Source organism: Subtercola boreus, from assembly GCF_003399635.1.
GTDB lineage: Bacteria > Actinomycetota > Actinomycetes > Actinomycetales > Microbacteriaceae > Subtercola > Subtercola boreus_B.
Window position 1 is genome coordinate 1 of sequence record NZ_NBXB01000015.1, and the last position, 55,540, is coordinate 55,540.

General features: G+C 68.4%; 55 protein-coding genes, 1 rRNA gene and 1 pseudogene (1 of these 57 cut by a window edge). 35 read left to right on the forward strand and 22 right to left on the reverse strand.

Annotated elements, in window-relative coordinates:
• Nucleotides 1–8 precede the first annotated feature (8 nt).
• Nucleotides 9–125, forward strand: a 5S ribosomal RNA gene (rrf, locus tag B7R22_RS04585).
• A gap of 81 nt (nt 126–206) precedes the next feature.
• Nucleotides 207–851: a hypothetical protein gene (locus B7R22_RS04590; protein WP_147305299.1), complete on the forward strand. Its 645-nt coding sequence runs from the start codon at nt 207–209 to the stop codon at nt 849–851.
• Between the two features lie 10 nt (nt 852–861).
• Here B7R22_RS04590 and pucL read toward each other — a convergent pair whose 3' ends face one another.
• Both pucL and allB read right to left on the reverse strand, forming a co-directional pair.
• The gene (pucL, locus tag B7R22_RS04595) at nt 862–1,770 is read right to left on the reverse strand and encodes a factor-independent urate hydroxylase (RefSeq protein ID WP_172582209.1); all 909 of its coding nucleotides are present in this window, start codon (nt 1,768–1,770) and stop codon (nt 862–864) included.
• Nucleotides 1,771–1,783: 13 nt separating this feature from the next.
• Nucleotides 1,784–3,196, reverse strand: coding sequence for an allantoinase AllB (gene allB / locus B7R22_RS04600; protein WP_116410631.1), 1,413 nt, complete (start codon nt 3,194–3,196; stop codon nt 1,784–1,786).
• Between the two features lie 42 nt (nt 3,197–3,238).
• Here allB and B7R22_RS19440 point away from each other — a divergent pair, with 42 nt between their 5' ends.
• On the forward strand, nt 3,239–4,432 hold the full coding sequence (locus B7R22_RS19440; RefSeq protein WP_216363393.1) for a methylenetetrahydrofolate reductase C-terminal domain-containing protein: 1,194 nt from the start codon (nt 3,239–3,241) through the stop codon (nt 4,430–4,432).
• Here B7R22_RS19440 and B7R22_RS04610 read toward each other — a convergent pair.
• The 8 genes from B7R22_RS04610 to B7R22_RS04645 form a co-directional block, all read right to left on the reverse strand.
• A complete protein-coding gene (locus B7R22_RS04610) occupies nt 4,429–4,998 on the reverse strand; it encodes a pyridoxamine 5'-phosphate oxidase family protein (RefSeq protein ID WP_116410632.1) in 570 nt (189 codons plus the stop codon). The two genes, B7R22_RS19440 and B7R22_RS04610, sit on opposite strands and share 4 nt — an antisense overlap.
• The gene (locus tag B7R22_RS04615) at nt 4,998–6,323 is read right to left on the reverse strand and encodes an FAD-binding oxidoreductase (protein WP_116410633.1); all 1,326 of its coding nucleotides are present in this window, start codon (nt 6,321–6,323) and stop codon (nt 4,998–5,000) included. The genes B7R22_RS04610 and B7R22_RS04615 overlap by 1 nt, the downstream gene beginning before the upstream one ends.
• 25 nt (nt 6,324–6,348) lie before the next feature.
• Nucleotides 6,349–7,152, reverse strand: coding sequence for a creatininase family protein (locus B7R22_RS04620; protein ID WP_116410634.1), 804 nt, complete (start codon nt 7,150–7,152; stop codon nt 6,349–6,351).
• A 67-nt stretch (nt 7,153–7,219) separates the two neighbouring features.
• On the reverse strand, nt 7,220–8,008 hold the full coding sequence (locus B7R22_RS04625) for an SDR family NAD(P)-dependent oxidoreductase (protein WP_116410635.1): 789 nt from the start codon (nt 8,006–8,008) through the stop codon (nt 7,220–7,222).
• 4 nt (nt 8,009–8,012) lie between these two features.
• Entirely contained in the window at nt 8,013–9,182 is a 1,170-nt protein-coding gene (locus B7R22_RS04630; RefSeq protein WP_116410636.1) for an ABC transporter substrate-binding protein, read from the reverse strand.
• A gap of 106 nt (nt 9,183–9,288) precedes the next feature.
• The gene (locus tag B7R22_RS04635) at nt 9,289–10,149 is read right to left on the reverse strand and encodes an ABC transporter permease (RefSeq protein WP_253258881.1); all 861 of its coding nucleotides are present in this window, start codon (nt 10,147–10,149) and stop codon (nt 9,289–9,291) included.
• Nucleotides 10,150–10,172: 23 nt separating this feature from the next.
• Nucleotides 10,173–10,958 carry an ABC transporter ATP-binding protein gene (locus B7R22_RS04640; protein WP_116410638.1) on the reverse strand — a complete coding sequence of 262 codons (786 nt, stop codon included), beginning with the start codon at nt 10,956–10,958 and terminating at the stop codon, nt 10,173–10,175.
• A gap of 5 nt (nt 10,959–10,963) precedes the next feature.
• Nucleotides 10,964–12,241, reverse strand: coding sequence for an amidohydrolase family protein (locus tag B7R22_RS04645; RefSeq protein ID WP_116410639.1), 1,278 nt, complete (start codon nt 12,239–12,241; stop codon nt 10,964–10,966).
• A gap of 181 nt (nt 12,242–12,422) precedes the next feature.
• Between B7R22_RS04645 and B7R22_RS04650 the strand changes: the two genes are divergently transcribed.
• Together B7R22_RS04650 and B7R22_RS04655 are read left to right on the forward strand one after the other, a co-directional pair.
• Nucleotides 12,423–13,079, forward strand: a complete 657-nt coding sequence (locus B7R22_RS04650; RefSeq protein ID WP_116410640.1) for a cupin domain-containing protein — start codon at nt 12,423–12,425, stop codon at nt 13,077–13,079.
• On the forward strand, nt 13,076–14,041 hold the full coding sequence (locus B7R22_RS04655; RefSeq protein ID WP_116410641.1) for a PDR/VanB family oxidoreductase: 966 nt from the start codon (nt 13,076–13,078) through the stop codon (nt 14,039–14,041). The genes B7R22_RS04650 and B7R22_RS04655 overlap by 4 nt, the downstream gene beginning before the upstream one ends.
• 167 nt (nt 14,042–14,208) lie before the next feature.
• On the opposite strand, the gene B7R22_RS04660 is transcribed toward B7R22_RS04655, so the two are convergent.
• On the reverse strand, nt 14,209–15,549 hold the full coding sequence (locus B7R22_RS04660) for an amidohydrolase family protein (protein WP_116410642.1): 1,341 nt from the start codon (nt 15,547–15,549) through the stop codon (nt 14,209–14,211).
• Nucleotides 15,550–15,617: 68 nt separating this feature from the next.
• Here B7R22_RS04660 and B7R22_RS04665 point away from each other — a divergent pair, with 68 nt between their 5' ends.
• Entirely contained in the window at nt 15,618–16,727 is a 1,110-nt protein-coding gene (locus B7R22_RS04665; protein WP_116410643.1) for an XdhC family protein, read from the forward strand.
• A gap of 240 nt (nt 16,728–16,967) precedes the next feature.
• Here B7R22_RS04665 and B7R22_RS04670 read toward each other — a convergent pair whose 3' ends face one another.
• From B7R22_RS04670 to B7R22_RS04695, 6 genes are all read right to left on the reverse strand, one after another.
• Nucleotides 16,968–19,844 carry a molybdopterin-dependent oxidoreductase gene (locus B7R22_RS04670; RefSeq protein ID WP_116410644.1) on the reverse strand — a complete coding sequence of 959 codons (2,877 nt, stop codon included), beginning with the start codon at nt 19,842–19,844 and terminating at the stop codon, nt 16,968–16,970.
• On the reverse strand, nt 19,841–20,644 hold the full coding sequence (locus B7R22_RS04675) for an FAD binding domain-containing protein (RefSeq protein ID WP_116410645.1): 804 nt from the start codon (nt 20,642–20,644) through the stop codon (nt 19,841–19,843). Before B7R22_RS04675 ends, B7R22_RS04670 begins: the two co-directional genes overlap by 4 nt.
• Before the next feature lie 157 nt (nt 20,645–20,801).
• Entirely contained in the window at nt 20,802–21,206 is a 405-nt protein-coding gene (locus B7R22_RS04680) for a molybdenum cofactor biosynthesis protein MoaE (RefSeq protein WP_116410685.1), read from the reverse strand.
• Nucleotides 21,207–21,318: 112 nt separating this feature from the next.
• Nucleotides 21,319–21,801 (reverse strand): MogA/MoaB family molybdenum cofactor biosynthesis protein, encoded by a 483-nt coding sequence (locus tag B7R22_RS04685; RefSeq protein WP_253258882.1) that lies wholly within the window; start codon nt 21,799–21,801, stop codon nt 21,319–21,321.
• The gene (gene moaC / locus B7R22_RS04690; RefSeq protein WP_116410646.1) at nt 21,798–22,346 is read right to left on the reverse strand and encodes a cyclic pyranopterin monophosphate synthase MoaC; all 549 of its coding nucleotides are present in this window, start codon (nt 22,344–22,346) and stop codon (nt 21,798–21,800) included. The genes B7R22_RS04685 and moaC overlap by 4 nt, the downstream gene beginning before the upstream one ends.
• The gene (locus B7R22_RS04695; protein WP_147305300.1) at nt 22,339–23,808 is read right to left on the reverse strand and encodes a molybdopterin molybdotransferase MoeA; all 1,470 of its coding nucleotides are present in this window, start codon (nt 23,806–23,808) and stop codon (nt 22,339–22,341) included. Before B7R22_RS04695 ends, moaC begins: the two co-directional genes overlap by 8 nt.
• Before the next feature lie 101 nt (nt 23,809–23,909).
• Here B7R22_RS04695 and moaA point away from each other — a divergent pair, with 101 nt between their 5' ends.
• Genes moaA through B7R22_RS04710 form a run of 3 tightly spaced genes read left to right on the forward strand, consistent with a single transcriptional unit; the run spans nt 23,910 to nt 25,992 of the window.
• The gene (gene moaA / locus B7R22_RS04700; protein ID WP_172582211.1) at nt 23,910–25,019 is read left to right on the forward strand and encodes a GTP 3',8-cyclase MoaA; all 1,110 of its coding nucleotides are present in this window, start codon (nt 23,910–23,912) and stop codon (nt 25,017–25,019) included.
• 5 nt (nt 25,020–25,024) lie between these two features.
• Complete coding sequence (locus B7R22_RS04705) at nt 25,025–25,270, forward strand: MoaD/ThiS family protein (RefSeq protein ID WP_216363394.1); 246 nt, start codon at nt 25,025–25,027, stop codon at nt 25,268–25,270.
• Nucleotides 25,271–25,278: 8 nt separating this feature from the next.
• Entirely contained in the window at nt 25,279–25,992 is a 714-nt protein-coding gene (locus tag B7R22_RS04710; RefSeq protein WP_172582212.1) for a 3-keto-5-aminohexanoate cleavage protein, read from the forward strand.
• A 13-nt stretch (nt 25,993–26,005) separates the two neighbouring features.
• Here B7R22_RS04710 and B7R22_RS04715 read toward each other — a convergent pair whose 3' ends face one another.
• Nucleotides 26,006–27,247 (reverse strand): ThiF family adenylyltransferase, encoded by a 1,242-nt coding sequence (locus B7R22_RS04715; protein WP_116410650.1) that lies wholly within the window; start codon nt 27,245–27,247, stop codon nt 26,006–26,008.
• Between the two features lie 280 nt (nt 27,248–27,527).
• Here B7R22_RS04715 and smc point away from each other — a divergent pair, with 280 nt between their 5' ends.
• Nucleotides 27,528–31,166, forward strand: coding sequence for a chromosome segregation protein SMC (gene smc / locus B7R22_RS04720; protein ID WP_116410651.1), 3,639 nt, complete (start codon nt 27,528–27,530; stop codon nt 31,164–31,166).
• Nucleotides 31,167–31,285: 119 nt separating this feature from the next.
• Here the strand turns inward: smc and B7R22_RS04725 are convergent, their stop codons facing one another.
• Nucleotides 31,286–31,591 carry a hypothetical protein gene (locus tag B7R22_RS04725; protein ID WP_116410652.1) on the reverse strand — a complete coding sequence of 102 codons (306 nt, stop codon included), beginning with the start codon at nt 31,589–31,591 and terminating at the stop codon, nt 31,286–31,288.
• A gap of 144 nt (nt 31,592–31,735) precedes the next feature.
• On the opposite strand from B7R22_RS04725, the gene B7R22_RS04730 reads away from it, so the two are divergent.
• The 4 genes from B7R22_RS04730 (at nt 31,736) to B7R22_RS04745 (ending at nt 35,991) form a co-directional block, all read left to right on the forward strand.
• Nucleotides 31,736–32,518 (forward strand): barstar family protein, encoded by a 783-nt coding sequence (locus tag B7R22_RS04730; RefSeq protein WP_216363395.1) that lies wholly within the window; start codon nt 31,736–31,738, stop codon nt 32,516–32,518.
• Between the two features lie 76 nt (nt 32,519–32,594).
• Nucleotides 32,595–33,470: a signal recognition particle-docking protein FtsY gene (ftsY, locus tag B7R22_RS04735; RefSeq protein ID WP_116410653.1), complete on the forward strand. Its 876-nt coding sequence runs from the start codon at nt 32,595–32,597 to the stop codon at nt 33,468–33,470.
• Nucleotides 33,471–33,482: 12 nt separating this feature from the next.
• On the forward strand, nt 33,483–35,075 hold the full coding sequence (ffh, locus tag B7R22_RS04740; RefSeq protein ID WP_116410654.1) for a signal recognition particle protein: 1,593 nt from the start codon (nt 33,483–33,485) through the stop codon (nt 35,073–35,075).
• 91 nt (nt 35,076–35,166) lie between these two features.
• The gene (locus tag B7R22_RS04745; protein WP_116410655.1) at nt 35,167–35,991 is read left to right on the forward strand and encodes an LLM class F420-dependent oxidoreductase; all 825 of its coding nucleotides are present in this window, start codon (nt 35,167–35,169) and stop codon (nt 35,989–35,991) included.
• 183 nt (nt 35,992–36,174) lie between these two features.
• Here the strand turns inward: B7R22_RS04745 and B7R22_RS04750 are convergent, their stop codons facing one another.
• On the reverse strand, nt 36,175–37,311 hold the full coding sequence (locus B7R22_RS04750) for a glutamate--cysteine ligase (protein ID WP_116410656.1): 1,137 nt from the start codon (nt 37,309–37,311) through the stop codon (nt 36,175–36,177).
• Between the two features lie 225 nt (nt 37,312–37,536).
• Between B7R22_RS04750 and rpsP the strand changes: the two genes are divergently transcribed.
• The 7 genes from rpsP (at nt 37,537) to B7R22_RS04785 (ending at nt 41,080) form a co-directional block, all read left to right on the forward strand.
• Nucleotides 37,537–37,965 (forward strand): 30S ribosomal protein S16, encoded by a 429-nt coding sequence (gene rpsP / locus B7R22_RS04755; protein ID WP_116410657.1) that lies wholly within the window; start codon nt 37,537–37,539, stop codon nt 37,963–37,965.
• Nucleotides 37,966–37,968: 3 nt separating this feature from the next.
• On the forward strand, nt 37,969–38,205 hold the full coding sequence (locus B7R22_RS04760) for an RNA-binding protein (RefSeq protein WP_116282283.1): 237 nt from the start codon (nt 37,969–37,971) through the stop codon (nt 38,203–38,205).
• Nucleotides 38,162–38,854 (forward strand): ribosome maturation factor RimM, encoded by a 693-nt coding sequence (rimM, locus tag B7R22_RS04765; protein WP_116410658.1) that lies wholly within the window; start codon nt 38,162–38,164, stop codon nt 38,852–38,854. The genes B7R22_RS04760 and rimM overlap by 44 nt, the downstream gene beginning before the upstream one ends.
• Before the next feature lie 132 nt (nt 38,855–38,986).
• Nucleotides 38,987–39,268: a type IV toxin-antitoxin system AbiEi family antitoxin domain-containing protein gene (locus B7R22_RS04770; protein ID WP_116410659.1), complete on the forward strand. Its 282-nt coding sequence runs from the start codon at nt 38,987–38,989 to the stop codon at nt 39,266–39,268.
• Between the two features lie 273 nt (nt 39,269–39,541).
• Nucleotides 39,542–39,934: an endonuclease domain-containing protein gene (locus B7R22_RS04775; protein WP_116410660.1), complete on the forward strand. Its 393-nt coding sequence runs from the start codon at nt 39,542–39,544 to the stop codon at nt 39,932–39,934.
• 112 nt (nt 39,935–40,046) lie between these two features.
• Nucleotides 40,047–40,757, forward strand: a complete 711-nt coding sequence (gene trmD, locus B7R22_RS04780) for a tRNA (guanosine(37)-N1)-methyltransferase TrmD (RefSeq protein ID WP_116410661.1) — start codon at nt 40,047–40,049, stop codon at nt 40,755–40,757.
• A gap of 50 nt (nt 40,758–40,807) precedes the next feature.
• A complete protein-coding gene (locus B7R22_RS04785) occupies nt 40,808–41,080 on the forward strand; it encodes an SEL1-like repeat protein (protein ID WP_116410662.1) in 273 nt (90 codons plus the stop codon).
• Here B7R22_RS04785 and map read toward each other — a convergent pair.
• Nucleotides 41,077–41,844, reverse strand: a complete 768-nt coding sequence (gene map, locus B7R22_RS04790) for a type I methionyl aminopeptidase (RefSeq protein WP_116410663.1) — start codon at nt 41,842–41,844, stop codon at nt 41,077–41,079. The genes B7R22_RS04785 and map overlap by 4 nt on opposite strands.
• A 76-nt stretch (nt 41,845–41,920) precedes the next feature.
• On the opposite strand from map, the gene B7R22_RS04795 reads away from it, so the two are divergent.
• From B7R22_RS04795 to B7R22_RS04840, 10 genes are all read left to right on the forward strand, one after another.
• Entirely contained in the window at nt 41,921–42,418 is a 498-nt protein-coding gene (locus B7R22_RS04795; protein WP_116410664.1) for a hypothetical protein, read from the forward strand.
• Between the two features lie 215 nt (nt 42,419–42,633).
• Nucleotides 42,634–42,981: a 50S ribosomal protein L19 gene (rplS, locus tag B7R22_RS04800; RefSeq protein WP_116282288.1), complete on the forward strand. Its 348-nt coding sequence runs from the start codon at nt 42,634–42,636 to the stop codon at nt 42,979–42,981.
• A 151-nt stretch (nt 42,982–43,132) separates the two neighbouring features.
• The gene (lepB, locus tag B7R22_RS04805; protein WP_116410665.1) at nt 43,133–43,912 is read left to right on the forward strand and encodes a signal peptidase I; all 780 of its coding nucleotides are present in this window, start codon (nt 43,133–43,135) and stop codon (nt 43,910–43,912) included.
• Nucleotides 43,909–44,583 carry a ribonuclease HII gene (locus B7R22_RS04810; protein WP_116410666.1) on the forward strand — a complete coding sequence of 225 codons (675 nt, stop codon included), beginning with the start codon at nt 43,909–43,911 and terminating at the stop codon, nt 44,581–44,583. The genes lepB and B7R22_RS04810 overlap by 4 nt, the downstream gene beginning before the upstream one ends.
• Before the next feature lie 12 nt (nt 44,584–44,595).
• The gene (locus B7R22_RS04815; RefSeq protein WP_104244363.1) at nt 44,596–44,919 is read left to right on the forward strand and encodes a DUF2469 domain-containing protein; all 324 of its coding nucleotides are present in this window, start codon (nt 44,596–44,598) and stop codon (nt 44,917–44,919) included.
• Between the two features lie 104 nt (nt 44,920–45,023).
• Nucleotides 45,024–45,380 (forward strand): YraN family protein, encoded by a 357-nt coding sequence (locus B7R22_RS04820; RefSeq protein WP_116410667.1) that lies wholly within the window; start codon nt 45,024–45,026, stop codon nt 45,378–45,380.
• Nucleotides 45,377–46,912, forward strand: a complete 1,536-nt coding sequence (locus B7R22_RS04825; protein WP_116410668.1) for a YifB family Mg chelatase-like AAA ATPase — start codon at nt 45,377–45,379, stop codon at nt 46,910–46,912. The genes B7R22_RS04820 and B7R22_RS04825 overlap by 4 nt, the downstream gene beginning before the upstream one ends.
• 11 nt (nt 46,913–46,923) lie before the next feature.
• Nucleotides 46,924–48,330 (forward strand): DNA-processing protein DprA, encoded by a 1,407-nt coding sequence (gene dprA / locus B7R22_RS04830; RefSeq protein ID WP_253258883.1) that lies wholly within the window; start codon nt 46,924–46,926, stop codon nt 48,328–48,330.
• 107 nt (nt 48,331–48,437) lie between these two features.
• Nucleotides 48,438–49,334: a phosphodiesterase gene (locus B7R22_RS04835; RefSeq protein ID WP_116410669.1), complete on the forward strand. Its 897-nt coding sequence runs from the start codon at nt 48,438–48,440 to the stop codon at nt 49,332–49,334.
• A gap of 29 nt (nt 49,335–49,363) precedes the next feature.
• Nucleotides 49,364–50,317: a tyrosine-type recombinase/integrase gene (locus tag B7R22_RS04840; RefSeq protein WP_116410670.1), complete on the forward strand. Its 954-nt coding sequence runs from the start codon at nt 49,364–49,366 to the stop codon at nt 50,315–50,317.
• Nucleotides 50,318–50,333: 16 nt separating this feature from the next.
• Here B7R22_RS04840 and B7R22_RS04845 read toward each other — a convergent pair whose 3' ends face one another.
• A complete protein-coding gene (locus B7R22_RS04845) occupies nt 50,334–50,876 on the reverse strand; it encodes a murein hydrolase activator EnvC family protein (protein ID WP_116410671.1) in 543 nt (180 codons plus the stop codon).
• A 123-nt stretch (nt 50,877–50,999) separates the two neighbouring features.
• On the opposite strand from B7R22_RS04845, the pseudogene B7R22_RS04850 reads away from it, so the two are divergent.
• From B7R22_RS04850 to pyrH, 4 genes and pseudogenes are all read left to right on the forward strand, one after another.
• A pseudogene (locus B7R22_RS04850) lies at nt 51,000–52,550 on the forward strand (sugar porter family MFS transporter); the annotation flags it as partial.
• Nucleotides 52,551–52,812: 262 nt separating this feature from the next.
• Nucleotides 52,813–53,826: a 30S ribosomal protein S2 gene (rpsB, locus tag B7R22_RS04855; RefSeq protein WP_116410673.1), complete on the forward strand. Its 1,014-nt coding sequence runs from the start codon at nt 52,813–52,815 to the stop codon at nt 53,824–53,826.
• Between the two features lie 96 nt (nt 53,827–53,922).
• The gene (gene tsf / locus B7R22_RS04860) at nt 53,923–54,750 is read left to right on the forward strand and encodes a translation elongation factor Ts (RefSeq protein WP_116282298.1); all 828 of its coding nucleotides are present in this window, start codon (nt 53,923–53,925) and stop codon (nt 54,748–54,750) included.
• Nucleotides 54,751–54,844: 94 nt separating this feature from the next.
• Nucleotides 54,845–55,540, forward strand: the 5' portion of a protein-coding gene (gene pyrH, locus B7R22_RS04865; RefSeq protein ID WP_116410674.1) for a UMP kinase. It continues 30 nt past the right edge of the window; only the first 696 of its 726 coding nucleotides appear in the window; the start codon lies at nt 54,845–54,847; its stop codon lies beyond the right edge, outside the window.

Below are 55,540 nucleotides of genomic sequence, written 5' to 3' on the forward strand. Positions count from 1 at the left end.
GACAGTGTTTCGGCGGCCATAGCGAGAGGGAAACGCCCGGCAACATTCCGAACCCGGAAGCTAAGACTCTCAGCGCCGATGGTACTGCAAGGGAGACCTTGTGGGAGAGTAGGACACCGCCGGACCCACATTAGACAGAATGCCCGACACCCCAACAGGTGCCGGGCATTCTGCATTTAATCAGCCAACCGACCTACGGTGGGGGGATGGTACAGAAGCAGTCGATTCGTGTTATCGCGCTTGCGGGGGTGAGCGCTGTGGTGCTGGGCGGAGCCGTGCTCCTGGCGGCGGCGCGGAGCGCTCCGGCGGACGTGCCGCCGCCGGCCGCCGTCGAGAGCCCGTTCCTGCCGGCTACGACTGCTGTCGGTGCTGTGAGTGCCGCGCCCTGGGCGCGTCCGGATGATCCCACGGGGCGGGCCGCCCTGGCGGGTCTCCGGATGCTGAAGATAGAGGGCACGGCGCTTCATCTGCATGCGCACCTGACGGTCACGGTCGACGGCCAGGCCGAGACGGTGCCCGCCGAGATCGGGATCGACAACCCGTCGGGCACAGTGTCCCCAGTCCACACGCATGACACGACGGGAATCATCCACGTGGAGTCGCCCGTGCAGGCGGACTTCACCCTCGGGCAGTTCTTCACCGAGTGGAACGTCGCGCTCGATGCGGCGATCATCGGGGCCTACCCGAGTACTCCCACAGACACGCTCACGGTGTTCGTGAACCAGCAGCCGTTCACCGGGAACCCGGCATCGATAGTGTTCACGAACAAGATGGACATCGACATCGTCGTTTCGCCGGTGGGAGTGCCCGTGGAGCCGCAGGCTCCCTTCGACTGGCCGGCCCAGTACTAGCACCCCCCTACTAGACGAGGCCGGTGTAGCTGTCCCAGGCCTCGGCGGGGGCGGGGGCGACGTCATCCCGCAGCACGGTCGCCTGAATGAGGCCGTACGGCCGGTCATCTGCGTTGAAGACCTCGTTGTTGTTCTCGATGCCGAAGGGCGCGAGGTTGTAGAGGAAGTGGTGCTTGTTGGGTGCAGAGAAGCGGATCTCGACGATGTCGTCGAACTCTTCGAGCACAGCCTTGCCCATTTCGTAGAGGGTCTGCTGCAGGGCCAGGGAGTGCACGGTGGCGAAGGTGGAGACGAGGATCTGTTTGACCCCTGCGTAAACCGACTCCCAGCTCGTGGGCGTCCCACTGAAACGCCACTGCGCGACGAGCGAGGTCGCCATGATGCGGTCGTTCGTGGGTTCGAGCACGGTGTACGGGTCCTGGTAGAACCCGGCGAACTCCGAGCCGGTGGACTTCAGGATGGTCAGGTCCTTGAACCCTGCGATCACCGTCGTCTCCCGGGTCGCTCCACGGCCGGTGACCGTGATGGCTGCAGTGCGGGTCTCCTGGCCCTGCCGGATCCACGTGTGGTCATGTTCGGCGCCGTCGACCAGCACGCGCTGCCAGGCGAACTCCTCGATCTCGACGCGGGCGCTGTCGATGTGCTCGACGGTGTCGACGAGATGGCTGCCGAGGGTCATCCCGTAGTCCTCGATCGAGACGAGCCCCTTCTCCTTCGCGAAGGCGTAGGCGGTCTGCTTCTGGCTGTCTGTCGGCAACACCTTCGACTGGTCGCCGAACAGGTGGGCGCCGGCGAAATCGCCACGGAGCGCGGTCGACACGTTGATGTCGCGGATCTCGTGGCGAGCTTCGTCGCGGTAGATGCGCACGACCCGGCTCTCTGCTTTGCCGTACCGGTTGGGGCCAAGAACGATGGACACGGGGTGGGTCTCCTTAGGAGTGGGTGAGGGGAGGGGTGAGCAGGGCGCCGCGGAGGGCACGGGCTGCGACAGCTGGTTCACGGGAGAAGACGGGCACACCGGCCAACCAGGTGGCATGGACCACGCCGTTGAGCTCGGAGCCCTCGAACGCGGTGAGCTTGTTCTTGTGCTCGAGTCGATCGGCCTCGACAATGAAGGTCTCGTCGGGGGCGAAGGCGACGAAGTCGGCTGCAGCTCCGGCCACCAGAGTTCCTTTTTGGGAGAGGCCGACGAGGCGGGAGGTGCCGATGCACATCCAGTCGAGAACCCGTTCGAGCGGGATGTCCAGGGCGCGGGCGGCGCTCCAGACGGCGGGGAGGCTCACCTGAAGGCCCGAGATTCCGCCCCAGGCCAGACCGAAGTCACCGTCGTGGGCGAGCTTCAGCTCGCGGGTGCTCGGTGAGTGGTCGGAGGCGATGAGGTCGATGTCGCCGTCGAGCAGTGCCTGCCAGAGTGCCTCACGGTTGCTCTCCTCACGGATGGGCGGGCAGCACTTGTACTGGGTCGCGCCGTCGGAGATGTGCTCGGCGGCGAAGCTCAGGTAGTGCGGGCAGGTCTCCACGGTCAGGCGCAGACCCTCAGCCTTTGCGGCGCGGATGGCCGGCAGGGCGGAGGCCGCAGAGAGGTGCAGGATGTGAGCGCGTGCGCCGGTCATCCGAAGGCCCTCGATGACATGCTCGATCGCCGAGCGTTCGGAGGATTGGGGGCGGCTGGCGACGAAGTCCTCGTAGCCGCGGCCGCCGTCGTTCTCGCTGGCCGCGAGCACCGCCGGATCCTCGGCGTGAACGATGAGCAGGCCGTCGAACTCGGCGAGCTCGGCGAGGGCCCGGTGGAGCTGCTCGGTGCTGAGGTGCGGGAACTCGTCGACGCCCGAAGGGGAGAGGAAGGCCTTGAATCCGAACACCCCGGCCTCGTGGAGTGCCCGGAGCTGACCGAGGCTCGACGGGATCGCGCCTCCCCAGAACCCGACGTCGACGGTGGCCTGCCGGGCGGCTGCCGCGCGCTTCTGCTGGAGTGCATCCGGTGTCGTCGTCGGGGGAATGCTGTTCAGCGGCATGTCGATGATCGTGGTGACACCTCCGGCGGCCGCGGCCTTCGTCGCGCTGGCGAACCCCTCCCAGTCGGTGCGGCCGGGCTCGTTCACGTGCACGTGGGTGTCGACGATTCCGGGGATGAGCACCTGGCCGGCGGGGAGGGTCAGGTCTTCAGCGCTGTCGAAGGGCGCCGCGAAGTCGGCGACGGCCTGGACGATGCCGTCTGTGACGACGAGGGCGGCGGGGCGGAACGATCCGTCGACGAAGACGCGTTCGGCGCGAACGACGAGGTCGTAGCGCTGGGGGTGAGCCGCCTGGCCGCTGGCAGAGGAGGATGTGGAGTGTGGTGCCATAATGCTGGTGTCTCAACCTGACTTTCGAGGGGAGTGCTGCGCGTGACGATACAGGCTCCTGCAGAGTTCACGTGTCCGAAGGACATGGAGTACGGCCCGTGCGGTGGGGTGGAGTTCGACGGCAGTTGCGAGGTGTCGGAGCACCGGTGCGTGTTCGTGGATGCGGCGACCGTGCGTTGGCGGGGGGATGCGCCGGGCGGCGGCGGTCGTGCAGGTGACGGTCGCGCGGATGACGGTGGTGCGGGCGGCGTCATTGGAGCGAGAGGCGGGGGCGGTGCAGGTGGCGGCGTCGGCCTGAGCGCGGGCGGTGTCGCGATGCGCGAACTGCTGGCCGAGCGGCAGATCGTGGTGGCCGACTTCCCCGCGCGTGCGCTCGATGTCGCGTCGCTCGAGGAATGCGCCGGGGTGCTGGCCGGCCGCGTCGATGCGGTTCTGGCGGGGGACTCCGGGGCGGAGCGCGTGCAGTTCTCGCCCACCTACCGTGCCGCGCTCATCCAGAACCTGGGGCTGGCGGTGTGGAGCGGACTGAACTGCCGGGACCGCAACCGCGTGGCGATCGAGGGCGAGCTGGCAGGGCTCGCCTCCGTCGTGGTGGCCGGGGTGCACTGTGTGACCGGAGACCACACCCTGACGGGTGGACGACCGGATGCCCGGCCGGTGTTCGATCTGGATTCGACCCGGGTCGCGGCGCTCGCACGTGCGGCGGGGCATCTCGTCTCGGTGGGGGAATCGCCCGCCACCCCGCCGGTGGCCGAGCGTGCCGCGCGGCTGGTCGAGAAGGCGAGGGCGGGCGCGGAGATCGCGTTCGTCAACCACGCGGGTGGGGTGCTGCCGGTGGCTCGGTTCATCGCCGAGGTGCGGCGGCTCGAGGAAGAAGCGGGGCTGCGGGAGGCCGGTGCGGGAGTCGGTGTGTCGGCTGCCGGCGTGGGGCTCCGCTATATCGCGTGCGTACCCGTCGTGATCGACCGGGGGAGCGCCGAACTGCTGAAGACGTTCACGACGCTGGTGCTGCCAGACGGCTACCTCGACCGCATCCTGGGTGCGCGCGACGTGTACGCCGAGGGCATCGCCGCAGCGATCGAGCTCAGCCAGGGGCTGCTGGCCGTCGAAGGGATGGTCGGGGTGAACCTCTCGGGCGGACCCGAGCGGGGTCGCGAGGTGTTCTTCGCGGAGGCGCTGGCCAGCATCTCCGACGGTCTCGGCCTGAGGAGCAGCCGAGCCGGCACGCCCGATTAGCCCGGCAGGATGACGGTGGTCCATGAGCCGTCGGTCTCCCGGGTGTGTTCGGTACGCTGGCTCGCAGTGTCAGGGCGACCGTGCCAGAGGGTGACCCGCCGCGGGCGGAGGAGGATGCCCGCCCACGTCTCCGGGGGCGTGAGGGCGCCGGGTTCGTGCGAGGTCGTGAAGGCCGCCCAGCGGGTGAGCCGGTCATCCAGAGCCAGCTGGGCGAACGCGGGATCGTTCAGGTGGGCGAGCACCTGCAGGTAGGGGGAGCGTTTCGCGTAGACGCGGGCGAGCGACGGCCCATCGGCGGATTCGGTGTCTCCGGTGACGGTGAGCTGGCGACCGAGCTCCGGCCAGGCGACGGTGAAGGAGGCGTGAGGGATCGCGGTGAGTTCGGCGATCTTACGGGAGCGGGAGTCGGTGTGGAAGAAGAAACCGCTGTCGTCGAACTCGCTCAGGAGAACGTGACGCACATCGGGGTAACCGTCGAGACCGATGGTCGACAGGGCCACGAGCGGCCGGGCGGGATCATCGTTGGCGGGGAGCCACTCGGCCAGTTCGTCGCCGAACGGGCCCATCAGGTGACCTTGCCGGCGCCTGCTACGGCTTCCGCGCCTTCGGCAGGCAGCTTGCCCGGGTTGAGAAGGCCCTCAGGATCGGTGTCGCGAGCGAGGCGGCGGGTGCGCTCGACCTCGTGGTCGACCTCCCAGTGGTGCGGGTTGTGCGAGCCGACACCGATCGCGTCGAGCGCGGCGAACCCGGCGTAGACTTGCTCGGGGCTCTCGTAGATGCCGGCGAGCATGCCGATCGGGCGGCCGTGCTGTGCTTCGATGTGGAGCATTCCCCCGTTGTACACCGCGTGCACCTCGTCGATGCGCTCGACGAGCGCGTGGCCGGCGACTTCGATGTGGAAGTACTTTCCCGGGTCGCTCTTCTGCAGCCACTCGATGGGGTGGTTGTAGGAGAGCATGCTGATCTTCATCGAGGCCTGCGGGCCTTCGCGCACGTCCTCGATGCGTCCGCCGGCGCCGAAGATCAGAGCGGTCGCCGCCTCGACCGTGGACTCGTCGAGGATGGCGCGGAGGCTGGCGCGGTCCGTCGGGATCGCGGCATCGTCGGGAAGGGCGTTCGCGAGCACGGGCAGGTCGGCCGAGACGAGGCGGGGGGTGGGTTCGAGGTCGCCGATCTCGCGGATGACGCTCAGCGCATCCTCGAATGTGTCGAAACTGGCGTAGAGGCCGCGCCAGTTCTGCAGGGGCTCGAGCTGGAGGGTGGCCCGGGCGATGATGCCGAGGGTGCCGTAGGTGTGCACGTAGGGTTCGGCGGCCTCGCCTTCGACATGGATGAGCTGGGCATCCGGAACCGCGTGCACCACGTCGAGCGCGGTCACGAAGCCGGTGTGGTTCGATCCGTGCTTGATCGAGCCCGTGCCACCCGATCCACCCGACAGGAAGCCGCCGATGGAGGACTGGGCCGTCGAGGGGTACATCAGGATCTGCTGGCCGGCGGCATTCGCGGCCTGCTCGATCATGACCATGGGTGTACCGGCCTCGACGGTGATGAAGCCGTCACCGACCTCGATGACCCCGCGGGCCTTCGACATGTCGAGCACGAGGCCGCCCTGCATCGGGATGCCCTGGCCGTAGTTGCCGGTGCCCTTGCCTCGCGGCGTGATCGGCACGTGGTGGCGGACGGCGGCGCCGATGACTTGGGCGATCTGCTCAGCGCTGGTGGGGAACGCGACGAGGTCGGCGAGGCCGATGGGCAGCTGGGCCATCAGGATGGGGGAGAGGTAAGCGCCGTCGACGGAGGCCTTCTCCCGGGCGCGGAGTTCGACGGTGACAGCCTTGTCGCCGAGCAGTTCGCGGAGTTCGGCGGCGAGAGCGTCTGTGTTGTTCGTCATGCGGATGTCCTCAGGTGGGTTCTGATCAGGATGCGGAGAAGCCGATGCGCTTCTGCGGTGCGGCAGGGCTGAAGCGGGCGATCTCGGCGAGGGCGGCGGCGGCCTGCGTGACGTTGTTCTCGAAGTGCGCCCTGCCGAATTCGGCCGTGGCTGTCGTCGGGTCGCCGATCACGCCGGAGGGCGCGAAGTCGTTGCTGACCCAGCCGAAGCTCACCGGTTTGCCGAAACCGACGTAATCGTAGTCGAGCAGGTGCTCGGGCACGCTCCGAACGGCCAGACTCATGTCGACGAGGTCGGGGCGGAGGTGGAGCACGACGCTCGTCTCGACGTGTCCGCCGTGGATGCCGAGGCCCGATTCGGTCTCGCCGGACTTCGCCCCGCCGTTCGCGGGCATCTGTCCGCCGATGAGGAAGGTCTGCAGGCCGAACCGGCGGCGGAGCTCCCGGCAGGCGACCTGCAGCAGGGCGACGTTGCCGCCGTGGCCGTTATAGAAGACGAGCTTGGTGCAGGGCGTCTGGGCGATGGACTCGCCGATCTCGACGATCGTCTGCATGAGCGTCTCCCAGCTCAGCCAGACGGTACCCGGCGCCCAGTGGTGCTCGTCGGATTTCGTGTAGGCCAGGCCCGGCAGCAACCACGCGTTGACGCCGTCGGCGGCGGCGAGTTCGACGGCGGCCTTCGCCGACTCTTCGGCGACGAGGAAGTCGGTCGAGAGCGGCAGGTGCGGTCCGTGGTGTTCGATCGCGCCCGTCGGCAGCACCACGATCGAATCCTGGCGGAGGGCTTCGACGGCGGCGAGACTGGAGAGTTCGACGAGGTTGCGGGGCATGTGGTGGTCCTTGCGGTGGTGATGCGGGGTGGTGGCGAGGGAGGGGAACGAGCGGCGGGCGGACTGCTCAGTGCATGATCATGCCGCCGGTGACGTTGATGGCCTGCCCGGTGAGGTAGTCGGCATCCGAGCTCGCGAGGAAGGTGGCGACACCGGCGACATCCTCCGGCTGGGCGAGGCGGCCGAGCGGGGAGTAGCTCGACCATTCCGCGACATCCGCCTCTGTGCGGGTGGCCGCACCCATCTCGGTGAGCACATAGCCGGGGCAGATGCAGTTGGCGGTGATCGCCTCGGGGCCGAGTTCGAGGGCGGTGACGCGGGTGAGCGCGATGACGGCGGCTTTGGATGCGGCGTAGTGGGCCTGGCCCGCCCCACCGGTCTTGCCGCCCATGCTGGCCATGTTGACGATCTTGCCGGGAGCGGTACTCGCGTCAGCCTGGCCGCCCTGGCGCTGGGCGATCATCCGTTTCGCCGCCACCTGGGTGGTGACGAGCATGGCCCGGGTGTTGATCCGGAACATCGTGTCCCAGTCCTCGGTCGTGATCTCGAGAAGGGGAGCGAAACGCAGGATGCCCGCATTGTTGACGAGCACGTCGATGCCGCCGAGCGAGTCGATCGCCTCGGTGAGCACGGTGCGGGTGTCGGCCTCGTCGGAGAGGTCGACACGGAAGAAGGAGGCGCCGATCCGGGCGGCGGTTGCGGCACCCGGACCTTCGAGCAGGTCGAGGATCGCGACATCCGCGCCCTCCGCAGCAAAGCGGCTGGCGATGGATGCCCCGATCCCCCGGGCTCCGCCGGTGACCACGATGCGTCGTCCTTTCAGGCGCGCGGTGGGCACCAGCGAAGCGTCGGTCATCGGACTACTTCAGACCGATGGAGGTGTCGATGAACTCGTTCGTGAAGATGTCACTCGCGACGAGTCCGGTCCTCACGGCCTTGCCACCGGCGGCGTAGATCGGGGTGTCGACGTCGATGATCTTCTGCACGTTCGCCTCGTCCATGTCGCCGATGGTGCTGTTGTCGCCGTTGCCGACGATGCCGAGGTCCTTCTGGGTCTTGACCGAGTAGTCGGCCATGCCCTGCGAGTAGACCCAGCCGGTGTTGAACTGGGTGACCAGGTCGAGGATCAGCGTGTTGACCGCGTCGGGGCTGTCGAAGTAGTCGACCTCCGCCTGCTGCAGCACGGGCACGAGCGCCTTGAGGCAGCCCGAGAGCTTCTCCTTGTCACCCGTCTTGATCGAGACGGCGGATGCGTAGACCGGGTATCCGGCGTCACCGATCGTCTGGTAGTTCACGGCCTTGCCCCAGGCCGGCACCTCGTACTGGTACTGGTACGGCTCGGCGCTGGCGAAGCCCTGCTGGCCCGCCTTGCCCTGGTCGGCGACGAAGCTGGCGGGGGTGCCGTCGTAGCTGCCGTCGGTCTGGTCCTTCGAGAGGAGACCGGCACTGATCAGGTACTCCATGTAGGCCGAGCCGCCGAAGTAGCGAACGATCGCACCGGTCTTGCCGAGGTCGGCGATCGTCTTGACGTCGGGGTAGGTGGCCGGGTCCCACATGATCATCAGCGGGGTCTTGTCGAGCGGCGCGAAGACGGCCGTGGTGGGCTGGTCTGCCGAGAGCTGAACGGCCTCATCGGTGGTGACGTAGCCGAGGGTGATGCTCGGGTCTGCGTACAGCTGGCTGGTCACGGTCTGGAAACCGATGGCCGGGCCGCCCGAACGGATCTCGACGTTGACGCCGGTCGACGCGCCCTTGGAGTACAGCGGGCCGGAGACCGACTTCTTGTTGGCGTCGATGACCGGGTTCGGGCCGAGCAGTTCGTACAGGTGGCCGTGCTCGGCCTCCGGGTTCCAATCGGTCTGGATGACGACATTGGCGGGGCAACCGGCCGCGGCCAGGTCCACTCCGCCGGCGGCGGCGCTCGCCGCGGGGGTGCTTGCTGCGCCACCTGAGCTGCAGGCCGCGAGGGCGGCCATGCTCAGAACGGCAAGGCCGCTGGCGAAAGCGACTCTCTTGGACTTCTTCAGCATGAGTTCTCCTTGGGATGGGTGCAGGTGCTGTGCTGTGCGGATGGTGCTGGTGGGACAGTTGTGGGCCGGATGACCGGGGGACGGCCATCCGGAGCCGCGCTCGGAATCAGCTGAAGTCGTACCACGTGCCGACGGCGCGCCGGCCGAGGAGGCCGAAGAGCCAGAAGACGAGAACACCGAAGAGCGCCGCGGTGATGATCGTCGCGAAGAGTTGTTCACCCTGCAGACGCGAGCTGTAGTTGCTGATCAGGATGCCGAGGCCCGGGGTGCCGCGGCGGAAGAACTGGTCGCCGACGATCGCACCGACGACCGCGAGGCCGGCGGAGATGCGCATGCCGGCGAAGATCGCGGGCAGGGCTGCCGGAAAGGAGAGCTTGGACAGTGTGGTGAAACGGCTCGCGCCCTGGAGCTTGAACAGCTCCCGGTGGCCCTTGTCGACGGACTGCAGGCCGAACAGGGTGTTGTTCACCATCGGGAAGAGGGCGATCATCACGCAGACGAGCACGCGCGACTGGAACTCGTACCCGAACCAGAAACCGATCAGCGGAACGAGAGCCAGGATCGGGATGCACTGCAGGATGACGGCGTAGGGGAAGAGGGAGCGTTCGATCCATTTTGCCTGCGACATGGCGATGGCCCAGACCACACCGATCACGATGGCGATCGCGAGGCCGAGCATTGAGACGATGACCGTCTGCCAGAGCGCCACGATGAGGGCGTTGAAGGAGAGCGGGTCGATGAACCCCTTCAGCACGATGTCCTGGGGCAGGGGAAGCAGGAACCGCAGGTTCGGGTTCAGTACAAAGAGGCTGATCAGGTACCAGACGGCCACGATCACCAGGAAGACGATGAGCGGCGGCAGCCACGTGGTTCTGCGACGCTTCCTGCTCGTCGGCTTCGCGACGGTCGCGGTGACGGCGAGCCCGGGTGTCGGGTGCGCCTCGAGCTCGTCTGTTCCGTCGGTCACTGTCTTTTCGTTCGAGATGGTGGTCATGAGTGGCCGTGTCCCTTCCGGAGTGCGTGAGCGACTTCGCCGACGAGCGCGGCGTATTCGGGGGTGAAGCGGATCTCGGGATCGCGGGGCTGGGGGAACGGCACGTCGAAGGTCTCGACGATCTTGCCGGGCCGACCCGACATGACGACGACCTTCGTCGACATGTAGACGGCCTCGGAGACGGAGTGGGTGATGAAGAGCCCGGCGAACTGCTTCGCGTTGAACAGCCTGATGAGTTCGTCGTTGAGGCGCTCGCGGGTGATCTCGTCGAGCGCTCCGAACGGTTCGTCGAAGAGGAACAGCTCGGGGTCGAGGGTGAGAGAGCGTGCGAGGCTCGCGCGCATCTTCATACCGCCGGAAAGGGCTTTCGGCAGGTGCTTCTCGAAGCCCTTCAGGCCGACGAGGTCAATCGCGTCCTTCGCTTTCGCGGCGCGATCCTTCTTGCTCTCGCCGTGCAGCTCCGCGAGGAGTTCCACGTTCGCGGTGACGTTCCGCCAGGGCAGCAGTGTCGCATCCTGGAAGACGTAGCCGATGCGATCGGTGCCGAGGGCCACGGTGCCGTCCGAGGCGGTCTCGAGCCCGGAGGCGATCCGGAGCAGGGTCGACTTGCCGCAGCCCGAGGGGCCGACAACGGTGACGAACTCGCCGCGCTTCACGACGAGATCGACACCCTGCAGGGCGATGGTGCCATCGGGGAACGTCATCTCGACGTTGGAGAAATCGAGGAGGGTGTCCGACTTCGCGTGGGTGGGGGCATTCGGTGCGGGTGCTGTGACAGTCATTTCAGCTACCTCGTTTCCACTAGTGACGGGTGGTGTGCGGGCGTGGGCTCGGCGACGTTGTAGCTCACCGTGCTCTGGGCGACAAGCATGCCGGCGTGGATGACGTATCGATCGGCGGAGGCGTTCGCGACGGCGTCGGAGAGGTTGGTGGCGCGCACGGCGAGGAATTCGGCGCGGGCACCCACGGCGACGCCGGCGACCGGGAGTGCCATGACGTCTCGGGCTCCGTCGGAGACAGCCGTGTAGGCCTCGTCGAGGGTGAGGTGGCCGGCGATCACCAGCAGGGAGGCCGTCTCCAACGCGTCGCTCCGGCCGACCGGATTGAAGGGGTCGCGCACGTTGTCTGCACCGGCGGCGAATCGGATGCCGCGCTCGAGCACGGCACGGGCCGCGGTCAGCCCGCGCGGAGTCGACACCGGGTGCTCCCAGCCCTGCAGGTAGAGGTTCGTGATCGGGTTGCTGATGATCCCCATGTTCGAGGCCTCGACCTCGTCGAGAACGTCGGCAAGTGCATCCGGTGCCAGCGTGCCGAGGCGCACGCAGTGGCCTGCGCTGCGGTTGCGCTCCGCGGGCCAGTCGCGAACCTCCCGGGCGAACTCGGCGAGGGTGAGGGCGCCTTCCAGATTCTCGTCGGTGTGGATGTCGACACCGACGCCCTTCCGTTCGGCGAGGCGCAACAGGCGCTGGAGGTCGGCGCTCGGGTCGAGGGCGAGGTGCGGGGAGCCACCGACGAGGTCGACACCGAGATCGATGGCGGCTTCAATGTCGGCGTCGGGAACGTCGGAGCCGGCGAGAGCGACGAGTTCGATGTCCATCAGGCCACGGAGCTCTTGGCGCACCTGCACCAGTGCGCGCACACCCCGGAGCGGTTCGTCGCCCAGCAGGATGTCGACGTGACTCCGCACGGCGGTCGTTCCCTGGCGGAGCATGAGGAGGGCCGCGGTCTTGGCCCGTTCGGCGATGCTCTCGGTCGACATCGTCGCAGCGTAGGCGCGCCAGGCCAGGATGGCCGAGACCAAGTCGCCCATCGGCGGGTTGATGGCGTCCCAGGAGAGCGCCTTGTCGAGGTGGGCGTGCGGGTCGGCCGGGGCCGTGAGCAGCAGGAAGCCGGTCAGGTCGATCGTCGCGCCGGGTTCGGGCGATGCCGCGTCTGACGTCACGTCGAACGAGTGGGCGGGTGCAACAGCGGCGACGGTGTCGCCATCCAGAAGCACATCGCAGGTGGATCCGTCGGGCAGGGTCGCGTTCTGCAACAGGGTGACCCTCAGCGGAAGAGTATTCACGGCTGCACAAACTCCTGACGGCACACGGATGTTGATGTGTTCAACATGAATGAACTTACGTTTGGTGCGTTTCCAACGTGTAACGCGGGCATTTCGCCCTGATAAATACAGGGGAGTCCGATTGTCCTAACCCCGTCGCGGGCGGTTACTGTCTCTGCAGAGGCGTCGGAAGGAGGCCCACATGACACCCGTCACCGAGGCACTCGACACTCAGACCCGACAGCTGGGAGCGGCCATCCGTGCTGCCCGGCTTTCGAAGGCGTTGACGCTCGTCGAACTGGCCCGCCTGGCCCAGCTGTCGCACCCGTTCCTCTCGCAGCTCGAGCGCGGCCACGCCCGGCCGAGCATGGCATCGCTCGAGCGCATCGCCCGGGCTCTCGAGACCAGCCAGCTCGACCTGCTGGCCGGCGCGGCGGACCTCGCGACCGACGATCCGGAGCTGCTCTGGGGGCCCGTGACCGTGACCGCCGGAGCCCTGGTGCCGCCGGTGCGTCTGCCGCGCCGCGCCGAGGTCGTACGGCGGGACGAGGGCACGACCGGCCCCTACGCCGAGGGCAGCGCGCGGTTGCTGGTGGGTGCCCGCGCCCGGTTCCAGCCGATGGAGTTCACCGGGGCGAATGTTCTGTTCGGGGATTTCTACCACCACGCGGAAGACGAATTCGTCACCGTCGTCGAAGGTAGAGTCGTGGTCGACCTCTCCGGTGACGGCGAATTCGTGCTCGGCTGCGGCGACTCGGTGTACTTCGAGGGCGGCACTCTGCATCGTTGGCGTTCTGCAGGCGAGGGTACCTACCGGCTGCTGATCGTGAAGCAGCGTTTTCAGAAAGAGCAACCGTGAACGTTCATCCCCTGCCATCCGTCGATGTGATCGTGACCGACCGGCAGAGTGTCGCCGACGACATCCTGTTGCTGACCCTGGCCGCCGCGGACGGCGGCGACCTGCCGGAGTGGAGCCCGGGTGCGCACCTCGATCTGATGCTGCCGAACGGCATCGAACGACAGTATTCGCTGTGCTCCGACCCCGCCGACCGGAGCATCTGGCAGGTCGCGGTGCTCCGGGAGAGTGGGGGGCGGGGCGGATCCGAGTTCGTGCACGCGACCCTGGCCGTCGGTGAGACCCTGCGGGTACGGGGGCCGCTGAACCACTTCGCGTTCGAGGCGGCCTCCTCCTACGTCTTCGTGGCGGGCGGGATCGGGATCACACCGCTGCTGCCGATGATCCGCGCGGCCGCGGGGGCCGGTGCGCCCTGGACGCTGGCCTACGCGGGGCGGTCGGAGGGATCGATGGCCTTCGTGCGGGAGTTGGTGGGCGAGCATCCGGAGCACGTCAGTGTGTACGCGAGCGAGGCGGGCGAACGTCTCGCGCTCGACGACCTGTTCGCTGCGGCTCCCGCGGGCGAGCTGGTGTACTGCTGCGGTCCCGCCCGGCTGCTGGATGCGGCCACCGCCCGCTCGACGGAGCTCGGCTGGCCGGCGGGGCGACTTCACCTCGAGCGTTTCGAGGCCAAGGAGACGGGCGCACCCGTGCTCGCCGACGCGTTCGAGGTCGAACTGGAGTTCTCGGGGCTCACGCTGACGGTCCCGCCGGAACGGAGCATCCTCGATATGGTCGAAGAAGCCGGGGTGCTCGTGCTGTCGTCGTGCCGCGAGGGAACGTGCGGCACCTGCGAGACGCCTGTGGTCTCGGGTGAGGTCGACCACCGCGACTCGGTGCTGACGCCCGAGGAGCAGGCCGACAACGAGGTCATGATGATCTGCGTGTCGCGGGCGGCCTGTGCGAAGTTGGTGCTGGAGCTCTAGCCGCGCCGGATCCTCCTTTCGCGTCGTGCCTCGTCTCCCTGCCCTCGCGCCCTCCGTCGCCCTCCGTCGCCCTGCCGGAGGGGCCCATATCGCGCCAAATGGCGGGCGCTGGCGCGATATGGGTCCCTTCGGTCGCCTGCTGGCGGGTGCTCAGCGTTTTCCGCGGGTCAGAGGGCGTGGCGGGCTGCGAGGAGCGCCTCGAGGTCGGCCGCGATGGTGCGCTCGTCGTGGCCGACGAGCTGGTAGTCGCGCACGACCACGCGGCCGGCCACGACGACGTGCTTCGGGCGCCGGCCGGGGTTCGCCCAGAGGAGGCCTGCGACCTTGTCGGCGACGGCTGCGTCGGCCACGCCCGAGACGTCCCAGACGCAGAGATCGGCCGCGTCGCCCGGCGCAAGGGAGCCGAGTTCGGGCCGACCGAGGCCGAGGGCCGAGCCCTTGGTGGCCAGGCCGAGCACCTCGCGGGCGGGGATCGGCGCTCCCACCAGCGGCGCGATCTGCATCGCCAGCCGGGCGTCGGCGAGCAGGTTCGAGGCATCGTTGCTGCCGCCGCCACTCGTGCCGAGGCCGACGGCGATCCCGGATGCCCGGAGTGCCGCCACCGGCGCGATGCCCCAGCCCATCGGGAGGTCGCAGGCCGGGGCGTGCGTCGCCGTCACGCCACTCGCTGCCAGGCGGGCGATCTCGTCGTCGGTCACCGCGCAGAGGTGAGCGAGAGTGACGTCGGGGGCGAGCCAGCCCCAGTCGTCGAGCAGGTCGATCGGCCGCCGGCCGTACTTCTCGAGGGCGATCACCACGTCGACCTGTTCATTCGCCTGCGTGCGTCGTCGGAGCCCGTGGCGAGCGGCCACTTCGCCCAGCAGCCGGAACGTCTCCGGGCTGTCGCTGTGCACGCCCGCGGGGCCGACGGCCACCTGCAGCATGCCACCGTGCCGAATGCCGCCGCGCGCACCGGGCACGAGGGCTGCCGCGATCGCCTCCGCGGAGAGGGCGGCCTGCTCCGCATCGTCGCGCGCCGACCCGCGCACGAAGACCAGCCGGGCTCCGAGGTCGACGGCGGCGCTCGCGGCGGCCCGCGCAATGCCGACGGTCAGGTCGATGTCGGTGTTGACGGGCCCGCCCGGCCAATTCAGGTGGTGGTCGGCGACGGTCGTCACGCCGCTGAGGAGGCTCTCGGCCAGCCCGGCGCGGGCCGCGGCATATTCCAGCTCGGGATCTATGCCCACACGCGCATATTCAGCGGCCATGGTGGGGAGCCAGGATGCCATCGGCACTCCCCGCGTGCCCGGCAGGGTGCGGAACGCGGTCTGCAGCAGGTGGTGGTGGGCGTTGACGAGACCGGGGGTGACGATGCATCCGGAGGCGTCGAGGGTGTCGAAGGTCTCTTCGTCGGTGCCGGCGTGGCGGGCATCCGGAGCCGAGACGACAGCGTTCTGCAGGAACAGGTCACCGCTCGATTCGGTTTCGTCGTCGACGAGGATGGCGAGGGCGTGGTGAACGGTGAGCATGATTGAGTTCTAACATTCTTTTGTGTCACGCTGATGACGCGCTCGTTCCAGGCAGGGAAGGACTAGGGATGCTCGAACTCTCTGGAGCCCTGCTCGAACTGCTCGAATGCGGGGAATCGGTGGCCGTGGCGACGGTCACCCGCATCGACGGCAGCGCGCCGCGAACCCTCGGAACGGCGATGTCGGTCGACGTGCGCGGGGCGGTGATCGGCAGCATCTCCGGTGGCTGTGTCGAGGGTGCCGTGTATGAAGCGTGCCAAGAGGTTCTCGATTCGGGTGTTCCGGCGCTGCAGGAGTTCGGCTACACCGACGACGACGCGTTCGCGGTGGGTCTCGCGTGCGGTGGTCGCCTTGAGGTGATCGTGCAGCGGCTGGACGCGGCGGGCGGCGGTGCTGCCCTGCTGGCCGAGCTGCGGGCCGCGGCGGCGGGACAGCCCGCGGGTGTCGTGCTGGTGACGCGGGGGGCCGCGCTCGGCACGCTGCTGACCGGCGGGAGCGACCTCACGGAGGTGCCGGGGCTCGGCGTCGACAGTGCGCGACGGCTGCTGGCCGAGCTCGCGGCTCGCATCGCCTCCGGGCGCTCGGGCGTGGCGGTGGTCGACTGCGAGGACGGTCCCATCGAGGCACTCTTCGTGGTCTCATCGGTGAAGCCGCGCATGATCGTGTTCGGTGCGGTCGACTTCTCGGCCGCGCTCGCGAATGCGGCAGTGCTTCTCGGCTACCGCGTGACGATCTGCGATGCCCGCCCGGTGTTCGCGACGGCGGACCGGTTCCCCGCAGCCGACGAGGTCATCGTCGAATGGCCGGCAGACTACCTCGCGCGAACCGACACGGACTCCCGCACGGCCGTTGTGGTGCTGACGCACGACGACAAATTCGATGTGCCGCTGTTGCAGGTCGCGCTGGGGCTGCCGCTCGGGTACGTAGGGGCCATGGGGTCGCGGCGCACGCACGAACGTCGGCTGGATGCTCTCACCGCGCTCGTGCCTGAGGACGTGCTTTCACGGCTGCATTCTCCGATCGGGCTCGACATCGGGGCGAACACGCCGGAGGAGACCGCGGTGTCGATCCTGGCCGAGATCATCGCGACCCGGAACGCCGGTTCGGGCGCGCGTCTCAGCGCTCTGAGCGGGCCGATCCACCGCGCTGCGCCCGCTCATGCCGCCAGCGGAATATAGAGCCATGCCCGCCGACCCTGCCTGGATTCGAGCTTGCGGCCCTGCGGGATCCGGCCGCCTGTGTCGATCCGTAATTCAGGCAGGGGGAGGCGCTGAGCCTGACCGGTGGAGGGCGCCCCGCCCTGCCTGAATTGCTGCACGCGGATCGCGGATCGCGGATCGGGGATGCCGGAAAGCGGGGGAGCGGGCGCAGCCGGGACAGGGGCGGCGGGGGAACTGGCGCAGGCGGGGCGACACGGTTCAGCCGTGCAGCAGGCGCCAGACCCGGTCGCGGGAGATCGGGAGTTCGTGGGGGCGCACGCCGATCGCGTCGCGCACGGCATTCGCCAGGGCGGCCGGCACCGGGTTGTAGGGGGATTCGCTCATCGACTTGGCGCCGAACGGACCGAGACCGTCCGTCGTTTCGGCGAAGTAGACCTCGGTGACCGGCAGATCGGCTATCGACGGCAGGTGGTAGTTGCGGAGCACCGACGTGAGCACCTCACCGTCGTCGCCGATGACCAGCTCCTCGAACATGGCGGTGCCGAGGCCCTGTGCGATGCCGCCCTCGACCTGGCCGCGGCACTGCTCGGGGTTGATCACGAAGCCGGCGTCCGCACCGTGCACGGACTGCAGGATGCGGATCTCACCCGTTCCGGTGTTCACCGCGACGCGGAACGCGTGCACGTTGAAGGCGAGCGACCGCTGGGCGCCGTCGTGCTCGCCCGTGGACGTGATGCCGTCGGGGGTGGCGACCACGCGGGCCCTGCCGCCGGGGATCGACACGGTCTCGGGCGTGAGCGCCGCCGTGGCCGCCGGAGCGGCGAACGCGGCCACCTCGGCGAGTGGCACGAAGCGGTCACTGGAACGCAGACCGTCTGATTCGAGCATCCACTCCTCGACCGGGATGCCCGTGAGAGCAGCTACGGATTCCCGGAGCTTCAGGGCGAGCGCCGTTGCCGCGGCGAGCACCGCCTTGCCCGCCACGACGGTGCCGGCCGAGCCGAACGCCCCCGTGTCGTAGGGCACGACGTCGGTGTCGGACTGGCGGATGACCAGCAGGGCCGGCTCCGTGTTCAGGGCCGTCGCGGCGAGCTGCGAGTGCACCGTCGTGGTGCCGTTGCCGAACTCGGCCGTGCCGACGCTCAGGGTGTACACGCCGTCGGGACCGAGGGTGACCGACGCCTCGGCGAAGTGACCGCGCGGGGGGATCGTGGCGATCATCGCCGTGGCCATCCCCTCGCCGACCTTCCACGCGGAGCCTTCAGGGGCCGAGACTCCGTTGCCTCGTTCGAGTGCCGACTGGGCCAGGTCGAGCACTTGGTCGAGACCGTAGCTGCCGCCGAAGACGAGGTCGTCGCCCTCGACGTGGGTGATCACGAGGGGGTCGTTCGGCCCGACGGCGTTCAGGCGGCGCAGATCGAACGGGTTCATGCCGAGGGCGATGGCGAGATCATCCATCGCCGACTCGATGCCGAAGATCACCTGGCCGAGACCGTAACCCCGGAAGGCGCCCGAGGGCATGTTGTTCGTGTAGACGGCTTCGGCATCGACCCGCTTGTTCGGCGAGTTGTAGAGGCTGACCGACTCGGCGCAGCCGTGGAACATCGTGCCCGGCCCGTGGTTTCCGTAGGCTCCGGTGTCGCTCAGCACCTCGACGTGCACCGCGGTGAGGCGGCCGTCGCGGGTCGCGCCGAGGGTGACGCTGGTGCGCATCGGGTGACGGCAGGGCACGACGGTGAGTTCGTCGGTGCGGGTCATCTCGTACTGCACGGGGCGGCCGGTGGCGAGTACGGCGAGGGTCACGAGGTCTTCGGTCTGGATCTCCTGTTTGCCGCCGAAACCGCCGCCGACGCGGGTCGTGAAGACGCGCACCCGGTCGAGTTCGAGGTCGAAGATGCGCGCGATCTCGGTCTGCACGAGGAACGGCACCTGCGAGCTGGTGCGGAGCACGAGGCGTCCGTCGTCGTCCAGCCAGCCGACGGTTCCGTGGGTCTCCAGGGCGCTGGCCGAGATGCGGGCGGTCTGCCAGGTTCCGCTGACGGTGACGTCGGCAGCTGCCAGACCCTTCGCCAGATCGCCGTACTCTCCGTGGAGTTCGGCGACGAGGTTGCGGGCCGGGTCGGCGATGCGGGAAACGTGCGAGTCCTTGTCGGCGTGGAGAGCCGGGATGCCCGGCTCCTGCGCACGGGACGGGTCGAAGTTCGCCGGCAGCACGTGGTAGGTCACGTCGAGCAGGCGACAGGCCTCCTCGGCGATGCTCAGCGATTCGGCGACGACGACCGCGACGCGCTGGCCGCGGAACCGCACGACGCTGTCGAGGATGAGCGTGTCGTCGGGGTCCTCGGTGCGGTTCTGGTGCCGGGCCGTCGAGAAAAGGGTCTGAGGCACGTTCTCGTGGGTGAAGACGGCCGCGACGCCCTCGAGGGCAACGGCAGCCGCGGTGTCGATCGAGGTGATGCGGGCGTGGGCGTGCGGGCTCCGCAGCACGACGAGGTGCAGTACGCCGGGCATCGCGAGGTCGAGGGTGTAGCGCTCCTGCCCGGTGACGATGCGGGCGCCGGCGGGGGCCCGCACCGAGGTGCCGACCGAGCGGATGACCGGGGTGGGGCCGAGGCATCCGGAGCCGTCGTGGCCGGCGCAACCGGCACCGGATGCAGCGGGGGAGCCCGCTCCGGCCGTGCGACCCGCGCAACCGGGCTTAGCGACGTTGGCGACCCCGTGCAGGGCGTCGTTGATCGCCCGATAGCCGGTGCAGCGGCAGAGGTTGCCCTTCATCAGGCGCGGAAGATCGGCAGGGTCGGCGTCTGTGAGGGTGGACGCCGTGACGACCATGCCGGCCGTGCAGAAGCCGCACTGGAAACCGGCCGCGTCGACGAAGCGCTGCTGAACCGGGTGCAGGTCTTCCGGCGTGCCGAGCCCGGCGACGGTGGTGACGGCTCGGCCCGCGACGCGGTGCGCGGGGTAGACGCAGGAGTGGATCGGCGTTCCGTCGACGAGCACGGAGCACGCCCCGCAGTCGCCGGTGTCGCAGCCCTTCTTGACCTCGAAGTGCTCGTTGTCGCGAAGGAGCGTGCGAAGCGACTGCCCCGCGCGCGGGCTCACCTCGAGGGTTTCGCCGTTGACGTCGAACTTCATGCGAGCTCCTCCAGGATCTCAGCGGCCAGCAGGGCGCTCACACTCCGGCGCCAGTCGGCGGCACCGTGCGCGTCCGTGAACCATTCGGTGATCGCCAGCACATCGGCAGCGAGCTGGGCGGCGGCGGGCAGGGTCTCGTAGCGCAGCTGGAGGGGGCGAACCGTGCCTGCGGTCACGGTGAGCACGAACGCACCGGCGGGGGAGCGCCGTCCGAGCAGTACGGCCCCGGAGCGGCCGAGGGGCGAGAGGGCGATCTTGCGGAACGCGACGCGGGAGAGCAGCGATTCGAGCGGCACGGTGATCGAGCGCAGAACGTCGCCGGGCTCCAACACGGTCGTCTTGTTGCCCGTGATGAACCGGGTGACGGGCATCCGTTCGTCGCTCCCGTCGGCCCGCCAGACGAGCGCTTCACCGTCGAGGGCCGAGGTGAGGGAGGTCATCGGGCCGGCGGGAAGGGCGGCGGAGAGGTTGCCGCCGACGGTCGCGACGTTCCAGACCTTGAACGAACCATAGAGTGCCGTGCAGCATTCGAAGAAGGCGTGCTGGGCGGCCCAGCCCGGCTGCTGGGGGAGACGCGAGAGCTCGGCGAGCGTGCAGGTGGCAGCGATCTCGAGGCCGTCGGCGGTGACGGTGAGGGACGGCCAGCCCATCGTGAGCAGGTCGACGATGGCGGTGAGGTGGTGCTGCGGCTCGCCGTAGAGAGCGGAGCCGCCGGCCAGGGGGGCGACCGTCGGCCCGAGAACGGCGAGGTCGGCGCGGGTGCGGGCGGGAATGACGTCGGCGACGGTGTTGAGATCCACGGTGGCCCCTTCTGCGGGTCGTACGCGCCCGCTCCGCGAGGGAAGGCGGGCGGGACCGGCCCAGCGTAGCGCGGGCCTTGGGTTCCAGTGAACAGCAGAAAGATGACGAATGTGTAAACCGCGCCGCGCGGACGGGAGCGTGCGGCGCGGGCGGGCGTCAGCCGATCGACCCGACCCATTCGGCGCTGCCGTCGGTGAAGAACTGCTCCTTCCAGATCGGCACGCGTGCCTTCACCTCGTCGACCAGGGCCGCGCAGGCCGCGAAGGCGGCGCCCCGGTGCGCGGCGGAGACGGCGCAGGCGAGGGCGACGTCGCCGATGTCGAGGTCGCCGACGCGATGCGCGACTGCCAGCCGCGTGCCCGGATGGGCTGCGGCGACGTCATCGGCCACCTGCCGCATGACCTCGGGGGCCGACGGATGCCCCGAGTAGCTCAGCCGGCTGACGCCTCGACCGTCGTCGTGGTCGCGCACGATCCCGCTGAACGTGACGACCGCACCGTCGGAGGACGTCGTGACGTTGTCGACGCACCATTCCACGCTGATGGCCTGCTCGCTGACCATCGCGAAGGCCACCCGGCCGGGCGCGCTCCGGTCGTCGAGGTCGAAAGCGCCGGACTCGGTACTGCCGGGCAGCTCGGCAGCATCTGGCGCGCGGCCGCCGCTCCCGGTGGGCTCAGTCGGTGCGTCGATGGTCGCCTCCATGCAGTTGGTCGACCATGTGGTCGAGAACGTCGTCGAGCAGGCCCAGGCCGTCCTTCACCCCGCCGCTCGAACCGGGCAGGTTCACGACGATCGTGGATCCCGCAACGCCGGCCACCCCGCGGGAGAGCAGGGCGCTCGCGACCTTCAGGCCGCCGCGCCGCCGCAGTTCCTCAGAGAAGCCCGGGATCTCGTAGTCCAGCAGCTCGCGGGTCTGGTCGGGGGTGCGGTCGTGGGGGTGGATGCCCGTTCCCCCGCTCGTCACGACCAGATCGGGCCGCGACTCCAGCAGCGACGCAATCGCGGGGCCGACCCCGGTGCCGTCGGGTTCGACGCGGCGCTCGAGCACCGACCATCCGCGGTTTGTCGCCCACCGTTCGATCAGCGGACCGGTCACGTCTTCGTAGGTGCCCGCGGCGGCGCGCGTCGACACGATGAGGATGCTCACGGTGCTCACGAGGCTTCCCCGCCTGCCTGGGAACCGGGCCGCGCCCAGTCCCCGCTCTTACCGCCGCTCTTCGAGACCACCCGGATGTCGGTGATCGTGGCGAGCTTGTCGACCGCCTTGATCATGTCGTAGAGGGTGAGGGCTGCGACGCTGGCCGCGGTGAGCGCCTCCATCTCGACGCCGGTCACGCCCGTCGTCTTCACCGAGGTGTGGATGATCACCCTGTCGCTCTGCGGCGTGAAGTCGACCGTCGCACCCGAGAGGGGCAGAGGATGGCAGAGCGGAATCAGCGCCGACGTCTGCTTCGCACCCATGATGCCGGCGATCCGTGCCGTGGCGAGCGCCTCGCCCTTCGGCAGCTCACCCGCCACCAGCAACGCGATGACATCGGGTCGGGTGATGAGGGTCGCCTCGGCGTGCGCGATGCGTTTGGTGACGGCCTTGTCGGTGACGTCGACCATCAGCACGGCGCCGTCGGGGCGCACGTGGGTGAGGGCGGGTTCGCCTGCGTCGGTTGTAAGGCCAGCGTCGGTCGTGCGGGGGCCGTCAGTCATCGATCCTCCAGATCATCACCGGGTCGCCGGCGTCGAGGTGCTCCACGTCAGCGGGAAGATGCACGAGGGCGTTCGACGTGGCGTACGAGTGCAGCAGGTGCGAGCTCGGGCCGCCGACGAGGGCGACCGTGCCGTCGTCGGCGACGAAACCGCGCCTGACCTGGTAGGTCGCCGCGGGCGAGTCGACGGCGTCGGCGAGCATCGCGACTTCGCGGATGCGTTCCGCCGGTTCGAGCTGGGCTGTGCGCCGGAGGATGGGGCGTACGAACATCTCGAACGAGACCAGGGCGCTCACCGGGTTGCCGGGAAGGCAGAGCGTCGGGCGCGACAGCGGAGTGCTGGGGGCCGAGGACGGGATGACGGCGAGACCGAGCCCCTGCGGGCCTCCCGGCTGCATCGCGATCGAACCGAACTGCACCCCGAGGGGAGCGAGCGCGTCGCGAACGACCTCTCGCGCACCCGCGCTCACTCCTCCGACGGTGATGATGAGATCGGCCGTCGGACCGTGCTGGTTCAGGATGCCGAGCAGCACAGGAGCGTCATCCGAGCGGCAGGCGACAGCCGTCACCTCGCAGCCGGCGTCGATGAGGGCGATGCTGAGAGCCACACTGTTCGAGTCGTAGATCTGGCCGACGCCGAGAGTTGAGCCGGCCTCCCTGATCTCGTGCCCCGTCGAGACGAGCAGCACGCGCAGTCTTTTCACGACGGCCACCTCGGTGAGGCCGGTGCCGGCGATCACACCGAACTGGGCAGGGCCGAGGGTGCTGCCGGCGGGAAGGAGCACGTCACCGGCCGCGACATCGCTGCCGGTGCGGCGGATGAAGGCTCCGGGCGTGACTGGCGAGGTGAAGGCGACGGTCGGGCCCGCGAACGTGTCGGGAGCGGCAGGCGGAGACGCCGCGCCGGCCGCGTCGGAAGGCACGGCAGACCGGGAGGACCCGGCGGCCCCACCGGCTCCGCCCGTCTCGGAAAAACCTGCCGGCGGCACCTCGTCACCGCTCAGCTCTGCGCCGAGGATCAGATCGGGCTCGAACGCGAGCCGCAGCGCCTCCGCGTCGGGGAAGACCGGCGGCACGGCCGACTCGATCGGGACGATCGCATCCGCTCCGAGAGGCACCGGAGCGCCCGTCATGATGGGCGCGGCCGTGCCGGAGACCAGCGGCAACCCGCCGTCGCCCGCCGCGATCTGGCGCGCGACCCGCACCGACACCGGATGCTCGGGCGAGGCCGTCACGAGGTCGAACCACGACACGGCGTAGCCGTCCATCTGGGAATTGTCGAACGACGGCAGGTCGGTCGGGGACACCACATCGACCGCAAGCACCCGGCCGCGGTAATCCCCGGGGCGCGCCGCCATGCGGGACGGCGACACCACGAGCGCCTCGCTGGCGCGGTTCTCCGCGAGCGGGGCGAGCAGCAGCTCGACGGCAGCACGGTGTTCTTCGAGGGGGCGGCGTTTCACGGTTCCATCCTGCCGCACTCCTCCGACACTCCGGGAGCGGGCTCTCAATCTGTGGTGCGGGGGACTCCGGCACCCGGATGCCCTTCTACACTGGAATGACTATGACCGTCATGCTGGGTGTACCCGAGGTGCGAGCGGCCCACCGTGCCGTGCCGGGCGGCCCTGTGACATCCGGAGCCGCCTCGCGGCCCGCGGTGCCCGGCCTCCTCGACACGTTCGGGCGCACGGCGACAGACCTGCGTATCTCGCTCACCGACCGCTGCAACCTCCGCTGCACCTACTGCATGCCGGCCGAGGGTCTGCCCTTCCAGCCTCCCTCGACGCTCATGCAGCGCGACGAGATCGTGCGGCTCGCTCGCCTCGCCACCGAGGTGCTGGGCGTCCGCCAGGTGCGTTTCACGGGTGGCGAGCCGCTGCTTCGCAAAGACCTGGTCGAGATCATCCGCGATGTGGCTGCTCTGGATGCCCGCCCCGAGATCTCGCTCACCACCAACGCCATCGGGCTCTCCGGTCGCGCGGTCGCTCTCGCCGAAGCGGGTCTCGACCGAGTGAACGTGTCGCTGGACACCATCTGCCCGGAGACGTTCGCCATCATCACCCGCCGCCCGTTCCTCGAACGGGTGCTGAAGGGGATCGACGCGCTCGGTCTGGCGGGTATCCGGCACACGAAGATCAACGCGGTGCTGCTGCCGGGCATCAACGACACCCACGGCCCCGACCTGCTCGAATGGGCGCTCGCCGGAGGGCACCAGCTGCGGTTCATCGAACAGATGGCGCTCGACGCCGACCACGTCTGGGACCGCGCTGCGATGATCACGGCCGAGCAGATCCGCGAGCGGCTCTCGGAACGCTTCGAACTGACTCCGGATGCCGCTCCCCGCGACGGCGCACCCGCCGAGCTCTACCGGGTGAAGCGCCGGGGCGCATCCGTCGACGACCCGGAGCTCGGAACGGTCGGCATCATCGCCTCGGTCACCGAAGCGTTCTGCGACGACTGCCGCCGCACCCGGCTCACCGCAGAGGGCGGAGTGCGCAGCTGCCTCTTCTCGCACACCGAGACCGACCTGCTCGGGCCGATGCGTGCGGGTGCCGGTGACGATGAGATCGCGGACCTCTGGCGCCAGGCGATGTGGGCGAAGCCCGCAGGGCACGAGATGAACCTCATCGGGTTCCAGCAGCCCGACAGGCCGATGAGCGCGATCGGCGGCTGAGGCGGGTGCAGGTTCGAGTGCGGTACTTCGCCGCGGCCAAGGCCGCGGCCGGCGTGGCGGAAGACGTGCACGACCTGCCGGGCGGGAGCACGATCGAGGGCCTGCTGGTCGCGGCAGGGCTGGGCGGGCATCCCGTGATCGGGCGCAGCAGTTTTCTCGTCAACGGTGTCACGGTGCCCGGTCCGGCACCCACCCGGGTGCTCGTCGACGGCGACACGCTCGACGTTCTGCCTCCGTTTGCGGGAGGCTGAGTCCGCGCGTGATCCAGGCAAGCCTGAACGGGCCGTTCTCGAAAGACGACCACCCCGCTGTTCCCCTGACGAGCGCCGAGCTGGCGGCGGATGCTCGGGCGTGTGCCGCCGCCGGTGCGCGCGGCTTCCACGTGCATCCGAGGTCTGCTTCGGGAGCCGAGACGCTCGAGCACACCGTCGTCGACGAGGTGGTGCGCGCCGTGAAAGCCGCGCAGCCCCATCCGGTGGGGGTCGGGTCCGGGGCGTGGATCGCGGGCGACGCCTTGCGCCGGTTCGAGTTCGTCTCACAGTGGACGCAGCCCGACTTCGCGTCGGTGAACCTCAGCGAGGAGGGTGCCGTCGCGCTCATCCGTCGTCTCACCGAACGAGGGATCGCCGTCGAGGCTGGCGTCTGGACGGTGGACGACGCCGAATTCCTGGTGGCACACGACCTGGCGTCGAGCCTGCTTCGAGTGCTCATCGAGCCGGTGGAGCTCGACCTGACCGTGGCGCTCGAGATCGTGGCGGAGATCCACCGGGTGCTCGACCGCGGGCGAGTCGAGGTTCCGAGGCTCCAGCACGGCGACGGCGAGGCGACCTGGGTGCTGCTCGAAGACGCCGCCCGGCGGGGCATCGACACACGCATCGGGTTCGAGGACACCTTCCACCTGCCCGACGGGCGGATCGCGGCGTCGAACGCGGAACTGGTGCGCGCGGCGGTTGCGATCGTGGGGGAGCCCTGAGCGGGCCCGTCGCTCAGTAGCGGGCGACCTCCGGGTCGATCTCGACCGACCACGCTTCGATGCCGCCCTCGACGAAGCTCACCTGCTGCCAGCCCGACTGGAGCATCACCTCCCGCGCATACTGCGACCGCGTGTCGTGGTGGCAGTGCACGAGGATCTCGGCGTCCTTCGGCAGAACCTCGTCCGCGGCGGCCGAGAGCAGAGACTGCAGGGGCACGAGCACCGATCCGTCGATCCCGGCGAACTCGCGTTCCCACGGCTCCCTCACATCGAGCAGCACGAAGTCGTCGACTCCGGATGCCCGGGCCCGGAGCCGCACGGCGAGTTCCGTGACGCTGAGGGAGGCGGGTGCGCGTGCCGGGACGGGGGCGGCAATGGTGTCGGGGCGGGGGCCGGGGCCGGCGGGGCGGGAGTTCGGGGTGGCGGGGTTCGGCGAGGCCCCGGCGGCGGCGGCGGGGGCGGCGTCGGCGGCCGGCGCGGCGAACGGCACCTCGGTGTAACTGCCTTCGAACGCATCGATCACGAGGATGCGGCCGAGCAACGGTTCGCCGAACCCCACGATGAGCTTCATCGCCTCCGTCGCCATCGCCGATCCGACCGTTCCGCAGAGCGGCCCGAGCACGCCTGCGACCGAGCACGACTCGGCCTCGTCGTCCTTGGCCTGGCGCGGAAACAGGTCGCGGAGCGTGAGACCTTCGCCCGCGCCACCCGATCCACTCGCCGCCGGCCGGTGCCAGAACGTCGAGACCTGGCCGTCGAAGCGCAGCACGGAGCCCCAGACGTACGGTATGCCGAGGGCGGCGGCCGTGTCATTTGCCAGGTAGCGGGTGGCGAAATTGTCGGTTCCGTCGATGACGAGGTCGTACTGGCCGAAGATCTGCACTGCGTTGCCGTCGTCGAGTCGCAGTTCGTGCAGGTTGACCCGCACCAGCGGGTTCAGCTGGCCGATCGCCTCGCGCGCAGACCGTGCCTTCGACGTGCCGAGCACGTCGGACGAGTGGATGATCTGCCGCTGCAGATTCGACTCGTCGACCGTGTCGTCGTCGACGATGCCGAGGGTGCCGACCCCCGCTGCCGCGAGGTAGAGCAGCACGGGGGATCCGAGGCCTCCCGCACCGAGCACGAGCACCCGGGCCGCCTTGAGGCGCTGTTGGCCCTCGACGCCGATCTGCGGCATCCGGAGCTGCCGGGAGTACCGTCGCAGCTCCTGCTCGTCGAGGTCGTCGCCCGGCTCGACTAGGGGAATGCGTGCCATGCCCCGAGCTTACGCGCGCCCCGCCCCCCGCCCCCTTGCGCTCCCTCGCCCGTGGCATCCGCGCCCCTCTGTCGCTTCCGCGCCCCGGCGCGCAGGCGCGGAAGCGACAGAGGGGCGCGCTGAGCGAGAGGGGCGGCCGTGGCTGCGCGGAGCGGGGCGCGGGGAGCGGGCCGGCGCAGCGCGGCACTCGGGGTGCGGGCATCCGGTTCGGTAGCGTAGAGCAACGCCGGAGGGCGCGCCGATGCTGCGGCGATCATTCAGAACCTGAGAGGGGCGAGCCATGCACCTGAAGAGCCTCACCCTCAAAGGGTTCAAATCGTTCGCGCAGCCGACCACGTTCGCCTTCGAGACCGGCGTGACCTGCGTCGTGGGGCCGAACGGCTCCGGCAAGAGCAACGTCGTCGATGCCCTCGCCTGGGTGATGGGGGAACAGGGCGTGAAGACGCTCCGCGGCGGAAAGATGGAGGATGTCATCTTCGCCGGCACCTCGACGCGCGGGCCTCTCGGCCGGGCCGAGGTGATCCTGACGATCGACAACGCCGACGGGGCGCTGCCGATCGACTACTCCGAGGTGACGATCAGCCGAACCCTGTTCCGGAACGGGGGCAGCGAGTACGCGATCAACGGCGACCAGTGCCGGCTGCTCGATGTTCAGGAGCTCCTCAGCGACTCCGGTCTCGGGCGGGAGATGCACGTCATCGTCGGGCAGGGCCAGCTCGACGCGGTTCTGCACGCCACCCCCGAGGGTCGTCGCGGGTTCATCGAGGAGGCCGCGGGCATCCTGAAGCACCGTCGCCGCAAGGAGAAGACCGAGCGGAAGCTCGAGGCCATGCAGGCGAACCTCACCCGGCTGAGCGACCTGGCGGGTGAACTCCGTCGGCAGCTGAAGCCTCTCGGTCGGCAGGCCGAGGTCGCGAAAGAGGCCCAGACGATCGCCTCGGTGGTGCGGGATGCCCGGGCACGCCTGCTCGCCGACGAGGTCGTGGCCCTCCGCACAGCGCTCGACGACCACTCCCGGAGCGAGAACGAACGGCGCACCGAACGCATCGTGCTGCAGGAGCGGCTCGAGCAGAACCAGTTGCGCATCAACCGCATCCTCGAGGCGCAGGACGGCGACGCCGTCGACCTCGCCCGCCGCACCGCCTTCGGGCTCGAGTCGGTGCAGGAGCGGCTCCGCGGCCTCTACACGCTCGCGAACCAACGTCTCGCGCTGCTCGGCAGCGCGCCGAACAACGGGCTCGACTCAGGCCCCGGGGTGACGCCGACGATGGTTGCGGACTCGCGCGCGGAGGCGGCGCGGCTGGCCAGCGGCGTGGTCACCGCCGAGCAGGCGTGGCTGGCCGCCCAGCAGGTGACCGCCGCGGCCAGGCGTTCACTCGATGACGCCGACGAGCAGATCGCGGCGCAGAGCGCTCTCGTCTCCCGCCACGACCTCGAGATCTCGAAGCTCAGCGGTCAGCTGGAGTCCGCCAACTCGCGGCTCGCGGCGGTCCGGGGCGAGGATCTCCGGCAAGCCAACGCGCTGGACGCCGCCGCCGAGCGCCGGGAACGCCTGCAGATCGAATTCGTCGCCCTCGAAGCGCAGGCCGCGACCGCCGATGCGGGTGAGACCGACCTCGACGAGGGCTACGAGTTCGCCCAGGCCGCGGTGTTCGAGGCCGAGGCCGAGATCGAGAAGCTGCGGGATGCCCTGCACGCGCACGAGCGTGAACGTGACGCCCTCGCGGGCAAGACCAGCGCGCTCTCGATGGCGCTCGGCCAGAAGGACGGTTCGAGCGAACTCGCCGCGTCCGGTGTGCCCGGGGTGCGCGGGCTGGTCGCTGACCACGTGCAGGTCGAGCCGGGCTTCGAGGTGGCCATCGCGGCCGCGCTCGGGTCGCTCGCCGACGGAGTGTTGGCCGAGACGACGGACGACGCGTTCGAGGCTCTCGCGCGGGCCCGCGGCGGCGACATGGGCCGGGTCGAGGTAATCGTGGCGGGCGGTGGCGGCGCGAGCGTGGCTGGCGGTGGTCGCGGCGACACGGTTGCTTCGCACGACGGGCGGATCGCGCCGCTGTTCGAGGGCGACGGGCTGCGGGCGGCCGTCGACGTCATCACCGCGCCCGCCGGGGTGCACGCGCTGCTCGCGGCGACCCTCATCGCCGATGACCTCGACGCAGCGCGGGCGGCCTGGCCGGGCATCCGGAGCCTGCTGCCGGATGCGGAGTCAGCGCCGGGCGATGATGCCAAGGGCCCTGCGGGCTCCGGCCCCACCATCATCACCCGCGCGGGCGACGTTCTCACCGCGTACGTGCTGCGGGGTGGCTCGGGCGCCAAGAGGTCACGCCTCGAACTGGTCGCCGAGCGGGACTCCGCCGTTCGGCGACTCGAAGTCGTCACCGCCGAGATCGACAGGGCCAAATTCGCCCTCGCCGAGCAACGTGGCATCCTGCAGAACGCCAAGCAGCAGTCCACGACCGCGCTCGCCGCGCTCCGGGAGTTCGACTCCCGTCTGGCCGCCCAGACGGAGCGCCTCTCCCGGCTGAGGGCACAGGTCGACGCGAGCCAGGGCGAGTACGAGCGCCTCGAACGGAGCCGTGCGCTCGCCGGTGAGACCGTCGCCACTGCTCTCGGGGCCGTAGAGAAGGCCCGGGCCGAGCTCGAAACCGCCCGTTCCCGGCCCCGGCCCATCCTCGACGTCAGTTCCCGTGACGATCTGCTCGGCACGCTCGAAGGAGCACGCGACGGCGAACTGGATGCCCGACTGCAGCTCGAGACCGTTCGCGAACGCGTGCGAGCCGAACAGGCCCGCGTGCAGGAGCTCGAGCGCCAGCTGATTGCAGAACGGGCGGCGGCGGAGGAGGCCGCCCGACGGGAGGTGCTCCGCCGACGGCAGGTCGATCGTGCGAACGCCGTCGCGGGGAGCCTTCCTGGCGTGCTCGACTCCGTCGACCGCTCGATCGCTGCGGCGCGCCTCGAACTCGCCCAGCGCGAAGCGGAACGGAGCGAACAGAACGCCGAGCTCGGGGAGCTCCGCCGCGAGGAGGCGGCCCTCCGCGACAGGCTGCAGGGCATCACTGAGAACGTGCACGGCCTCGAGTTGCAGATCTACGAGAAGAAGCTGCACCTCTCGAGTGTGCTCGAGCGGGTCGGATCGGAGCTCGGGCTGGTCGAAGACGACCTGGTCGCCGAATACGGGCCCGACCAGCTGATACCGCCCGACGGGCCGCGTGCCGACGGGCCGCGCGCCGCCGACGGTTCCGACGAGACCCCTACGGGCATCCCGTTCGACCGCGACGACCAGAAGCGCCGACTGGCCAAGGCCGAACGGACGCTCGCGGAGCTGGGACGCGTGAACCCTCTCGCCCTCGAGGAGTTCGAGGCCCTCGAGCAGCGGCACCGGTTCCTGACCGAGCAGCTCACCGACCTCACGAACACCCGGAAAGACCTGCTGACGATCATCGACGAGATCGACGACAAGATGAAATTCATCTTCGAGAGCGCCTTCCTCGACACTCAGGCCGCGTTCGCGGAGGTCTTCCCGGTGCTGTTCCCGGGAGGAACCGGATCCATCACCCTCACCGACCCCGGCGACCTGCTGACCACCGGCGTCGAGGTGTCGGTGAAGCCGGCCGGCAAGAAAATCGAGAGGCTGTCGCTGCTCTCGGGTGGGGAGCGGTCGCTCGCCGCGGTCGCCCTGCTGATCGCGATCTTCAAGGCCCGGCCGAGCCCGTTCTACATCATGGACGAGGTCGAGGCTGCCCTCGACGACGCGAACCTCGGGCGCCTGCTCACCATCTTCCAGGACCTCCGGCAGACGTCGCAGCTGATCGTGATCACCCACCAGAAACGCACGATGGAGATCGCAGACGCGCTGTACGGAGTGTCGATGCGACAGGACGGCGTGTCGGCGGTGATCGGCCAGCGGGTGTCGGCCTGATCGACTGCCCGGTTGACCGGTTGACCGGTTGCCCGACTGCCCGACTGACCGACTGCCCGGTTGACCGGTTGACCGCCAGTCAGCCTGCCCGCCTGACCGGTTGCCCGGCCTGACCGGGCTCACCGCCCGCTGAGCACCCGCTCCCGGGCCCGAACGTACTCCTCGGGGGAGATGACCCGGCGGTGCTGCAATTCGTCGAGTTCACCCAGGCGCTCCTCGGTGGTCTTCGACGGATCGAGCAGAGCACTCTCCATCGCGCGGGTGGCGAGATCTGTCTGAAGCGTGAACGGGTTGTATCCCGCTTCCCGCACGCGTCGGGCGTTCCGGATGATCAGGGCGATTGTGATCACGAATCCGACGGCGACGACGACGAAGGCGGTGAACAGAATCGGAACGATGTTGAATGAAGTGGATGTTGCGGGCATCGGATGCCCCCTTCCTTGCTCTCCCACACAACTCCGATACTCAGCAGGAGTCAATCACCCATTCAGCCCACACTCAGGGTCGGCCGGCGGATAAGCTGAGCCTATGTCAGTGCGTCTCTGCAGCTTCGTATGCCGGTGAGCGGCATGGATCATGACCGGAGGGTTCACGAACGGATCGCTCTCGAAGAGTTCCTGCGCTTCATGGCCGGGTCTCCCGACGTCATCAGCGTGAACCATCGACCGCTCGAGATCGTCGTCGCCCTCACCGAGTCCAGAAGCCAGACGGCGACCGTGCCGATCGATCCTGCGACACTCTTCACCGCTCACCCCGACCTCCTCGGCGATCGCGCCGCCTTCCTCCCCGCGACCGCAGACCTGATGGTCGCGCTGTTCGAGGCGATCCGTCTCCGGGCGACGCCAGGCTCGACGATCACCCTGGACGCCGCTGGCCCAGGGTTCCTGGTCGATCCCGTGCGGGATGACGGTCGGCCCCCGTGGTTGACGGTGCCGCCGACCGCCTCACGCTCTGACGTTCGCGTGCCGCCCGGCGCCCGGCTCTACGAGATCGACGGAAACCGGATCGACTCGTGGGAGTCGTTCTTCACCGTGGTCGGCGAGGCCGTCAACGGCCCGGGTGGATACTTCGGCCGGGGCCTCGACGCTCTGTACGACTGCCTGCGCGGCGGTTTCGGCACGCCCGACGACGACTTCGGTTTCCGGTGGGGCTCGTCGGCGACCAGTCGGAGGGCGCTCGGATACGCCGAGGGGCGGCGCCTGCTGCGGCATCGATTGCAGACGGGAGCCCTCGTCAACCGACGGTATGTGCGCGAAGACCTCCTTGCGGCGGAGCACGACCGCGGCGCGACGCCGTTCGACTGGATCGTGGAGGTCTTCGACGACTCGGGCATTCCACTCGAACTCGCGTAGGGCGTCCGTGCGACTGCTTCGCGCCGGCTCACTCGCGCGGCTCACGCCGCCTGCCTCCGGGGAATAGTCTGGGGTCATGGCTGAACGTACCCCGTGGTCCCTCTCCGGCGCCCTCCGCGGCATGTTCGCGAAGCGCACCATCGACCAGGACACCTGGGACGACCTCGAGACAGCGCTGATCACGGGCGACTTCGGCATCGATGTCACCGACGAGATCGTCGGCGACCTCCGCTCGAAGGTCGCCCGGTACAACACGACCGATCCGAAGGACCTGCAGCGAATGCTGAGGGAGACGCTCGAGGAGCGCTTCTCGAAGCTCGACTCCACGCTGAAGCTCACCGAACGGCCCGCAATCGTTCTGGTCGTGGGGGTCAACGGGGTAGGCAAGACGACCACGATCGGCAAGTTCGCGAAGTTCCTCGCCAACTACAACCGCACGGTCGTCGTCGGCGCGGCGGACACCTTCCGCGCGGCCGCCGTCGAGCAGGTCGCCACCTGGGCCGAACGGGCCGGGGCCCACATCGTGCGCCCGCAGCAGGAGGGGCAGGATCCGGCGTCCGTCGCGTTCCAGACCGTCGAGTACGCCAAGCGTAACAACATCGAGATCGCCATCATCGACACGGCTGGCCGCCTGCAGACCAAGGGCGGGCTGATGGATGAACTCACCAAGATCAGGCGTGTCATCGAGAAGCAGGCACCGGTCTCCGAGGTGCTGCTCGTTCTGGATGCGACCACGGGCCAGAACGGGCTGCTGCAGGCCGAGGCGTTCATCGAGCACGCTGGCGTGACGGGGCTGGTGCTCACGAAGCTCGACGGATCGGCGAAGGCCGGTTTCGTCCTCGCGGTGCAGGAGCGCACGGGCATCCCGATCAAACTGATCGGCCAGGGTGAGGGCATCAACGACCTCACCGGATTCACCCCGCACGTGTTCGTGCAGAACCTGATCGGTTAAACTCTTCACACCATGGCAACTTTTGGAAACCTGTCTGACCGCTTGGCGGAGACGTTCAGAAACCTCCGCACCAAGGGCAAGCTCAGCCCCGCCGACGTCGACACGACAGTACGCGAGATCCGTCGGGCCCTGCTCGACGCCGACGTCGCGCTCGAAGTCGTCAAGGACTTCACGGGCAAGGTGCGGGAGCGCGCCCTCGGAGACGAGGTCAACAAGGCGCTGAACCCGGCCCAGCAGGTGGTGCAGATCGTCAACGAGGAGCTCATCGCCATCCTCGGTGGCGAGGCCCGCAAGATCCAGTTCGCCAAGAAGCCGCCGACCATCATCATGCTCGCCGGCCTCCAGGGTGCGGGCAAGACGACCCTGGCAGGCAAGCTGGCCAAGTGGCTCGCGAAGCAGCAGCACACGCCGCTGCTGGTGGCCGCCGACCTCCAGCGCCCGAATGCCGTGCAGCAGCTGCAGGTCGTCGCCGGCCAGGCGGGCGTCGCGGTCTATGCGCCCGAGCCCGGCAACGGCGTCGGCAACCCCGTCACGGTCGCCAGGGACTCCATCAAGTGGGCGATCGACAAGCAGTACGACGTGGTCATCGTCGACACGGCGGGCCGCCTCGGCGTCGACGCCGACATGATGAAGCAGGCCGCCGACATCCGTAAGGCGGTGCAGCCCGACGAGGTGCTGTTCGTCATCGACGCCATGATCGGCCAGGACGCGGTCGCGACAGCGAAGGCCTTCCAGGACGGCGTCGACTTCACCGGCGTCGTTCTCACCAAGCTCGACGGTGATGCGCGCGGTGGTGCGGCGCTCTCTGTGGCGTCGGTCACGGGCCGCCCGATCATCTTCGCGTCGACAGGGGAGTCGCTCGACGACTTCGAGCCGTTCCACCCCGACCGGATGGCGTCGCGGATCCTCGACCTCGGTGACATCCTCACCCTCATCGAGCAGGCGCAGGGCGCGTTCGACGAGGAGGAGGCGGCGAAGGTCGCGGAGAAGTTCCGCACCGACTCGTTCACGCTCGACGACTTCCTCGGCCAGATGCAGCAGCTGCGGGGTGCCGGTTCGCTCAAGAAGATGATCGGCATGCTCCCCGGCGCCGGCGCGATGAAGGAGCAGCTGAACAACTTCGACGAGCGCGAGATCGTGCGCACCGAGGCCATCATCCAGTCGATGACCAAGGCTGAGCGCACGAATCCGAAGCTGCTGAACGGATCGCGTCGCGTGCGCATCGCCCGCGGATCGGGCATGACCGTCACCGACGTCAACCAGCTCGTGCAGCGCTTCGAGCAGGCCTCGAAGATGATGAAGACCGTCGCCAAGGGAGGTGTGCCGCAGATCCCCGGCATGGGGCCGATGGTCGGAGCGGGCTTCGCGGGCGGCCGCGGCAAGAAGGTGCAGGCGAAGAAGGGCTCGAAGTCGGGCAACCCGGCGAAGCGGGCGGCCCAGAACGCGGCGATCGCCTCGGGAGAGAAACTGCCGGGTGCGGGCGGCGCCGAGGCGGGCGCCCCTGCCGGTTCGGGCTTCGGCCTGGGCGGCGGGCGCGGATCGGCTCCGGCCGGTGGTCCGAGCGAGAAGGAACTCGAGTCGCTGCAGAAGTTCCTCGGGCGCTGACGCCGCGTAGCGGTCGCTGACCTGGGTCGCTGATGCGCTTCGTGGTGGTGGTCGTGGTTGTGCTCACGATCGACGGTCGTAGGATCGAAGCATGACTTCCTCGAGCAACCGTCCCGTACGCATCGGCGTGCAGATCGCCCCGCAGCACTCCACCTACACCGAGATCCGCGACACCCTGACGACGCTCGAAGAGCTCGGGGTCGACGTCGCCTTCAACTGGGATCACTTCTACCCCCTCTCGGGCGACCCCGAGGGAACCCACTTCGAGGGCTGGAGCATGCTCGCCGCCTGGGCGGAGCAGACCACGACGATCGAGTTCGGGCCGCTGGTGACCTGCAACACGTACCGGAACCCCGACCTGCTTGCAGACATGGCCCGCACCGTCGACCACATCAGCGCGAAGAACGGTGCCTCCGGGCGCCTGGTCTTCGGCATCGGCTCGGGCTGGTTCGAGCGCGACTACGACGAGTACGGCTACGAGTTCGGCACCGTCGGCCAGCGACTGGATGCCCTCGCAGAGGCCATGCCGCGGATCGAGTCACGCTGGTCGAAGCTGACCCCGCCCCCGACGCGCAAGATCCCCGTGCTTATCGGCGGTGGCGGCGAGAAGAAGACGTTGCGCATCGTCGCGAAGCACGCGGACATCTGGCACAGCTTCGCCGACACTGAGACGCTCGAACGTAAGCTCGGCATCCTCCGCTCGCACTGCGACGAGATCGGGCGCGACTTCAGCGAGATCGAGATCTCCACCGGGGCCAGCGTGCGTGCGGGCGTCGGCTCCTCCGACACCGATGCCCTCGACGCGCAGCACGCGCTCGGCGCAACCCTCTTCACCCTGGGCATTTCGGGCCCGGGCCTCGACGCATCGCAGGTCTCCGACCTGCTCGCCTGGCGCGACGCCAAGAACGCCGCCTGACCCGCCCCGCCCCCGCCCCGCCCCGCCCCGCTCGCCCGTGCATCAATTCAGGTAGCACGCGTCGCCATCCACCATTCGCGCGTCGCAGGCCGCGGTGCCTGAATTGCGGAGGCGGGCGGCGGGCGGCAGGCGGCGGGCGGGTGACAGGGGCGTGTGGGATGACCCGCGGGGCTGGCGGGGGCGTCAGTGGCCGAGGCCGTGCCGGAGCTCGTGCGTCAGCGACGAGACAACGGCCTGAAGGCTGCCGCCGTTCTGCTCGGCGACATGCAACTGCCGCTGGTAACTCGCCCCCTTCTCGAGGATGAGGTTCACCTGCTCGAGTTCCGCGGCGCATCCGAGCCTCGACGCCGTCGGCGCCAGGGTCACCAGCAGGTCTCGGATCTCGTCGGTCACGAGACGCTCGTCTCCCGCCGGGTTCAGGATGATCTCGGCGTCGAGCCCGTAGCGCGCGGCGCGCCACTTGTTCTCTCGCACGAACCAGGGTTGGAGGGTCACGAGATCCTCGCCCGCATCGAGCCTCTCCGACATGTGCTCCACCAGGCACTGGATGAGCGCCGCGACCGCACCGATCTCCTCGGGGCTCGACAGCCCGTCGCACGCTCGCATCTCCACGGTGCCCCACTGCGGAGACGGGCGGATGTCCCAGCGCACCTCGGTGTGGTCGTCGATGATTCCCGTGGTCGTCAGGTCGGCCACGTACTGCTCGTAGTCCGCCCAGCTGGCGAACTGGTACGGGAGCCCGGCGGTCGGCAGTTGCTGGAACATCAGCGCCCGGTTGGAGGCGTACCCCGTGTTGACGCCGCCCCAGAACGGGCTCGACGCGCTCAGCGCCTGCAGGTGCGGGTAATACGTCAGCAGGCCGTTCACCAGGGGGAGCACCTTGTCGCGGCTCTCCACCCCCACGTGCACGTGGATGCCCCAGATGAGCATGTTGCGGCCCCACCACTGGGTGCGGTCGACGAGGCGGTGGTAGCGCTCCTTGTCGGTCACTTCCTGGTCGAACCACTGGGCGAACGGATGACTGCCGGCACACATCAACTCCACATCGAGCGGGTCTGTGATGGCCCGCACTTCATCCAACATGCCGAGCAGGTCGGCCACGGCATCCGGAACCGATCTGTGGACAGTCGTGACGAGTTCGACGGTGTTGAGGAGGAGTTCGCCCGTGATCTGCGGATGCTCGGAGCCGTCACTCTGGCGGAGCGCGTCGAGCACCTCCCCGGCCACAGAGACCAGATCGCCGCTCACCCGGTCGACCAGGGCGATCTCCCACTCGATGCCGAGAGTGGAACGCTCTGAGTGCGCGAAGGTGATCTCCAACGGCTTGCCCTGCCTCTGTCTGTGCCTGCGAAACGGGTACGCGGTGCGGATTTGCGAATGTGATTACTCTATGGCGTATTTTTCTGACAGAATGGTCAGTCGAGTCTGCCCCCGCCCGACCCTCTAATCAGGCGTCGCGCAGAACCTTAGAACTTATTCTTGGCCGAGTGTGCGTCCCCACGCTCACGGCCGGCAGTTCGCCCCATAAAAATACTCAGGAGAATTGTGGCTGTAAAAATCCGTTTGAAGCGCATGGGCAAGATCCGCGCTCCTTACTACCGTATTGTCGTCGCCGACTCGCGCACCAAGCGCGATGGTCGTGTCATCGAGGAGATCGGCAAGTACCACCCGACCGAAGAGCCGTCGTTCATCCAGATCGAGAGCGACCGTGCGCAGTACTGGCTCGGTGTCGGCGCACAGCCGACCGAGCAGGTCGCCGCTCTGCTGAAGCTCACCGGTGACTGGGGAATCTTCAAGAAGGATGCCGCCACGTCGGTGTCGACCGTTCGCGTCAAGGCTCCGAAAGAGGCCTTCGTCGCCGACGAGAAGAAGAAGCCCGTGCTCCGTCCGAAGGCTGAGGCTCCCGCAGCCCCCGCCGCTCCGGTTGCCGACGCGGCTGCTGCCGACGGCGACGCGGCGTCGACCGAGGCGTAGGTCTTGCTCGCACCGGCTCTCGAGCACCTCGTCAAAGGGATTGTCGACAATCCCGGCGATGTGCACGTCGTGGCAAAGAACTCTCCCCGCGGCGAGGTCCTCGAGGTTCGTGTGAACCCCGACGACCTCGGTCGCGTGATCGGTCGCTCGGGCCGCACCGCCAAGGCGTTGCGCACGCTCGTAGCCGCTCTTGCCGATGGCAAGCGCGTACGTGTTGACGTGGTTGATACAGATTTCTAAGAACGAAACGCAACTGAGAGTCGGTCGTCTCACCAAAGCCCACGGGCTGAAAGGTGCGATCAAACTCGAGATGTTCACCGACGACCCGGAACGACGCTTCGTTCCGGGCTCGGTGTTCACGCTCCAAGTCCCCACCACCTCGCCTTGGCACGGAAAGACCCTCGAGCTGGCGGAACTCCGCTGGTACAACGGGCATCCGGTCGGCTTCTTCGTCGGCGTTCCCGATCGGACCGCTGCCGAGTCCCTCGCCAAGGCCATCCTCTGGATCGACCACGACCTCACCGAGGTCACCGACGAAGAGGATGCGTGGTTCGACCACCAGCTCGTCGGTCTCGCGGTCGTCCGCGATGGCGTGCGCATCGGCACGATGACGCAGATCGACCACCTCCCCGCTCAAGACCTCCTGCACGTCTCGACCGTCTCGGGCGAGGTGCTCGTGCCGTTCGTCAAGGCGATCGTTCCGTCGGTGGATGTCGCGGGCGGCACCATCACGGTGACCCCGCCCCCCGGGCTCTTCGAAGATCTCCCGGAGTCGGCCATCGCCGACGAAGCGGCGCTCGCTGCCGCAGTGCTGCCGACCGGCGTCTCGACGGACTCCTCCGACGACGCCGACGCGGTCCGCGCCGGCGATCGTCTCGACTCGAACTAGTCGCACAACCGACGGCTCTGCACTTATTCTCCGGGCTATCCGCGACGGATTCGAGCAGGGCCGCCGATTGCGTTCTCCACAGATCGTTCGTCAGACCCCTATGGCGACAATCACGCCGCCACACTGGTCGTCATGAACGATCCTCGACGAATTGACGACCTGCTCGCCTCCACCAGTGGGATTGCCAGCATCCGCCACCTCACCGCGGCCGGCATCTCGGCGCATCACGTCCGGGCAGCCATTGCCGACGGCCGGGCGGAGCGGGTGCGTCAGGGCTGGATCGCCGGCCCCACAGCCCCCGCCGAAGCTGTGCGGGCCGTGCGCGTCGGCGGCTGGCTCACCTGCCTGTCGGCGCTCCGGATGCACGGTGTCTGGTGCGCAGACGACGACCGGCTGCACGTGCGGGTCGACTAGCACACCACCCACCTGGCGTCGCCCGCTGACCGTACGCTGCCACTCGAGCGCGGCCCGGATGCGCGGACGATCATCCATCGCTCCTTTGCATCCGACACGGTCAGCACCAGCCTGCCGATCGATTCTGTCGAGACCGCCCTGCTGCATGCGGCCGCCTGCGCGACAAGGGACAATGCAGTCGTTCTGTTCGATTCGGCACTCAATCTGAAGCTGACGACCGTCCGTCGGCTCCGAGGGTTGGCGTCAGGCCTGACGGCTCGGCACAGGGAGGTAATGCGACTGGCCGATGGTTCTGCGCAGTCGGGGCTTGAGTCGAAGGCCCGGCTGCGGCTCTACGCCCTCGGGATTCCGCATCGCAGTCAGGTGTATTTCGGTGGTGTCGGGAAGGTCGACCTCGTCATCGGCGACCGGATCGTGCTCGAACTCGACGGGAGGGAGTGGCATTCGACACCGGCAGCGTTCGCCGAGGACAGGCGGCGCGACCTCATCCTGACCGAGCGCGGGCGCCACGTGATCCGCCTGACCTATGCCCAGGTGATGTTCGAGTGGCCGCGCATCGAGGGGCTGCTCCGCGAACTCGTCGCCCGGCGGGAGCACCGGTGGGGTGCGCGGCACCGTCGCGCCGGACTCGCTCCGCCGATCACGCAATCGGCGGCCCTGCCCTGATCCTCCCGCTCTTCGCGCCGGATCCGGCCGGGGCCGCCCGTTCGGTGCCGTGTATCCGGGCGGGGTGCGCCGGCGGGGCAGCGGCACTGCAGGGCCGCGTTAGGGTTTGGGGATGCGTATCGACATCGTCACGATCTTCCCCACCTTCTTCGATGCGCTCGACATCTCCCTGCTGGGGCGGGCGAGGGAAGACGGCATACTCGAGGTCGATGTGCATGACCTCCGCACCTTCACGCACGACCGGCATCGCACCGTGGACGACAAGCCCTACGGCGGTGGTGCTGGCATGGTGATGAAACCGGAGCCGTGGGGGGAGGCGCTCGACGCGATCCTGCCGGGTGCGGTTCCGGATGTCGCGGGCGAGACCGGCCCCCTCGTCATCTTCCCCTCACCCGCCGGCGAGGTGTTCACCCAGGCGATGGCGCGCGAACTGAGCGGCGCGAGCCACCTCGTCTTCGGCTGCGGGCGTTATGAAGGCATCGACCAGAGGGTGTTCGACTATGCCGGCAGCCGGGCATCCATTCGCCTCGTGAGCCTCGGCGATTACGTGCTGAACGGGGGAGAGGTGGCCGTGATGGCCATGATCGAGGCGATCGGGCGGCTGATTCCGGGTGTCATCGGCAACCCGGAGAGTCTCGTCGAAGAGTCTCACGAAGACGGGCTGCTCGAATATCCGAGCTACACCAAGCCGTCGAGCTGGCGGGGACTGGATGTACCGCCGGTGCTGATCGGCGGCAACCACGGTGCCATCGCCAGCTGGCGCCGCAATGCGCAACTGGAGCGCACTCGGCGCGTGCGACCGGACCTGCTGCCGCCCGAGTGAATGAGCCACGGGCTCTGTGTTCAAAAACTGAGGAATGCTAGGGTTGCGAGATGGACCACAGCCCCGATCTCGAAAGCACCCTGCTGGTTCTCCTCGTGGCCGACGATCGCGGTTCGCCCTGCGCCGAACAGGCGCTCGTCGAGTTCGCGAAGTCACATCCGGCAGCCTGCGCGAGCCTGGGGGCCGCCGAATACGCTCTCGGCCTCCGCTACCTGAACGGTGAAGGCATCGACGTCGACCTGGCGCTGGCCCGACACCACTTCGAGAGCGCGGCGGTCTTCGGGCATCCCTTCCCCGACGCCCTCCGCTGGGTGGACTGCTAGACGCGGGCGCTCAGGATGAGGGGGCCCTCGGGGGTGATGGCGATGGTGTGCTCCATGTGGGCGCCGCGGGAGCCGTCGGCGCTCCGAAGGGTCCAGCCGTCGCGGTCGGTGACGATCTTGTCGGTGCTCTCGAGGAACCACGGCTCGATCGCGATGACGAGGCCGGGGTCGAGGTGCACTCCGCGCCCGGGGCGGCCGTTGTTCGGGATGTGGGGGTCGCCGTGCATCGTGCGGCCGACGCCGTGCCCGCCGAAGTCTGTGTTGATCGAGTAGCCGTCGGCGAGGGCGACAGCCGCGATCGCGGCCGAGATGTCGCCGACGCGGCCTCCGGGCTGGGCAGCGGCGATGCCCGCGTTAAGTGCTCGTGTCGTGGTGTCGATGAGGCGGGCATCCTGCGGCCGCGGCGTGCCGACGATCACGGTGATCGCGGAGTCGGCCACCCAGCCGTCGACCGAGGCCGCGAAGTCGAGGGTGAGCATGTCGCCGTCGCGGAGGCGATAGTCGTGGGGCAGGCCGTGCAGCACGGCGTCGTTGACCGACGTGCAGAGCACCTTGCCGAACGGGCTGGCGCCGAATGAAGGGTGGTAGGTGATGTAGCAGGACTCGGCACCGCGTGCCCGGATCATCTCGTGTGCGATGGCGTCGAGCTTCAGCAGGTTCATGCCGACCGCGGCCCGGGCGGCCAGAGCGGTGAGCACCTCGCCGACGAAGGCGCCGGCGGGCCGCATCTGCTCGATTTCGGCAGGCGTTCTGAGTTCGATCATGGTGATTCCCTTTGATTTGCCTGTGTTTCCGAACCACACACGGCACGGTCCACGTTACCCGCCGTACTCTTGAGGCATGTTCGTTCGCCGGGCTTTCTACTACTGGCAGGTCGCTGCTGTCGTCGTGCTGCCACTGTGGGTGCTGATCGGCTGGTCCGTCTTCGGCGGCCAGGTCTGGCAGTTCCTCATCGTGATGCTCTCGTGCGGGGTACTGGCGCTTGCGATGGCCGCCGTCGCGCTGATCATCTTTGCGCGAAAGCAGGTCCGGTTGACCCGGGCCGTCACCTGGCAGGATGTCCTGCTGGTCGCCCTCTGGCATGTGTCGATCATCGCGGTGGGCTTCTTCCTCCCCGCAGGATCGTTCATCGCGGTCGCCTCGGTGGTGCTCGGATTGGTCGCTTTCTGGAGTTCGATCGCCCAGTTGCTCGGCGAGACGAAGCGGCGGGTGCAGGGTGTGTTCGACACGTTCCAGTACGCGGCGCAGATGGGTGAGGCCCCGCAGGCGGTGCGTGAACCGATCGTGGCCGATGGCGAATACATCGTCATCGAGACCGGCCGCAACCACCAGAAGTAGGGCTCGGGCATCCGGAGCCTGCACCGTACTCCGGATGTCGGCGCGACTCTCTTTGCTATTGATACGCATGTCGTGGCAGAATGTTCGATTGTGCCACCGCCAGACTCTGCCACAGGGGAGTTCTGCACTCACGATCGCACACCCCTTCACTGAATGGCCCTGATCGGGCCTCAAGAACGTAGTCGACCTGTGGCGGTTGCAGAGAGCGATACACCATGCACATTCTCGACAGCGTCGATGCAGCATCACTGCGGAGCGACGTTCCCGACTTCCGCGCCGGCGACACCGTTCGCGTGCACGTGAACATCATCGAAGGCACGCGCTCCCGCGTGCAGGTCTTCCAGGGCATCGTCATCGGCCGTTCGGGCGAGGGCATCCGCGAGACGTTCTGCGTGCGCAAGGTCAGCTTCCAGGTCGGCGTCGAGCGTACCTTCCCGGTTCACTCCCCGGTCATCGACCACATCGAGATCGTCACCCGCGGCGATGTGCGCCGCGCGAAGCTCTACTACCTCCGCGCTCTTCGCGGCAAGAAGGCGAAGATCAAAGAGAAGCGCGACGCGTAACTCGTCGCCTTCGCCGGCAACTGGCACGTTTTCCTGAGCGTCGTCCTAACATTTGGATAACGCGTCTGGGAATACGCCGGTTTCGACTCGCGCGTTGAACGTCTCCCTGAGCTCCTGCCCCATAAAATGGGTCGGGAGCTCAGGCGGTTAAATGACAGAAACATCGTTGCGGCCACGATCGGATCGTGGCGGCAGACGCACGGGGCGACGCCAGAAGAGCGCCGCCCTTTTCATTCGTGACATCGTCGTCATCTTTCTGATCGCACTCCTAGCGTCTGTGCTCATCAAGACGTTCCTGGTGCGCTCGTTCTACATCCCTTCGGGGTCGATGGAGAACACGCTGCAGATTGGCGACCGCATCCTCGTCAACGAGCTCGAGCCGAACGTCATCCCCATCGAGCGCGGCGACGTCGTCGTCTTCAAAGACCCGGGCGGTTGGCTGCCTGCCCATGTCGACCCGCCCACGACGCCGATCGTCGGGGCGATCAACTGGGTGCTCGATGCCGTGGGTCTGGCCGCGACCGACAGCAACGACCATCTGATCAAGCGCGTGATCGGGCTGCCGGGCGACCACGTGGAGTGTTGCAACGCGCTCGGGCAGATGATGGTCAACGGCGTGCCGCTCAACGAGCCGTACCTGAAGCTCCCCGACGGCATCACGAAGGTCTCCGACCTCGCGTTCGACGTGACGGTGCCCGAGGGATCGCTCTGGGTGATGGGGGACAACCGTTACAACTCGGCGGATTCTCGTTACAACCAGACCAATCCCGGTGGTGGTTTCGTGCCCGAAAGCGATGTTGTCGGCCGTGCTCTCTGGATCACATTCCCGGTGACCCGGTGGACCTTCCTCGACAACTATTCGTCAGTGTTCAGAGGGGCAGCGGATGCCGCGCCCTCTTCGGCTTCAGGCTCGTCGGGTGGATCCGGGTGACGCCGGTCAGCGACCCGACCCTCCGGCACGAGCGCACTCTCGGGCGCGCCGGAGCCCAGCTCGTCATCGGAGTCGATGAGGTGGGTCGTGGCGCGCTCGCCGGGCCCGTCGCCGTGGGAATGTGCGTCATAGATCCCGCCAGTCGCCGCACGTTTCCCGCGGGGCTCCGCGATTCGAAGCTGCTGTCCGAGGCGCGGCGGGAGCAACTCGCACCCCTCGCCACTAAATGGGCGTGGGCATCCGCTGTCGGGCTTGCAAGCGCCGACGAGGTCGATCGCCTCGGAATCATCGCGTGCCTGGGCATCGCAGGTGCCCGTGCGCTCACACAACTGCGGGCCGTCGGCGTCGACACTTCCCAGGCGATTCTGCTGCTGGATGGCAACCACAACTATCTCGCGGCCCAGATCGGCGACGAGGTGCAGGTGACGACGAAGATCAAGGCCGACCGCGACTGTGCGTCTGTCGCGGCAGCGTCGGTGGTTGCGAAGGTGCACCGAGACCGGCTGATGATCTCGTTGCACGAGGAGCACCCGGGGTACGCATGGGCGAGCAACAAGGGCTACGGCAGCTCCGCGCACTTCGATGGGCTGCAGTTGCTCGGGCCGACCGTGCATCACCGTCACAGCTGGCTGAAGGCCGAGCGGATGATCGACGGCAGCGTTCCGGCATAGACTTGCAACACCATGGAAGAAGACGAATTCGAGGACTACGACCGCGAGGTTGAGCTGGCGCTCTACCGCGAATACCGCGACGTCGTATCGCAGTTCAAGTACGTGATCGAGACCGAGCGCCGGTTCTATCTGGCGAACGACGTCGATCTTGTGCGCCGCGACACCGAACACGACTTCTACTTCGAGCTCACGATGAGCGATGTGTGGGTGTGGGACGTCTACCGTTCCGACCGGTTCGTGAAGTCGGTGCGCGTGCTGACTTTCAAGGATGTGAACATCGAGGAGCTCTCGTCGAAGGACTTCGAGCTGCCCAAGGAACTCGCACTCGACGAGTAGCTCCTGTTCTCCACAGGCAGTTGATTCACGGATCTCTCCACAGATCCTGTTGCAACCCCACTCGCCACTGAGCCTTCTTGCCACTCTGGTGGCGGAGGCACACGATGAAGGCAAAAGACGAACTGGGCCGGCGCGGCGAAGAGCTTGCGGCCCAGTATCTGGTTCAACAGGGATACGGGATCCTCGAACGCAACTGGCGGTGTCGCCAGGGTGAGATCGATGTGGTGGCCGAGCACGAGGGCGTGACGGTCTTCGTCGAGGTGAAGACCCGCTCGGGGCTTCGCTACGGTCATCCGTTCGAGGCGATCACCATCGCGAAGATGGCACGGCTGCGAAGGCTCGCCGGCGCATGGTGTGACGCGGCGGAGTCGGGCCGCCGGCAGATCCGAATCGATGCCATCGGCGTGTTGGCGCCGCCTCGGCAGGATGCTGTCATCGAACATCTCGTCGGGATCTTCTGATGGTGGCCCGCACGCACTCTGTTGCTCTGCTCGGGATGACCGGTTCCATGGTCGAGGTCGAAGCCGACATCGGGAACGGCCTGCCGACCCTGATGATCATCGGGCTGCCCGACACGGCGCTCTCGGATGCCCGGGATCGCGTTCGCGCGGCGGCCACCAACTCCGGCTGCCCTCTGCCGACGAGCAAGATCACCGTCAACCTCTCGCCCGCGGCCCTGCCCAAACACGGGTCGACCTTCGACCTCGGCATCGCCATGGCAATCCTCGCTGCCGATGGCACCGTCTCGGCTGAGTCGGTCGAGCTGGTCGTGCACCTCGGAGAGGTCAGTCTGGATGGTCGGCTCCGCCCGATGAACGGCGTGCTGCCGGCCATTGCGGCGGCAGCACGTGCGGGGTTCCGCACCTTCGTCGTGCCGGCGGGGAACCGCCACGAGGCATCCCTCGTGCCGGGCGTGACGATCGTTCCGGTCGTCTCGCTTCGCGATGCCGCGATCCACCACGGAGCGAGGCTCGACCCGATACCGCTCGACGTCATCGAGGGCGCCCGGGCGCTCGACACGGAGCCTCCCGAGCATGAACTCTCCGATGTGATCGGCAACGCCGACGCGGTGCTGGCCCTCATTGCGGCGGCCGCGGGCGGGCACCACATCTTCATGCTCGGCCCGCCCGGTGCCGGCAAGACCATGCTCGCTATGAGGCTCCCGGGTCTGCTGCCTGACCTCGACGCCGAATCGGCCCTCGAAGTGAGCTCGGTCCGCTCGCTCGCCGGGGCCTCAGTGCCGCGCACTCTCGCCACCCGGCCACCGTTCGAGAGCCCGCACCACTCCGCGTCGGCCGGGGCGCTCATCGGTGGCGGCTCGAAACAGATCCGGCCCGGGGCTGCCGCCCGAGCATCGCACGGCGTGCTCTTTCTCGACGAAGCTCCCGAGTTCGCGAGTACCGTTCTCGACACGCTCCGCCAGCCGCTCGAGTCCGGGGTGATCAGCATCCATCGTGCGAACGCGATCGCCCGATTCCCGGGTCGGTTCCAGCTGGTGATGGCGGCGAATCCCTGCCCCTGCGGGCAGTACGGAACCGCCGACCTGAACTGCCTCTGCACACCCAACACGCGCAGGCGCTACCTGGGGAGGCTTTCCGGGCCACTTCTGGATCGAATCGACATCCAGGTGCAGGTGCGGCGAGTGTCTGCCGCCGAGCTCAGGATCGACGAATCAGGTGATCGGCTCACGACGGCCAAAGCGCGCGTCCAAGTCGAGGAGGCTCGCGCTCGGATGGCCGCGAGACTAAGTGGCACGCCGTGGAAGCTGAATGGTGAGGTGCTCGGTACCTGGCTCCGAAGCGGACCGGAGAAGTTGGCCCGGGACACCACCGTCTCCCTCGACCGCGCGCTCGAGCGAGGCCTCATCACCATGCGCGGTTACGACCGCATCCTGCGGGTCGCCTGGACTCTTGCAGACCTCGATGGTGCCCCGCGGCCGGGTACCGACCAGATCGGCCGCGCCCTCTATCTCAGAAAGTCGCTGACACTGTGAACATCTTCCTGTTGGACGAAAGACTCGTAATCGACGCCGTCTCCTCCGTCAGCCCCCTGTGGCCCGCCGGGCGAGCTGGGGATGCCGTCAGCGCCGATTCGGATGATCCTGCTGAGCTGGCTGAGTCGGCTGTGTCGGCTGTGTCGGCCGCGGAGCGTTTCGCGCGCGCCGCGTGGAGTGGCATCGCCGAACCGGGGGACGCCACTGCCGGTCGGCTGGTTGCGGCGCTCGGATCGGCCGCCGCCCTGGAATGCGTCGTCGCCCGCCAGTCGCCGGCGACGATTCTCGGGCTGGCCCGTGATGCGGGTGCCACTGTGGGAACGGCCGCCGAGGTGGAGGCCGCGCTCGAACGGTGGAAGCCTCGGCTGACGACATCGACAGTTCTGACATCGATGAGGCAGGCCGAGAGGTGCGGCGCGAGACTGATCGTGCCGACGGATCACGAGTGGCCGGAGGGCCTCGGAGGCCTCGGTCCACACCAGCCCGTGGCGCTCTGGGCCCGGGGAAGGCCGAACGCTGTTCTCGGGCTCCGCTCAGCCATCGCCGTCGTCGGAGCGCGGGCGGCGAGCGGTTACGGCGAACACATGGCGATGGAGCTGTCGGCTGGTCTCGCCGACCGGGGCTTCGGCATCGTGTCGGGTGCGGCCTACGGCATCGACGGGATGGCCCATCGGTCCGCCCTTGCGAGCTCCGGCCAGACATTCGCGTTCCTCGCCGGGGGAGTCGACCGCTTCTACCCGACGGGGCATGATGCGCTTCTCACCAGGATCGCCGAAGTGGGTGTTGTCCTCTCCGAACTGCCGTGCGGCTCCGCGCCGACGAAGTGGCGCTTTCTGCAACGCAACCGCCTCATCGCAGCCGCAGCGCTGGCCACCGTGGTCGTCGAGGCGGGGGTGCGGAGCGGATCCCTCAACACTGCGGCGCACGCCGCGGCGCTGGGCCGGCCGCTCGGTGCTGTTCCGGGGCCGGTGACGTCTCCGTCGTCGGCTGGCTGTCACCGGCTCCTCCGCGAATTCGATGCGGTCTGTGTGACGACGCCCGACGAAGTCGTGCAGCTGGTCGGGGAGGTGCAGCACGCGTCGCCGCAGCCGGTTCTCCGGGGTCTTGAGGCGCTCGAAAAGCCGCGGAACGGGGCTTCTCCGGCCAGTGGAGCCCCGCCGGGTGGAGCCGCGCCCGGTGAAGCCCCGGCCGGTGGAGCCCCGCCGGGTGGGACGCCGCCCTCCACCCAGAGCCGCCGGCCCGCTGAACAGGTGCGGGTGCTCGATGCTCTGGGTCGCCGCACTCCGCGTTCGGTCAACGAAGTTGCGCGGCGGGCGGGGCTGGGGGTTGCTGCCGCGCAGTCGGCGCTCGGTGCGCTCGGGCTGGAGGGCGTCGTCGAGGAACAGCGTGGCGGGTGGCGCAGCGTGCCGTCCGGGTGAGGCGTGCGGGCCAGGCGCCGCCTGAGTAAGGCATGCGCGCACCCGGCGCCCGCCGACAGGTGGCGGCGGGCGCCCGCGGCGTCGGAGGGGTTTGGCAGGATGGGGGGATGGCCACGACGAATGCACCCACTCATGTCATCGCCCATCTCAGCGACACGCATTTCCTGCAGGGGCGGGCGAAGCTCTACGGCACGGTCGACACCGACTCCACGCTGGCTCGTGCGCTCCTGCAGCTCGAGCGGTCGGAGATCAGGCCGAACGCGCTGGTCTTCACGGGGGATCTCACCGATCTGGGCGAGACCGATGCGTACAGGCGGATCCGCGCGCTGGTCGAGCCTGCTGCGGAACGGATGGGCGCAGAGCTGGTGTGGGTGATGGGCAACCACGACGTGCGGGGCCGGATGTGGGTCGAGCTGCTCGACCAGGCCGCGAGCGACGACCCCGTCGACCGGGTCTTCGACCTCGATGGGCTCCGGCTGATCGCTCTCGACACGTCGGTGCCGGGCTTCCACCACGGAGAACTGGGCAGCGGGCAGCTGGAGTGGTTGCGGGAGGAGCTCCGCGCGCCGGCTGCCCACGGCACGCTCATCGCGCTTCACCATCCGCCGATCCCGACGACGCTCCCGCTCATGCCCATCCTGGAACTGCAGGAGCAGGAGCTGTTCGCCGACGTCATCAGGGGCACGGATGTGCGGGGCATCCTCGGAGGGCACCTGCACTACTCGACGACGTCGCTGTTCGCCGGAATCCCCATCTCTGTGGCGGCGGCGACCTGCTACACGATGGACCTCTCGGCGGGGCCCGATCAGCTCAGTGGGGTGGGCGGAGGGCAGTCGTTCACCCTGGTGCACGTCTACCCGGAGCAGGTCGTGCACTCGATCATGCCGATCGGCGACTACGGGGTCATCAACAGTTTCCCGACCGACGTCGTGCGACGGATCGAGGCGCTCAGCCCGGCCGAGCAGCGCGACGCGTTCTCGCGCCACGCACCCCGGGCCGGCTGATCCACCGATCTGTCCGGCATCCTAGGAGCATGAGCCTCGAGCAGAACGCCGACGACTTCCTGTCGCACCTGGCTCTCGAACGCGGCTACTCGCCGAACACGGTTCGCGCCTATCGCTCCGACCTCGCGAATCTCCTGGCGTTCCGTGCTGATCGTCACCGCGCGTCGACAGCGGGACCGGCCGGCGAAGAGGCCGACGTGACATTGGAGCTGTTGCGGGACTGGTTGTGGGCGGCATCCAACCAGGGGCTCTCGAAGGCGACGATGGCCAGGCGTTCCGCGACAGCCAAGAGCTTCTCCGCGTGGCTGACGCGAACGGGGCGACAGAGCGGCGACGCCGCGGTGCGTCTTCGCGCGCCCCGGCCCGAGAGGGCTTTGCCGAGGGTGCTCAGCCGGTCATCCATGCAGTCCATCTTCGATCTGCTCGACGAACGGGCGGTCGGCGGCGACCCGGTGGCCGAACGCAACCGGGCGATCGTCGAACTCCTCTACGCGTCGGCTCTCCGTGTGTCGGAGATCGTGGGCATCGACGTCGACGATCTCGACGATGAGCGGCGCACGGTGCTGGTGACAGGCAAGGGCTCGAAGCAGCGGGTGGTTCCCTTCGGCGCCCCCGCGCTCGCGGCCCTGACCCAGTACCGGGAGAACGGCAGGCGGGAACTGCTGATCGACGCGGAGTCGGGCCAGGCGTCGCAGGTGCACGTGTCGAGTGCACTGTTCCTGAACAGCCGCGGGGAGAGGCTCGGCACGAGGGCGGTCTATGCGGTGGTCTCCGAGTTGCTCTCGCGGGTGCCTGGAAGCGGACCGGAGGGCCCGCACGCCTTTCGGCACACGGCGGCGACCCATCTTCTCGACGGGGGAGCCGACCTGCGTGCCGTGCAGGAGATGCTCGGTCACTCGAGCCTCGGCACCACCCAGATCTACACCCACGTGACTACAGAGCGGCTGCGGAGCGCCTACCTTGCGGCTCACCCCCGCGCCTGAGTGCAGCGGGCGCGCCTCAGCCCGGCCTAGTCGGCCCCGGAAGGAGCACCGCGCGAGGGATGCCGCCGAAGAGGAGCAACGGGGACACGTACTCCCCGTTGCGGCGGAGTCCGAGGTGCACACACCCGAGCTCGCAGTGCGACGAGGTCGCCACCACTCCGATCTGCTGGCCGACGGCCACCGTCTCTCCGAGGGCGACGGTCGGGGTGACGGGTTCAACGCTCGAGAGCAGCCCGTCGCCGTGGGTGAGGGAGACGAGGGGCCGGTCGACCACCACTCCGGCAAACGAGACGGTGCCGGCGAGAACGGCGTAGACCGGTTGGCCGGGGCTGGCGGAGATGTCGATTCCGCGGTGACCGGCGGAGTAGCGGGTAGCGGGGGCCGCAAAGGGCCGTAGCACGATGTGCGGGGCATCCGTCGGCCAGGAGCCGACAGCGCCCGCAGAACCAGCAGCGCCGACAGAACCGACAGAACCCGCTGAGCCGGGCTCGCCCCCGCCGACGACCCCCAGCAGTATCAGACAGACGGCCACGGCCTTGCCCACACGTATTTCGTACATGACAACAGCCTCGGCCCGTGAGCGCAAGTCCGGGGCGCGATTTCTGCCATCGGTGGAACATCGTGGCAAGATCGAAGATGTGGGCGAGAAGAGCCCGGGCAGAGTCGCCCCTCCCCTCGCTCCCATAGGAACACATCACCAGAGGGGCAGGCCATGGCCGGGAGCACGAGCAACACCACATCCACGAACGCACAGCAGTCGGAAAAGGACCTGCAGAAACGGCTGAACCGCAAGGTGCTCGCCCTATCGATCGCAGCGGCGCTCGGCGGATTCCTGTTCGGCTTCGACTCCTCCGTGATCAACGGCGCCGTCGATGCGATCAAGACCGACTTCGGGCTCGACACCCTGCCTTTCCTCAGCGGTTTCGCCGTTGCATCCGCTCTGCTCGGCTGCGCCGTCGGCGCCTACTTCGCCGGCCGCATCGCCGATCGTCTCGGCCGCGTGCCGGTGATGCTCATCGGCGCGGCCCTCTTCCTCATCAGCTCGGTCGGCTCGGCCTTCGCCTTCAGCGTCACCGACCTGATCCTCTGGCGGGTGCTCGGCGGGCTCGGAATCGGCATTGCGAGCGTCATCGCGCCGGCCTACATCGCTGAGATCGCACCGAAGGCCGTGCGCGGCAGCCTCGGCTCGCTGCAGCAGCTCGCCATCACGCTCGGCATCTTTGCGGCCCTGCTCTCCGACGCCATCCTCGCGAACGCTGCGGGGGATGCGAACAGCCCGCTCTTCTTCGGAGTGGATGCCTGGCGCTGGATGTTCGTGGTCTGCGCCATCCCGGCGATCGTCTACGGGCTCCTCGCCTGGCGGCTGCCCGAGTCTCCCCGCTACCTCGCGGGAAAGGGCCGCCACGACGACGCGAAGAACGTACTTGCCAGTGTGATGCCGAAGGCGCAGGTGGACGATGCGCTCGCCGAGATCGAAGAGTCGCTGAAGCAGGACACGGAGAACGCCCGCACCGCGAGCCTCCGCGGCAAGCTGTTCGGCCTCCTGCCCGTGGTCTGGGTGGGCATCCTGCTGTCGATGTTCCAGCAGCTGGTGGGCATCAACGTGATCTTCTACTACTCGACGTCCCTGTGGTCCTCGGTCGGTTTCGACACGGGCAACGCGGGGACGAGCCTGACGATCTCGGTCGTCACTGCCGTGGTCAACGTGCTCGTCACGTTCGTCGCCATCTTCACCGCAGACAAGACGGGGCGTCGTCCGCTGCTGCTGATCGGATCGATCGGGATGGTCGTCTCGCTGGCCTTCATGGCGATCTCGTTCGCGCAGTCGGTGCAGGTCGACGGCAACCCGTCGCTGCCCGGGGCCTGGGGCCCGGTCGCCCTTGTCGCGGCGAACCTGTTCGTCATCTCGTTCGGTGCGACCTGGGGCCCGCTCGTCTGGGTGCTTCTCGGCGAGATCTTCCCGAACCGCATCCGCGGCAAGGCGCTCGGCATCGCCGCCGCGGCCCAGTGGCTCACGAACTTCGCCGTCACCGAGACGTTCCCCGCGCTATCGGCGTTCTCGCTCCCGTTCACCTACGGGATGTACGCGTTCTTCGCCCTGCTCTCCTTCATCTTCGTGTTCTTCGCGGTGCCTGAGACGAAGGGCCGGTCGTTGGAGAGCATGGATGACCTGAAGGTCGATCGCGGCGGGCGGGCGGCCAAGGCGGCGGCGGCCCTGAAGGCGTCGGCCTGACGCCTGGCGCCGGATGCTCTCCCGCACCGGCGCGCCCGTTCGCCCACTTCGGTGCTATTCTGGACGCAGCACCGCGCTCGTCGCGGTGACTACGCGTGCCCAATCGGCCGCCATTCCCCTTCGGTCCCCTGACTCGTCACGAGTCTGAGGCGGGGTTTCGGCCGGGCACCAGGAGAGGCGATCATCCGGTCGCCGCTAGCAACCGATTCGGCTCTTCCGTGCATCCGTGTGGGAAGACGCCGGGAGAACAGGAGAACGGCTCATGGCCGTCGTAACCATCCGCCAGCTGCTCGACAGCGGCGTGCACTTCGGGCACCAGACCCGCCGTTGGAACCCGAAGATGAAGCGATTCATCTTCACCGAGCGTTCCGGCATCTACATCATCGACCTGCAGCAGTCGCTCGGCTTCATCGACAAGGCCTACGACTTCGTCAAGGAGACGGTCGCCCACGGAGGCACCATCCTCTTTGTCGGCACCAAGAAGCAGGCGCAGGAATCGATCGCCGAGCAGGCGACCCGCGTGGGCCAGCCCTACGTGAACCAGCGCTGGCTCGGTGGCCTCCTGACCAACTTCCAGACGGTCTCGAAGCGCCTCGCCCGCATGAAGGAGCTCGAGGAGCTCGACTTCGAAGACACCGCGAAGAGCGGTTTCACGAAGAAAGAGCTGCTCATCAAGAAGCGCGAGCTCGACAAGCTGCACAAGAGCCTCGGTGGTATCCGCAACCTCGCGAAGACCCCGTCGGCCCTGTGGGTCGTCGACACAAAGAAGGAGCACCTCGCGATCGACGAGGCGCGAAAGCTCGGCATCCCGGTCATCGGCATCCTCGACACGAACTGCGACCCCGACGAAGTGCAGTACCCGATCCCGGGCAACGACGACGCGATCCGTTCGGTGGGCCTGCTGACCCGCATCATCGCCGACGCCGCCGCTGAGGGCCTCATCCAGCGTCACCAGAAGCCCGAGGAGACCGGCAACGTGTCGGCCGTCGAACCCCTGGCCGAGTGGGAGCGCGAGCTCCTCGGTGCGTCGACCGACGCGCTCGCCGCTGACGAGACCGCCGTTGCCGAGACGCTCGCCACTGAGGGTGCTGACGCTGCCGTGGTCGAGTCCGCCCAGGCCGACGCCGCCGTCATCGACGCCGACGCGGCCGAGCTGGTCGAAGAGCCGACCGAGGAGAACGACGCTGACGCGCAGCTCATCGGCAAGAACATCGGCGACCCGGTCGAGCACCCCGTCGCCGAGGCACGCACCGTCGACCCCGAGCAGGAAGTTTAACCTTCCCGCCCAGTCGTACATCTATGCTGTGCCCGGGACTGCATCCATCGATTGCGGGCCCCGGGCACAGCCAGTGAACAAGGAGTAAGAAGCACTATGGCAAACTTCAACGTTGCCGACGTCAAGATCCTGCGCGACCGTCTCGGCGCCGGAATGGTAGACAGCAAGAACGCTCTCGTCGAGGCCGATGGTGACATCGAGAAGGCCATCGAGATCCTGCGCCTCAAGGGCCAGAAGGGTGTCGCGAAGCGCGAGGGCCGCGCGACCAGCGAAGGCCTCGTTGCCGCGAAGGAGAACGGCGACACCGCCACCCTCATCGAGCTGGCCAGCGAGACCGACTTCGTCGCGAAGAACCAGAAGTTCATCGACCTGAGCGAGAAGGTCCTGGATGCGGTCACCGCATCCGGAGCTTCGACTCTCGAGGAGGCCCTGGCGGCCGACGCAGGCTCGCAGACGGTCGCCGCGACCATCTCCGACGAGGCCGCGATCCTCGGTGAGAAGCTGGAACTCCGCCGTGTCGCGAAGGTCAGTGGCGAGCACTTCGCCATCTACCTACACCGCACCAGCAAGGACCTGCCCCCGCAGGTCGGCGTGGTCGTCGGCTACAGCGGCGATGATGCCGACACGGCGCGGAGCATCGCGCAGCACATCTCCTTCGCGAACCCGGAGTACCTCAGCCGCGACGACGTCCCCGCCGACGCTGTCGACGCCGAGCGGAAGATCGTGACCGAGATCGCCGAGAACGAGGGCAAGCCAGCAGCGGCGCTGCCCAAGATCATCGAAGGCCGTCTCACCGGCTACTTCAAGCAGGTCGCCCTGCTCGACCAGGACTACGCGAAGGACAACAAGCTGTCCGTGGCGAAGGTGCTGGCCGAGGCCGGTCTGACCGTTACCGGTTTCGCCCGTTTCAAGGTCGGCGCGTAAGCTCCAACACCTCAAAGCCCCGACGCCCGTAACGGCGTCGGGGCTTTTTGTTTACCGGTAGCCTGAACAGCGAACGAACGAAGGGACAACCACCATGTCTGAAGCAACAGGACGCCGACGGGTTCTGCTGAAGCTCTCCGGTGAAGCCTTCGGCGGCGGCTCCCTGGGTGTCAACCCCGACGTGGTCGGTGAGCTGGCCCGCGAGATCGCGGAGGCCGCCAAGCAGGTCGAAATCGCGATCGTCGTGGGTGGTGGCAACTTCTTCCGCGGCGCGGAACTCTCCCAGCGCGGAATGGACCGGGGCCGCGCCGACTACATGGGCATGCTCGGCACCGTGATGAACGCCCTCGCGCTGCAGGACTTCCTCGAGCAGGCCGGCGCTGCGACGCGCGTGCAGTCGGCCATCTCCATGACCCAGGTCGCCGAGCCGTACATCCCGCGCCGCGCCGAGCGGCACCTCGAGAAGGGCCGTGTCGTCATCTTCGGCGCCGGAGCAGGCTTGCCCTACTTCTCGACCGACACCGTTGCCGCTCAGCGCGCGCTCGAGATCGGCGCAGACGTCGTGCTGGTCGCGAAGAACGGCGTCGACGGCGTGTACGACGCCGACCCGCGGTCGAACCCCGACGCGAAGAAGATCGACCGCCTCACCTACCTCGATGCCCTGCAGCGTGAGCTGAAGGTCGTCGACTCGACTGCCTTCAGCCTCTGCATGGACAACAACATGCCGATGATGGTCTTCGGCATGGAGCCGATGGGCAACGTCACGAAGGCGATCCTCGGCGAGCAGATC

What these genes read in the sequence shown, in the direction of transcription:
- B7R22_RS04590 (WP_147305299.1), top strand. Translation starts at nt 207, where the DNA reads ATGGTACAGAAGCAGTCGATTCGTGTTATCGCGCTTGCGGGGGTGAGC.
- allB (WP_116410631.1), bottom strand. Translation starts at nt 3,196, where the DNA reads ATGGCACCACACTCCACATCCTCCTCTGCCAGCGGCCAGGCGGCTCAC.
- B7R22_RS04610 (WP_116410632.1), bottom strand. Translation starts at nt 4,998, where the DNA reads ATGGGCCCGTTCGGCGACGAACTGGCCGAGTGGCTCCCCGCCAACGAT.
- B7R22_RS04615 (WP_116410633.1), bottom strand. Translation starts at nt 6,323, where the DNA reads ATGACGAACAACACAGACGCTCTCGCCGCCGAACTCCGCGAACTGCTC.
- B7R22_RS04620 (WP_116410634.1), bottom strand. Translation starts at nt 7,152, where the DNA reads ATGCCCCGCAACCTCGTCGAACTCTCCAGTCTCGCCGCCGTCGAAGCC.
- B7R22_RS04625 (WP_116410635.1), bottom strand. Translation starts at nt 8,008, where the DNA reads ATGACCGACGCTTCGCTGGTGCCCACCGCGCGCCTGAAAGGACGACGC.
- B7R22_RS04630 (WP_116410636.1), bottom strand. Translation starts at nt 9,182, where the DNA reads ATGCTGAAGAAGTCCAAGAGAGTCGCTTTCGCCAGCGGCCTTGCCGTT.
- B7R22_RS04640 (WP_116410638.1), bottom strand. Translation starts at nt 10,958, where the DNA reads ATGACTGTCACAGCACCCGCACCGAATGCCCCCACCCACGCGAAGTCG.
- B7R22_RS04650 (WP_116410640.1), top strand. Translation starts at nt 12,423, where the DNA reads ATGACACCCGTCACCGAGGCACTCGACACTCAGACCCGACAGCTGGGA.
- B7R22_RS04660 (WP_116410642.1), bottom strand. Translation starts at nt 15,549, where the DNA reads ATGCTCACCGTTCACCACGCCCTCGCCATCCTCGTCGACGACGAAACC.
- B7R22_RS04665 (WP_116410643.1), top strand. Translation starts at nt 15,618, where the DNA reads ATGCTCGAACTCTCTGGAGCCCTGCTCGAACTGCTCGAATGCGGGGAA.
- B7R22_RS04670 (WP_116410644.1), bottom strand. Translation starts at nt 19,844, where the DNA reads ATGAAGTTCGACGTCAACGGCGAAACCCTCGAGGTGAGCCCGCGCGCG.
- B7R22_RS04680 (WP_116410685.1), bottom strand. Translation starts at nt 21,206, where the DNA reads ATGGTCAGCGAGCAGGCCATCAGCGTGGAATGGTGCGTCGACAACGTC.
- moaC (WP_116410646.1), bottom strand. Translation starts at nt 22,346, where the DNA reads ATGACTGACGGCCCCCGCACGACCGACGCTGGCCTTACAACCGACGCA.
- moaA (WP_172582211.1), top strand. Translation starts at nt 23,910, where the DNA reads ATGACCGTCATGCTGGGTGTACCCGAGGTGCGAGCGGCCCACCGTGCC.
- B7R22_RS04715 (WP_116410650.1), bottom strand. Translation starts at nt 27,247, where the DNA reads ATGGCACGCATTCCCCTAGTCGAGCCGGGCGACGACCTCGACGAGCAG.
- smc (WP_116410651.1), top strand. Translation starts at nt 27,528, where the DNA reads ATGCACCTGAAGAGCCTCACCCTCAAAGGGTTCAAATCGTTCGCGCAG.
- B7R22_RS04725 (WP_116410652.1), bottom strand. Translation starts at nt 31,591, where the DNA reads ATGCCCGCAACATCCACTTCATTCAACATCGTTCCGATTCTGTTCACC.
- B7R22_RS04730 (WP_216363395.1), top strand. Translation starts at nt 31,736, where the DNA reads ATGGATCATGACCGGAGGGTTCACGAACGGATCGCTCTCGAAGAGTTC.
- ftsY (WP_116410653.1), top strand. Translation starts at nt 32,595, where the DNA reads ATGGCTGAACGTACCCCGTGGTCCCTCTCCGGCGCCCTCCGCGGCATG.
- ffh (WP_116410654.1), top strand. Translation starts at nt 33,483, where the DNA reads ATGGCAACTTTTGGAAACCTGTCTGACCGCTTGGCGGAGACGTTCAGA.
- B7R22_RS04745 (WP_116410655.1), top strand. Translation starts at nt 35,167, where the DNA reads ATGACTTCCTCGAGCAACCGTCCCGTACGCATCGGCGTGCAGATCGCC.
- rimM (WP_116410658.1), top strand. Translation starts at nt 38,162, where the DNA reads ATGGCAAGCGCGTACGTGTTGACGTGGTTGATACAGATTTCTAAGAAC.
- B7R22_RS04770 (WP_116410659.1), top strand. Translation starts at nt 38,987, where the DNA reads ATGAACGATCCTCGACGAATTGACGACCTGCTCGCCTCCACCAGTGGG.
- B7R22_RS04775 (WP_116410660.1), top strand. Translation starts at nt 39,542, where the DNA reads ATGCGACTGGCCGATGGTTCTGCGCAGTCGGGGCTTGAGTCGAAGGCC.
- trmD (WP_116410661.1), top strand. Translation starts at nt 40,047, where the DNA reads ATGCGTATCGACATCGTCACGATCTTCCCCACCTTCTTCGATGCGCTC.
- B7R22_RS04785 (WP_116410662.1), top strand. Translation starts at nt 40,808, where the DNA reads ATGGACCACAGCCCCGATCTCGAAAGCACCCTGCTGGTTCTCCTCGTG.
- map (WP_116410663.1), bottom strand. Translation starts at nt 41,844, where the DNA reads ATGATCGAACTCAGAACGCCTGCCGAAATCGAGCAGATGCGGCCCGCC.
- B7R22_RS04795 (WP_116410664.1), top strand. Translation starts at nt 41,921, where the DNA reads ATGTTCGTTCGCCGGGCTTTCTACTACTGGCAGGTCGCTGCTGTCGTC.
- rplS (WP_116282288.1), top strand. Translation starts at nt 42,634, where the DNA reads ATGCACATTCTCGACAGCGTCGATGCAGCATCACTGCGGAGCGACGTT.
- lepB (WP_116410665.1), top strand. Translation starts at nt 43,133, where the DNA reads ATGACAGAAACATCGTTGCGGCCACGATCGGATCGTGGCGGCAGACGC.
- B7R22_RS04815 (WP_104244363.1), top strand. Translation starts at nt 44,596, where the DNA reads ATGGAAGAAGACGAATTCGAGGACTACGACCGCGAGGTTGAGCTGGCG.
- B7R22_RS04820 (WP_116410667.1), top strand. Translation starts at nt 45,024, where the DNA reads ATGAAGGCAAAAGACGAACTGGGCCGGCGCGGCGAAGAGCTTGCGGCC.
- B7R22_RS04835 (WP_116410669.1), top strand. Translation starts at nt 48,438, where the DNA reads ATGGCCACGACGAATGCACCCACTCATGTCATCGCCCATCTCAGCGAC.
- B7R22_RS04840 (WP_116410670.1), top strand. Translation starts at nt 49,364, where the DNA reads ATGAGCCTCGAGCAGAACGCCGACGACTTCCTGTCGCACCTGGCTCTC.
- B7R22_RS04845 (WP_116410671.1), bottom strand. Translation starts at nt 50,876, where the DNA reads ATGTACGAAATACGTGTGGGCAAGGCCGTGGCCGTCTGTCTGATACTG.
- rpsB (WP_116410673.1), top strand. Translation starts at nt 52,813, where the DNA reads ATGGCCGTCGTAACCATCCGCCAGCTGCTCGACAGCGGCGTGCACTTC.
- tsf (WP_116282298.1), top strand. Translation starts at nt 53,923, where the DNA reads ATGGCAAACTTCAACGTTGCCGACGTCAAGATCCTGCGCGACCGTCTC.